Origin of the sequence: Mucilaginibacter gilvus (assembly GCF_004054195.1) — a bacterium.
GTDB classification, from domain to species: Bacteria; Bacteroidota; Bacteroidia; order Sphingobacteriales; family Sphingobacteriaceae; genus Mucilaginibacter; species Mucilaginibacter gilvus.
Genome location: NZ_SBIW01000008.1, coordinates 346029 through 403699, shown reverse-complemented (window position 1 = coordinate 403699; position 57671 = coordinate 346029). Strand labels below are relative to the sequence as shown.

Here is a 57671-nt window from a genome sequence, read left to right as displayed (position 1 = left end):
AAGAGGGGGATTTTTTTCTTTTACCCTGCCCTCGGGCTTTCAAAGTCGTTTTAAAGCCCTCTCCTTTGGAGAGGATTTGGTGAGGCCTCCCACGTCCCGCATTTGTCCCGCCCCACCTGTAACATTAACCGTCGAAAAGCGTCTTAAATCGGATAAAAACTAATAATTTAGCTTTTATTATTATGCACGCATATCAATTAAACTGTTAACTATATATGAAAACAATCTACGCTGCCGTATTAGCCGGCGGCATCAGCGCCTGCGCCCTCAGCACAGCTAAGGCGCAAGCCCCCGCAGCCGAAACCCCGGCCTACAAAATTTACCGGGCAACTACCACAAAAATTAACGACCTGGTACACACCAAACTGGATGTGAGGTTCGATTACAAAAAACGCTATATGTACGGCAAGGAATGGGTTACTTTAAAACCGCACATGTACCCTACCGACAGCCTGCGCCTTGATGCCAAAGGCATGGACCTAAAAACTATCGCTATTGTAAAAAACGGTAAAACTACGCCGCTTACTTTTACATACGATAGCTTAACCGTAGCCATTAAGCTGGATAAAACCTACACCAATGCCGAAAGCTACACCGTTTATATTGATTACACATCCAAACCAAACGAACTAAAGGTTAAAGGCAGCGCGGCCATTAACGATGCCAAAGGCCTTTATTTTATAAACCCGGATGGTACCGAGAAAGATAAGCCAACCCAGATATGGACGCAGGGCGAAACCGAAGCTTCATCCGCCTGGTTCCCTACCATTGATAAACCAAACCAAAAAACTACCGAAGAGATCAGCATGACCGTGCCTAAACAGTACGTAACCTTATCAAACGGCCGTTTGGCTTTGCAAAAAATAAATAAGGATGGCACCCGCACCGATACCTGGAAACAGGAGTTACCGCACTCGCCATACTTGTTTATGATGGCCGTAGGCGATTTCAAAATTTATAAGGATAAATGGCGCAATAAAGAGGTAAGCTATTACCTGGAGCCCAAATACGCCCCTTACGCTAAAGATATCTTCGGCTTTACGCCGGAGGTGATAGAGTTTTACTCTAAAACCCTGGGTGTTGATTACCCCTGGTACAAATACTCGCAAATTGTGGTTCGCGATTACGTGAGCGGCGCTATGGAGAACACCAGCGCTACCCTGCACGGCGTGTATGTACAAGGTACCAAACGCGAACTTGCCGACCGTTACTACGACGCAGGCCGCAGCACCATTGTGCACGAATTGTTTCACCAGTGGTTTGGCGATTACGTAACTGCCGAAAGCTGGAGCAACTTAACGGTTAACGAATCGTTCGCTGATTTTAGTGAGACCATTTGGGCCGAATACAAATACGGTAAAGATGCCGGCGATGCGCACAGCCTGGAAGCGATGCAAAGCTACCTAAACCAGGCATCAGCAAAAACAAAAGACCTGGTACGTTTCCATTACAATGATAAGGAAGACGTATTTGACGTAGTTACCTACCAAAAAGGTGGGCGCATCCTGTTAATGCTGCGCAACTACCTGGGTAACGCGGCATTTTATAAGGGTCTAAATATTTACTTAAAAACCAATGCCTTTAAAAACGGCGAAGCGCAGCAATTGCGTTTGGCAATGGAAGAGGCCAGCGGCCGCGACCTGAACTGGTTTTTTAACCAATGGTACTATGGCGCGGGCCACCCGGTGCTTAACATCAGCTACAAATGGGATGATGCTACCAAAACCCAAACCGTTTATCTGCAGCAAACACAGGATGGCAATGACTTTACCCTGCCAATGGCTATTGACATTTACGCCGGTGGCAAAAAAACACGCCACCAGGTTTGGATGCGCGAAAAAACAGATACGCTTACCTTCCTGGTAGCCTCAAAACCCGACCTGGTGAACGTTGACGGCGATAAGATCCTCTTAACCAAGAAAACCGACAGCAAAACACTGGATGAGTACGCGTTCCAGTATTTTAACGCGCCGCTTTTCTTAGATCGTTACGAGGCTGTTGATTTTGCCAAAACCCGCCAAAACGAAAAGGCCGCGCAGAAGATCATCATCGCTGCCATGCAGGATAAATTCTACCCACTGCGTATCAAAGCTATAGTTGCTGCCAACCTTACCAGCTACGATGATGTGCGTAACGCTGCAGTGCCTGTATTGGTTAAACTGGCGCAAACCGACGATAACAACCTGGTACGTGCCGCGGCTATTACCGCTTTAGGCAGGCTAAAAGCGTCGGGCAATATGAACTTGTTTAAACAAGCTTTAACCAGCCAGAGCTACGCTATACAGGGCGCAGCGATGAATGCTATCGGGATGATCAGCCCAACCGACGCTGTGGCTTTAGCAAAAACCTACCAGAACGATGCTGAAGGCGCGCTTAAACAAGCCGTACTGGGTGTTTACTCTGCTAACGGCACCGATGCCGAATGGCCTTACTATTACGATGCCTTTAAAAATGGTGACCCGAACGCGCAGTTCCAGATGATCAGGAAAACGGCCGAGTACGCCGGTCGTGTAAAAAGCCCGGAATACGCGCAGCAAGCCATAACCACCATTGGCGAGCTTGGCGTTAAGTACAAACAATTTGGCGTTGCACCAACGGTGATACAATTACTAACCAGCATAAAAGATGCCCGCACCAAAATGGGCGATACCGCATCTGCAACAGCTGCCGATAAAGCAATTGAGCCATTGAAATAATATTTTGATTTAATAATGAGAGAGCCGCCCGCGCAAGCAGGGCGGCTTTTTGTTGGGGATGGAATTGTGTTATATTTAATGAAAATTGGATCATTCCCGGAAATAAAATATCAACATGGAAAACAATAAAAGTTTTACTGAAAACGATTCAACGATATTTATGATAAATGTTCGTGGAACCTCTTTTGTAAAGAAATGGGAAAAAGACTCAAAGCAAGGAATGTATTTATACGGACCAGCAGGTACTTTAATATCAGTAACACTATTTGCTATGATTGTTGGATTTTCATTTAAACTTATACTAATTTTAATACTCCCGCTATCAGCCGTGTTTACGGCAAGTTACTATGTCCCCCTTGGACCAAGAAAAAGATTAATAAATAACACTGTAAAAAAGATAGAAATAAATGGCAGTAGAATAAATATAACGACCTGTGATTATTTGTTTTTTAAATCAAAATCAATTCAATCTCCAATTAAAAATATAATTGTTACTGAAACAACAGCTCACGATTTTTTCAAAAATGAAATCGTCTTTCAATTAAAAAAAGACCATTGCGAAGATATTTTTTATATTATAATCGGTTTTTTTGAGGATAGCAATCGCATTGTTGAATACTTAGAACGCAAAAGCGTTTAGTTGTCGTTGTCTGGCGCGAGTATGCAGCGTTGGGATGAAGGGTGCGTACTCGTGCCTAACTATCGCAATGAAGGGCTGCAATGCTCTACCTTACCACCTCACTAACTAAAATTACCGGGGCAACATTTGTGTAATTAGCAAAGCCGGCCTTGCCTGGCGCGAGTATGCAGCGCTGGGAAAAAGCGGGGGCGTACTCGTGCCTAACTATTGCAATGAAGAGCTGCAATGCTCTACCTTACCACCTCACTAACCAAAATTACCGGGGCTACATTCGTGTAATTCGCGAAGTCGGCCCTTATGGCAGCTATGTTCGGGGCAATTGCCGCTTGATATTCAGCAAGGCTCTTTATATAAAATATCCCAATTGCCATGTAAGGTAATGGTTGGTTGGGAACGCCGCTGGCAAGTCCTTTTTCGATGGTGTATTTTACCAAATTTGAGCCGAGAAACCCTGCAACCATTGGCATGTGCTTAGTTTCATAATACTCCATATTGAATGTTTTGCCCTCTGCAAACGGGTATAGGACGGATACTTTAATCAGGCCTTTTTCGGCAACAGCCGAATTGTTGCCTTTTTGCCTTTCCTGGCTAAATGCAGTAAAGCTTGAGGCCAGAAGCAGAAACGATAGGATGAGTCTAAATTTCATTTGTATGTTTTTAAGTTATGGAAGTGGGGTTGACAAGATTTCCTGTTGCCCCCCTGATATTCAAATATCTACAAAAGGCTTACATTTACAAAATGGTAAATTTCGATGAGATTAGTCAAACGTTCCTTCCAGCATTATGTATCGGCACCCACATTTTTTAACACTTTTTAACCTCTTGTAACCTCTTTTAACAATTAAATTAAAAAGCAAAATCGCTAACTTGGTATCATCAAACCAAACGGATATGAAAAAGGCATTGCTATTTATTACGTTACTTACGGGCACGGGCCGGCTTATGGCTCAGAGTGATCTAAAGCTCCCGGAGCAGGTTCCATCTCCGGTGTTCCAGATAAGGGTTGATACCACCATCAATTCGCCATCGCTGAAAGACCTTACCAAACTACCGGATTCAAATATTTTAAAGAAGTTGTCCACGCTCGAAAATTTCAACCAAACCCCGCTAACGCAAACAAAACTGATAGGCCCTATGGAAGGCTACATGATGCCGGTAGCAGTTTTGAGTGGAAAATCGAAAATGCCGGTAAAAAAGATCGACGGATTTTATACCATGCCGGTTGTTGGCCAGGATTTCAACAAGAAAAACAGCGTAACACTCATCCACCCGTAAGGCAACACAGATCTTTTTTAAAAATCCTTATTCAGGAGTTTTTCCAGTTCGGCAAAGCTGATATTCATTTTAATGCGGCCCTGCTTGGCGTAGGAGATCTCGCCGGTTTCTTCTGATACGATGATAGCGGTAGCGTCATTGGCTTCGGTAACACCGATGCCCGCGCGGTGGCGCAGGCCAAACTGGGCCGGCAGGTCGGCCTTCTCGGTAACCGGCAATATACAACTGGCCGATTTGATCTTATTTTCGGCTATTACCACAGCACCATCATGCAGCGGGCTATTCTTTTGGAAGATACTTTCTAACAGGCGCTTGGAGATCTTGGCATCCACCAGTTCGCAACTGTTCTGGTAAAATTGCTCATCATAATACTTCGCAAAAACAATGAGCGCCCCGGTGCGGGTTTGCTTCATGGTTTTGCAGGCATCTATAATAGGTTTTATACGTGCATAATTGTTCTTCTCCGCCTCGGCCTTTCCAAAGAAATACTTCCACCAGGCCTTATTGCGCTGTAGCGATGCATTCTTACCAACCAGCAACAAAAACCGCCTCACCTCCTGCTGAAAAACAATTACGATGGCAATAATGCCCACATTTGCAAACTTACCCAGGATGGCCGAAAGCAACTGCATATGAAGCAGATCTACCACCTTGTATAACAAACAAATAGCTATAAAGCCGATAAAAATATTGGCAGCGATGGTTCCCCTTATTAAATTATACAGCTGGTATAAAATAAATGCCACCAGCAGCACATCCAGTATGTTTGGAATGGTAGGTTTAAGGAAGCGTAGGTCTAAGGAATGCATGATACGAAGTTAATAAGTTTTGGCTAACATCATATCGGGGTGGTAATTATCCGGGGGAAATCCCTTTGAATTTTACAGGCTTATGCAATAGTAATTGTTTAAAATACCCATGTTCGGGCTTGTTCGGGCCGTTCGCACCGCATGTCTAACGCGAACAAGCCTTTGCTACTTATTCCGCTCGGTAGTAAAGCGTACCAATTGCTCCAGCCCGGTACGGGCATCCCCCGCCGGGAAAGTATCCAGTATACCGAAGGCGGCTTCCTGATACTTTTTCATCTGTATCTCGGAGTATTCAAGGCCTCCCTTTTCCTTTACAAAAGCGATGATCTCGGCTATTTTCTTTGGATCGTCGTTATGGTTTTTTACCAACCCTATCATACGCCTTTTGTCGCCGGGCGTGCTGTTATTAAGCGCGTAGATGAGTGGCAGGGTAACCTTTTTTTCTTTAATATCGATACCCAAAGGTTTGCCCACATCGTCGGTACCAAAATCAAACATATCATCTTTTATCTGGAAAGCGATGCCTATGTTCTCGCCGAAGAGGCGCATTTTTTCTACTACCTCGTCGTTTGCACCGGCAGAAGCCGCCCCGCAGGCACAGCAGGACGCAATAAGCGATGCTGTTTTTTGGCGGATAACCTCGTAATAAACAGCTTCGCTGATATCCATGCGGCGTACCTTTTCTATTTGCAGCAATTCACCTTCGCTCATTTGCTTTACCGCTTCGGATACAATTTTAAGCAGGCTAAAATCGCCGTTATCAATAGAAAGCAGTAAACCTTTCGATAGCAGGTAATCGCCCACTAAAACGGCGATCTTATTTTTCCATAAAGCGTTGATAGAGAAAAAGCCGCGGCGCTGGTAGGAGTTATCCACTACATCATCGTGTACCAGGGTAGCGGTGTGCAGCAGTTCTACCAAAGCCGCCCCGCGGTGGGTAGACTCGTTGATACCACCGCAAATACTGGCAGAAAAGAAAACGAACATAGGACGGATCTGCTTCCCCTTACGTTTTACAATATAATGGGTGATACGATCCAGCAAGGGTACCGAGCTTTGCATCGAAGTTTTAAACTTCTCTTCAAAAACATCAATTTCTGCAGCAATGGGTTTTTTGATCTCGTTGATGTTCAGCATCTGCAATAAATGGCTTTTTTTTATGCCTGGTTTGCTAACCGTTTAATTTGAAGCAAACATAGCTAAAAAATGCATGTGCGTAATCGTCTATTTTTATTGCTCCATTAAACCTTTGCTTGCCAAAACACTCTATTAAGTGTATTTATGATACAGTATATAAGTTTTGATTTTGTGAGTTAGAGTTTTCGTTTGAGCAGGCTTCGGTAACACGAGGCCTGCTTTTTTATGCATAAAATCTACGCTAAGCAACCCACCGTAAGGAGCGCTCAAATTTCTTTACCCAATTGTACAGAAGTTTACTACTTTTGCAGTCCTTTAAAAAGATACGGAGAGGTGTCTGAGTGGTCGAAAGAGCACGCCTGGAAAGTGTGTATACGCCAAAAGTGTATCGAGGGTTCGAATCCCTCCCTCTCCGCCAGTTTATATCAAACGATTCAAAAACGCCTTAAATGCATCATTTAAGGCGTTTTTTGTTTCCGGGGCTACCCAATTGTTCAATGAACAGCATTACTCTGATGACCTTTTGGTAACCTATTTTAACACAGGGCCACCAGTTCACCAGAAAGCTTATAAATCGCTGTATAGCAAGATATTCAACACCTAAACATCTTGTTTACAGCTTAGGAAGTAACTAATTTTATCCACTTTAACGCTTTGGAGTGATTGTTTGGATTCCCTTGACTGGGCTGTATTAGCCGCGCGATCTTGCTGAGCATCTCGTTCTTAAATTTTTTTCAGACCTTCTTTGGTGGAATAAAACCGCTTTAATGCTCTGAAAGCAAATGTCAAGTTGAAAGGATAAAAATGAATGACCATTGGAGGCGTTTGGTCACGAATGGGGGGTATAGCTCTACTTCTTTGACTTAGGAACTATCTTGAACAGCATATCTTCGGCAATATTGATATATTTGGGCCGCTTGGTATCAAATCCCCTGGGAAGGGTTGAGGCTACGCCGTCCAATCAACTTCACAATTATCTGATAGAAGTTTAGCCTGATCTAATACAAAAGAATAACTTACATAGTTACCGTGATGCGCTATCGAAACAGGTATGTTAAGCTCGTTGCCATTATTGAAGATAACAGGGTATCCTATCAGGCTTTTTTTGAAATGAAGATCATTAAAATAAGGGCGCAGTTTGTCTATCAAAAAATAACGCGCCTCAGCTGATTGAGATTCTACTGAATTTTCTGTAATCGATTTAACGCCCCAATAAATATTTTTAAAACTTTCGTTTTGATCAACAACGGTAGCTATCCAGCTTGCGGAAGTTTTTGAGCGGAAATAAAGAGTGCTTGACAGATGGACAATTGTCCCGCTATAAAATTCGCCGTCACAGGTGCTTTCCCATAGCGTGACATTTACATCATTTCCACTCCTATTGGGAGCTTTAAGGCTCTGAATAATGATTTGCGTTGGCGAGAACACTAACTCTGGCGTCAATCTTTTGAGATACTTGTAAGCAGACTCCTTAGCCGACCATAGTAACCATACGTATTGGTTAAAAGGCAATTGCGGACAAGAGACCTGCTGGTAAAGTTTTTGCTCGGAATTCGAAAGTATTTGTGTATAAAACCGACCCTGTTCAGTTCGTTTGATATCTGTCAGATCAAGGGCTACAATATCGTTGCCAGTGCTTATCAAGCAGATTGATTTAGTTTATCGGATATTATATCTATGCAATTTCCTATCAGGTACATTTTTTCTGCCGAATCAAAATCAATTTCAATATTGTACTGCGATTCCGCGTCTATAATGATATCAACCAGGTTGGCTGAATTTATTTTTAGATCTTTTATAAGGTCTGTTTCCTCGGTGATCCCGTCAAGCATTGTTTTATTTTCGGTGTAAGGTACAAGCACTTTTTTCAGTTCAGTTAAAATAGTTGTTCTATCCATATTATTTGTCGTATTTCGAGATAATTAAACAGGTGTTAATGTCGCCAAAGCCAAAGTTAGCTTTTGCTACAATGTTAATCTTTCTGTTTACAATTTTTGTGGGTAAATTGTTTGCACCAATCAAATTTATAATTTCAGGGTTAGCATCCTCCAGGTTTATATTTGGATGTACAAAACCATGAACTATTTGTAAAACCGCGGCTACGGTCTCAATTGAGCCGGCCGCGCTAAGGCAATGGCCGATCATTGATTTTAATGAATTCACCATCGGAAAATCCTCGGCCGTAAGGCCCAAAGCCTGCACCCAATTTTTTATCTCTAACTTATCGGCTATTGTGGCTGTTAAATGTCCGCTTATCAGATCCACTTGCTGCCCGGTTATACTTGCATTATTCATAGCCTCCTGTATACACCTGATAACGCCTGTAGCGGCAGGCGCGGTCATTGATCCGCCACCACGCTGCCCGCCCGAATTATTACTTCCACCGAGTATTTCCCCATAAATACGTGCGCCACGGGCAAGCGCGAAATCAAGATCTTCTAATATTAAAGCGCCGGCACCTGAGCCGGGGACAAAACCACCGGCTGTGATGCTCATAGGCCTTGATGCCCGCGTAGGTTCGTCGTTGTATTTTCTGGATAACACCCGCATAGAATCAAATGCGCCAAAAATATAAGCATCCACGTATTCGCTGCTGCCAACCACCATGCGCTTTGCCATGCCATATTTGATATATTCATATCCCATCAATATAGCCTGCGTGCCGGTGGCGCAAGCCGACGAGTTACTTATAACCTTATTACCTAATCCCAGGCGGCCGGATATGTAAGCGGTTACACCGCTATTCATAATCTGCTCTACCACCCTCGACCCCAATTTCTTGGATTCCTTAGCATCTACCCGGGTAATGGCATTTTTTATTACATCAGTATCGGCCACACTGCTGCCAAAAACACACCCGGTCTCCCACAGTGTTCCTTCGCTGGTTATCTCATTGCCGGCATCCATCCAGGCATCAAGTGCCGCTTTTATTCCAAAAGCTATGCCTTTCCCCTTCAAGCCATACAGGCTCGTTTCGGTGAGATAGTTTCTTAAATTATCCCACTCAAATGCCGGCGAGCCGGCTACCTGGCAATTAAATTTTAGCTCTTCGTATTGCGGCATAAATTTTACGCCCGAAACGCCATTCTTAATCGCGTGGAGAAAACCAGGGACATCCATTGCGTTTGGCGATATCACACCTAAACCAGTTATAACTACACGCTTGCTCATTTTTGTTTGTTAATTAGCGCATTTTTTACAATGCCCGCAAATACACCCCTCGCCACCAACTCGGCCTGCTCATTATGCATTTCCACTTTGCATTTTAATTTACCGAAACGGAAGAACTCCTTTTCAGAACTTACGGTTACTTTTTCACCAGGCAATACCATCTTAAAAAAAGACACCTCCGTTGAAGTTAACAGCGGAAACGAATCTTTACTCATTACAACATCCGTACCGATCTTATCATCCGTCATTAAATAGATGGCGAATACAACTAATCCTATTTGCGCCATTATTTCGGTGATGATCACGCCCGGTGTTACAGGGTTACCTATAAAGTGGTCTTCATAAAAAAAAGAATCGGGTTTTAAAGTATACTCTCCCGTTACCCCATTATCACTCAACGCCGTTACGTTATCAACAAAAAGGAACGATGACTTGTAAGGTAAACAAGCTATGATATTGTTATACATCTCAAAAACTTTAACAAGTTACCTACAATGTTCTCCCCCATCCACATGGATCACCGAACCATTTATCCATCCCGCCTCATCCGTACACAACAGGTAAATCACATTGGCAACATCTGTCGTTTGGGTTACACGGCCCAAAGGGTTTCTTTCTTTTGCCACCTGTATCAGTTTTTCGCTTCCGGGTATCTTGTTAAGCGAGGGCGTTTCTGTTATTCCCGCTTGAATCAAATTGGTTTTGATGCCAAACCGCCCCAGTTCTACTGCCATGTAAGTGCTTAAACTTTCCAGTGATGATTTAGCTATTGATACCGCGCCATAACCATCCCAATGTTTATGGGCTCCTTCGCTGGTTAAACCGATAATACGCCCGTCTTTTTGGAAAAGTCCGGCTGCTAAAAGTTCTCTTGCCCAATCGAGCAAACTTGTCGACATAGCGTAAGTAGTGTATCGTATATCTTCAACTGATATCGTTTCAATAGAATCAACGTTCATACCCGTTTGCGGCATTAATGGTTTTAAGTTCCCCCTGGCTATGGAATGAAGTAATAACCTCACCGCCCCTTTCTTGTGCTTATCTTCTGTTAATTTTTCGATAAGCCCATGCCGGGCGGCAGTATCCAACGCGTTGATGTTAAATAATTCAATTGAAACGTTTTGTTTCTCGGCCAGAGCCTCCATTTTCAATCTCAGACTGCGCTCTTGCATGGCGGTTTCGCGGTACACCACGGTACTATTCATACCATATTCTGCCAGTTTTTCAACAGTTGCCAATCCAAAACCGCTTGATCCACCCAGGATTATCGCCCAGGAATCACTAAATTTCCTTTTTTCGTACACGTAATTATTTAATGCGTTTAATCACCAATTGTTTTAGCTACTCAGTTTATCGCTACCATTTGGTGTTAAGTTATTCGGTGTTAAGATAACAAAAGATCCGAAATTCACAGCCAATAAAAATCATCTGACTTTTTTTATTGGCGATCAATACAACAAAAACACGGCATTGCGGTTATTAGCTGGCAACCATTATAATTAATATATTTGCAGTTACGTGCGCATACAACTATGAAAATAGCCACCTTAATATTCTTGTTTTTTAGTTCAGCACTGTATCCAGCAACTGAAAAGAGCCAGGCACAAAGCTTTAGCAAAGCTGCGTTTTACGCTATACTGGCATCCGGTAAGCTTGAAGAAATTAACCGGGAACTAACATTATTGGCTACCGCCGAATTGCCTGAAAAACAAGCTTATGAGGGTACATTACTGATGAGAAAAGCTGGATTAGTAAAAATACCAGGCCAAAAATTAATCTTTTTTAAGAAAGGCCGAATTAAATTAGAATCCGCGTTACTTGATAATAACAGTAATGGCGAATTTTATTTTTTACGCCTTATTATACAGGAGCATGCACCTAAGATTGTAAAATACAGGAAGGAAATTGAAGCAGATAAACTTTTTGTAAAAACAACATACAAAACTCTGCCCCTTAGCGTTCAGCAAGCGATCTCTGATTATAGCAAAAATTCAAAAATACTGCACCCACAAGACCTTTCTTTGTAAGCATGAGTAAAAAAGTGTTGGCTATTTATTACTCACAATCCGGCCAATTGGGCGAGATTATTGATAATTTAACAATGCCCCTTATTGAGGCGGAGGTTACGGTTGAGATAGTAAATATTCAACTTACCAAGCCATTTCCCTTTCCGTGGACCGCCGATACTTTTTTTAGCGTAATGCCCGATTGCGTGTTGGATGTAGCGGCTGACGTGGTGCCATTTGAATTAAAAGAAACAAATTATGATCTGGTGATATTAGGTTACCAAGCTTGGTTTTTATCGCCCAGCATCCCTTTTAACTCCTTAATGCAGCAGGCCAAACTAAAGGCAGCAATAAAAAACACACCCGTTATTACGGTAACGGGCGCGCGAAATATGTGGCTCAACGCTTTTGTAAGGGTAAAAAAGTTGATCAACGCGACGGGAGCTAAACTTGTTGGTAATATTGCTTTAGTTGACACGCATCCAAATCCAATTAGTTTTATCACCATTTTCCATTGGATGCTGCACGGAAAAAAAGACAAATACTTAAACATTTTCCCCCCACCGGGCGTTTCGGATAGGGACATCAAACACTCCAGCGTTTTTGGCAAAAGTGTTCTAACACATTTGAATAATAACAATTGGGATGGATTACAAAATGAGCTTGTTAAAGAAGGTGCTGTTAAATTGAATTACAATTTAATGATCATTGAAACTGTAGCCGGCAAAATATTCGGTGTATGGGCTAATTTTATAGTAAAAAGAAAAAACAGAGCGTTTTGGCTCGCCGCATTCAAGTACTATTTGTTGATAGCTTTTTGGATAGGTGCCCCTATAGTTTTAACCATTGATGCCATTTTTTTTAGATTTTTTAGCCCTAAACGCATAGCAGCAAGAAAACAATATTTTTTAAATTTAAACTGATATATGTCTCATGCCCGAAGTTTTTATTAATAGTACATCGGCCTATTTCCCGAATGACCCCGTCGCCAACGATGCTATGGAAGAATATCTGGGTTTTATTAATGGTAAACCTTCCAAGTCGAAAAATATCGTACTACGGAATAACGGCATAAAAAATCGCTATTACGCCCTAACTAAAGGCGGTAAACCTACTCACACAAATGCCCAGATGACCGCGCTGGCAGTAAAAGAGTTGTTTAAAACCAACCCCAGCAAAATAAAGGACATTGAACTGCTTTCTTGCGGAACATCTTCACCTGACCAGGTAATGCCCAGCCATGGCGTAATGACGCATGGGTGGTTGCCCGAGGCGGAAGCTATAGAAGTTGTATCCCCATCGGGAGTGTGTTGCGCGGGCATGCATGCTATTAAATATGCCTACCTGGCCATTAAAACCGGCGATGTGAAATTAGCTGTGGCAACCGGTTCCGAAAGGTTTTCGGGGCTGCTTGTGGCAGATGTTTTTGAAGAAGAAGCACTGAAGCTAAAAGAATTGAGCGACAACCCTTATATTGCTTTTCAAAAAGATTTTTTACGGTGGATGCTATCCGATGGTGCATCCGCGTTCCTGATGTCTGATAAACAGAACGAAACCGGCCTAAGCCTTCGGTTAGACTGGATCGAGGGTGTATCTTACGCTAACGAAATGCAAACCTGTATGTACATGGGCGCCGATAAACTGCCAGACGGCACGTTAAAAGGTTTTATGGATTATACCCCTGAAGAGATCATGACGCAATCTATATTCAGCGTTAAACAGGATATTAATTTGTTGAGTGATAATATAGTGCCCCTTGGCGGAAAAAAGATCAAGGAAATATTCGATAGGAAAGGCCTCGTCGCTTCTGATATTGATCATTTTTTACCCCACATCTCCAGTGACTTTTTCAGGCCGAAGATCTATGATATGGTAGAGTTGTATGGTGGTGGTATACCTTACGAAAAATGGTTTATTAACTTATACACCGTTGGAAATGTAGGCGCTGCTTCAGTTTTTCTGATGATAAACGAATTATTCAATAACGGCACCTTAAAAAAAGGTGAGAAAATTTTGTTACTTGTTCCCGAAAGTGCCCGTTTCTCTTATATGTATGCCATGCTTACCGTTTGTTAAAACAGCTAAATGAAAAAGGAAGACGTTCCGCAGGACTTGAGCTCGTTGGGTAAGGTCACCAAAGAGGTTTGCTACGCCACTGACGAATTGGGGAAGTACGTGACCGAACTTAGCCGTGGCTGGGATATAAAAATTACCGCGCTCGATACCGCATGGAGCGACGTTGAACTGCGGATTGCTGATGCACACCAAAAAGTATTGAATAAGCAAGCAAGCCCGGTATTGTTTTTTATGGAAAAAGGCTTAATGGATATTGGTATTTTAGCTGGTTATACCGGCTTTTGGAAATGGCAGATAAAAAGACATTTAAAACCCAACGTGTTTGCAAAATTACCTCTTAAAAAATTACAACGCTACGCTGAAGTATTTAATGTAAGTGTTGATGATATTAAAAACATGACTGTACATGGAACTTAGTTTTGAACATTTACAGTCGGCGCATTGCGAAAATGGCGTTACCCGAAGTTTGTTAAACAACATAGGCGTTAGCCAGATAACGGAACCGCTGGCGTTTGGCATTGGGTCGGGATTATTCTTTGTTTACATTCCATTACTCAAAATAAACAATGGTCCGGTGATAGCCTTCAGGGTAATGCCCGGTTTGATATTTAAACGCACCTGCAAAGCGTTGGGGATCGAGATCGTTCGAAAAAAGTTTAGCTCGAAGGAAAAAGCAAAAGTTTTTTTGGATGAATGCCTTGCCGATGGGCATCCCGTGGGTTGCCAGGTTGGCGTTTACTATCTTTCGTATTTTCCTAAAGAATACCGCTTTCACTTTAACGCGCATAACCTGATCGTTTATGGGCACAATGAAGATCAATATCTGATCAGCGACCCCATAATGGAAAATACTACCATTTTAAGCGATTATGAATTAGAGCGTGTTCGATTTGCTAAAGGGACGCTGGCTCCTAACGGGCAAATCTACTATCCAAAAATCGCGGAGGTTGTTACCGATGAGCAAATAAGAAAAGGGATCATAACCGGAATTAAGAAAACCGCAAACGATATGCTATCGCCAATGCCCATCTTAGGCGTAAATGGAATTAGATATACCGGTAATCGTATAAAAAAATGGCGCGACAGCCTGGGCGAAAAAAAATCAGGCTTGTACCTGGCACAACTTGTACGCATGCAGGAAGAAATAGGCACTGGTGGCGGCGGCTTCCGATATATTTATGCTGCGTTTCTGCAAGAGGCCCACGCCTATAACCCGGTTGACGAATTATTGGAGATTTCAAAAGCATTCACCCAATCGGGCGATCTATGGCGCACTGCTGCTGTACAGGCGGCTGGTATTTTTAAGGGCCGCATTGGCACCCAACACGATTTTAATGTAATGGGGGATTATTTGTTAGAGATAGCCGAAATAGAACGGAGGGCCTTTGTAGCTTTATCTAAAATTAATTGGAAGGGATGAAGTTATCTGCAGTAAACATCAGCGATTTAACCTTTAGCTATCCGGCGCAACCTGTTCCAATCCTGTCAAAATTCAATCTTGAAATAGCAAAAGGCGAACGATTTGGCTTGTTTGGCCCAAATGGCGCCGGCAAAACAACCCTAATGAATTTGATGACCGGCTTGTTGATCTTAGAAACAGGGAGCATACAGCTTCTTGATGTAAAAATCAACAACCATCGAAAATTGGCAAACAAGTTATTTGGCTATGTTCCCCAAGATTTTTCGTTTTACCAGGAACTTAGCCCGGCTGAAAACCTGGAGTTTTTTGGCGCCTGGTACGGCTTAAGCAGGCAACAGATAAAACTCCGAACAAATGAGTTATTAACTGTTTTAGGATTGGAGGACGTACGAAACAAGCCCGTAGAGAAATTTTCCGGTGGTATGAAAAGGCGGGTAAATTTAGCTATAGGTGTAATGCACAACCCTGCGTTGCTATTTTTAGACGAGCCGACTGTGGGTGTTGATGTTCAAACCCGTTTTGCCATAATTGATTACCTTAAACAATTGAACGAAAACGGAACCACCCTAATCTACACATCACACCAGTTAAGTGAGGCTGAAGGCTTGTGCGAGCGAATAGCATTAATTGATGACGGAAAAATAATTGTGAACGATAATTTAGACGCTTTATTGGTAAAACACAAACAAATTGGGCTTGAAGGCCTGTTTTTAAATTTAACCGGTAAAAACTACAGGGATGTTTAAACTTTGGGCTACCATTATTAAGGACATTCGTATACTAACCCGAGACAAAGTTGGCATATTGCTCATGTTCGGCATGCCCATACTTTTGGTAATTATTGTTACTAGCATCCAGAACAGCACGTTCCAATTGATCGATAAAAATAAAATATCTTTATTAATAGCCAATAGAGATACAGGCAAGATTAGCAAAGAGTTTATTCAATCTATAGATAAAATAGGGATGTTTAAACTCGTTCCGCTCCCAAAAAACGAGAGTAATGCTACAGTAATGGCACGCGTGAAAGGCAAGGATGCGCTGCTGGCACTCATCATCCCAAACGATTTCTCTGAGAAGATGGACGGAAAGGCGAAAATAATTGCCGGTAAAGCACTAAACACTTTTGGTTTGGAGAGTAACAAGACCGACCCGAAATCTGGCGACGTTGGCCCTATAACTTTATATTACCAACCCATATTACAAGAGTCGTTCCGGCGATCTATTCAGGGTGCCATATATAGCGCGCTACAACTAATTGAAAGTAAACAAATATTAAAAAACCTATATTTTTCCATTAACGAAAAGCCTTTACCGGCCCGGCTGGAGAACGAATTACTTGATAACAAGATAACAATAAACGAAATACCGGTTTCCAAAAACGGGAGTCGCAGCAACCCCAACGCGTCGCAGCATAACGTGCCCGCTTGGACTCTCTTCGCCATGTTTTTCGTCGTAATTTCTTTAGGTGGAAGCATGGTTCGCGAAAAATTGAGTGGAAGCTTTATCAGACTTAAAACGCTTCCTACTAACTACATGGTTGCGTTGATCTCCAAACAAATAACCTACCTCGCCGTTACTATGTTGCAGGCGGCTGTCATATTTGCTATAGGTATTTGGTTATTTCCGTTGATCCATCTACCGGCGCTAAACCTGCCAGTGGATGTTTTTGGATTGATCATTGTATCATTAACATGCGGTTGGTGTGCTGTTAGTTATGCCATTTGTATTGGCGTTTTTGCACATACACCAGAGCAGGCGAACGGATTTGGTGCAGTTTCTATAGTTATACTTGCCGCTATTGGCGGGTTAATGGTGCCCAGTTTTGCAATGCCCCAATCATTTGCCCTGGTGATGAAGCTTTCACCAATGCACTGGTGCCTTGAAGCCTATTACGGTTTATTTTTAGAGGGTGGCACGCTAAACGATGTTTTAATAAATATTATACCTTTATTGCTGATTACAATATGCCTGCAAGCGTTAAGTATAGCTGGTTTGAAAATGAAAAATTTAATTTGAATAAATAAAGCTAATGGAAGTTCAAGAATTAAAACAACAATTAAAATTACAAATTATAGAGTTTCTTAACCTGTCGCCTCTAACTTCCGAAGAAATTAAAGACGATGAACCATTATTTGGCGACGGGCTTGGCCTGGATTCGATAGATTCGCTTGAACTGATCGTTTTACTCAAAAAAGAGTATGGAATAATTATTCAGGACCCTAAAGAAGGCCGCAAAATATTGGTGGATGTAAACACCATTGTTGATTACATTAATAAAAATAGAACTAAGTAAGCTTCACGAAAATCGCTTTTAGTTTTAGGCACGCCGACTCGCCGGCCATTATAGCGGCGATGATTTCGACTGATGCATCTATTTTTTTATAGTTGATATTTATCTTTAAAGAATTAATTATAGTTGGATCTACCTGCATTAAAAATTTAATGCTACTTGCCTTTTTTAGTATTAATTGTTCGCCGAGGGCTTCTTGCAAAACTTCTTTTATTATTTGTAGCATACAGGCACCCGGCAAAACCGGATGACCTGGAAAATGTCCTTCAAATATTTCATCATCTGCATTAATAGTAACCACAGCTTCAATTACCATTTCCTGGCGTGCGATTGTAGTGATGGCAAAAAGGCTATTTTTCAACATGTAGATACCAGCATTAGTGAATGGTATAAGTTGAGGTAGTGATTATAAATAAGTATCGTTTTGGGCCTGATGTTTTCAGCCCCGGCTTCCAATACCGAAGCGGGCACCTTTCCGTTTTTAACAATGTTGGCGGCCATCCAAAAAGCGAAAGCGGACGAGGTTGGATATTCGCCACACAGGTGTTTGTAATTTGCTATAGCGCAATTGTTAAAGATGGTGTTTGCTAATTGATCATAGCCTGCGTCATTTTTAAGATCCCCGTTTTTTCCAGTTATCACCAGGTCAACATTAGCCATGCCTAAATTATGAGTCTTTAAAAAAGCTACAATGCGTGCTTCTATATCGTCTATACCTTTAGGTTTATAAAAATTTTGCATTCCTGTTAACTCCGCCAAGTTAACAGCGGATGCCTTATCGCTCAACAAAACAAAGGCGGCACCTTCGCCACCAATAGTCCCCGTAGAATTGGTTTTAAACAGCGATAAATTTGAACCGGGAAATCTTTTATATAATCCGAGCCTTTTCAAAATAGTATAGCTAGCATCCGTCATTTCGTCGGTACCTCCAACCAGCACGTTATCAGCCTCACCTTCGTTCAATAACATTATACCATCAAGTAACGCGCTTTCAAACGAAATCCCTTTGTGTACGAAGGTGTTATTATAGCTATGGCATTTTAGCATTAAAGCTATTTGCGCTGCAACTGTATTATGAGTTGATTGAATAAATGCCGTTGGGGGAAGCATTTCCTCATTCATGTCAATCATCCTGGTTAAAAATGTCACCGTGTCTTCCAGGCACCCATAAGCGGTACCGGTAATTACGGCACCCGGCATGGTTATTTCGCCGTTTCGCAAACATTCCATAGCTGTACCTACACCCATTTTAATAACGTGGCTCATTCTCCTGGTAAGCTTTGGGTCGAGATAAGCAGAGTAATCCGGCTCAATTGCCTTTAATCGAGTATCGTTATATTCAACCGGGTTGGTAAGCAAATCATCCTGGTGCAATGTTTTTTGCGGTGAAATGCAGGCGGCCGAGCGGATATAAATTTTCATATTAAATTTTAGAAAATATTAATGATGAACAATTACCGCCAAAACCAAACGAATTAGACATAACGTGGCTAATTGCCTGTCCTTTCTTAAATCGTGTTTCGGGTTCGAATGAAAACTCATGCATCCTGGTTTCAAACCGCAGGTTTGGATAAATTAACCCATGTTTTATAGCCAACACAGAAAATACAGCTTCGATACCCCCGCTGGCTCCCAAAGTATGCCCTGTAAATGATTTGGTAGAACTCATAGGTGGGTAATGTGGATCAAACAAACGTTTAACGGCTGTTCCTTCGGCGTTATCGTTATTTGGCGTACCCGTTCCATGAAGATTGATATAATCAATATCAGACGTAGTTAACCCCGCCTTGTTTAAAGCACCCTTCATAGCCAGGTATGAGCCTGTCCCCTCAGGCGACGAAGCCGTTTGATGGTAAGCGTCGTTACTGTTATTATATCCACTCAGTTTGCAGTAAGCAGGCCGATTTAATGTTTTCATTACTTTCTCAGAAACCAATACAACATACCCGGCACCCTCACCTAAATTTAAGCCGCGCCGGTTTTCATCAAAGGGTTTACAAAATTCCTTATCCAATATCATCAGGGTGTTAAAGCCATTGAGTGTGAATTTTGTTAAAGCATCTGCCCCGCCTGCTACCACTATATCTACCACATCATTTCTGATGAGTCTCGCCCCATAAAAGATGGCATTAGCCGATGAAGAACAAGCAGTGCTAATGGTGGTCATATAATCCTTTATCCCCAGTTGATTTGCCACAACTTCTGTCATGCTCCCGCATTCGTGATCAAAAACATTCTTAAGCTTTCCTTTGCTGTTATCGGTAATAAAATCGATAAAGAAATCCTCGCTCTTATCCATTCCTCCCACTGTATTAGCCGAAACAAAGCCAACGCGCAATGTTTCTATGCGAGGTATCGCAGCGTCCTTCAGTGCCTCTTTGGCAGCAGTTAAGCTTAATAAGGTAGTCCGGCTCATTCCCACGTCCATGCCATTCTTATCAGCAAGCTCTACGTTGGTCATTTTCACTTCGGCTACGGGTAACTTACCGGCGTGTACGGTATCCAAATGCGTAATATCAGCCATCCCCGCCTCGCCCCTCTCAAAGGACGACAAGCATTCGGCTACGTTATTGCCCATTGCAGTAATAACTCCCACGCCGGCTATAAACACGTCTTGCAGGGGCTTTTTATTCTCAAATATCTTAGTCACTTTTTCTTTTGTAAACAGCGTCGCATCGCCGGTTTTTACTTTTTCGATCAAAAATAATGCTGCTTTGTATTCCTTACCAAGCAATTCAACCCAGCCGCAAATACAAGCCTGTAAAACGTCATCATCAAGTAGCTTGCCAACATAATTTGTGATAAAATCGGCATCAAAATCTTCCGCTATAAAAAAGGCATCTTCGCCCTTAAAATGATTACGAATACATATTTCGCCGGTTACAATATTGGGAAGTGTATAAACAAATAACGATGGGCTGGCACCGTCAGCTACGCTTTTTAAATATCGCTGGTCGGTATCCAAACTCGAATTTCGATTTGACAAGATAACGCCAATATCTTCGGGCCTATATTTTGTTTTATCAAAACCACCACTTAATAGTATTTCGGATGCGAGCCAACCTAACTTATTCAGGTTATCCATTTTATAATACCTGGCATAATTGATATCCCGCGTTTTATAAACAGCGTTCAAAAATCCCGGAACATCCGTAGCAGCCTGCTCTGAAAATAAAACAGTGCCGTTTTTGTAAACCGTATGGTTACTGATGATACAACTCGACGTAATATAGTTAGTCTGTTTCAAAACCTTTTTATTTTTTACTGAATATTACAGCGGCATTGCATCCGCCAAAACCAGAGGCAGTTTTAAGACAGTTTTGATAATGTCCGCTCAACAATTCGGTACAAATATTTAAGCTATCAGTTGTGCCGGTTTCCTCAAACCCTAACGAAGGGATCATAATATTTTGCTTTAATGATTGTATAGCGATAATGGACTCTATTAAACCCGCGGCTCCCAGTGTGTGCCCATAATAGCCTTTTAAACTATTTAAAGGTATGTGTCGCATATTAGCAAGGGTGATGGCTTTGGCTTCCATTTCATCGTTATATACGGTGGCTGTACCATGCGCCGAAATAAAATCGATATCGGTATTACCCAAGTTTGCCTCGGCAAGCGATTTGGTGATTGCCTGTTTAAGTTCTTCGCCCGTGCGTGATGGGGCCGAAATATGATTAGCATCGTTACTTACAGCGCCACCGGTCACTTTAACGTCATCGCCGCTATTTTGATGTGCCGATAAAATCATGGTAGCGGCACCTTCGCCCAACGTAATGCCATCACGACCGATATCAAAAGGTTTGCAGGGGCCTGAACTAATGGCTTGAAATGACCCAAAGCCCGAAAGAATAAATTTCGAGATCTCATCGGCCCCTGTAATTACTACATTGTCATATTCGCCCGATAATATTAATCGCTTGCCGGTAATAATACCCATTAAACCAGATATACAGGCATTGGAAATAACCAAAGGCTGGCTGGTAAACCCAAAGTGATCTGCTATCAATTTTGCCGAAGCTGATAAGGAAATACGCTGCTTCAACACCGGTGTATTGTCACCAGTCTCCAAGAGGCTAATATTTCCCTTAGTTGAGCAAATGATCAGGGCTGTTCTGTGAGCTAAATTGCAGGGATACTGCTTGAGCGCGTCTGTTATGGATGCAATGATCAGCCGTTCAAATTTAGTGTAATGCGTATTGCCCTTTAGGATAGCTTCATTACCATCAAACAGAGACGCATAAAATGGTTCGTCAGCAAGCAGTTTATTGTAATGTTTCCGGACGCCCGTCTTACCGGCTTTTAGACGCTCAAAATTATCGGCGGTGGTAACACCAATAGGCGATAAAATATTATCGGCAGTAATAAAAACATCTGCCATTATTGATCAATATAAACGTTCATTTCACATTGTGCAACAAGGTTGCCGTTAGATCTTACAACCCCGGAAATGATGGTTGCGTTAAGCACTTTTTCTACTATGCGCACATCGGTTATTAATTTTTCGGCGATACGGGGCAAGTCAAAAACTTCAAAGTTCTTAACGGATCCAATAAATCCTTTACTTATCGCACCATTTTTAATCGAATTGTGATACCCTAAACCCGCAGCGGCCGTCTGTGCCATATTTTCCATAAGACCGCCTTCGGTAAACCTGCCATTAACAATAAACACATTTTCGGCGCTAACTGTAAAGACAGTTTGCGTATCGGGGCCATCCGCATTAAGCAACTCATCAACCATTACAAACGGTTGTTTTTGAGGAATAAATAACAAAATTTCCGGGTATTTCATCTCAAAATATTAAGAATATAACCCTCCGTTTACAGACAGCACCTGGCCGGTAATATAAGATGCATCAGTGGAGGCTAAAAACCCCACTGCGGACGCAACTTCTTCGGCTGTGCCAAACCTGTTTACAGGTATTGACCGTTTAAGTTCTTTTTCATCAAGATCCGCAGTCATATCTGTCTTTATAAAACCGGGCGCAACAGCATTCACCGTGATCCCACTTCGGCCAACTTCTTGTGCCAACGCTTTGGTAGCACCAATAATACCTGCCTTAGATGCTGAATAATTAGTTTGACCGGGCAAACCTTTCAACCCTGATAAGGAGACCACGTTGATAACCCGACCATACCTGTTCATCATCATGCCATCCAATAACATTCGGGTAACAAAAAAGAAAGCGTCAACACCCGTATGTATCACATTATCCCATTGTTCATCGGTCATCCAAGCCATCAGGCTATCATTTCTAACACCGGCGTTGTTTACCAGTACCTCTATAACGTTTTCAGGATTATCTTTTATCCAGCCACTCAAAATGCTCTTTATTTCATCTCTGCTCGCCACATTAAGTTGTAATAAGGCGCCGGTACCGCCACTTTGCTCTATCTTCAAGAGGGTCTGCTGCGCTTCAGGTGCATTATTTTTATAATTTACCAGTACATGGTACCCCATAGAGGCAAGTTTAAGACAAATAGCTCTGCCTATCCCTCTTGATCCCCCGGTAACTAATGCGGTTTTCATATTACCAAATTTAAGCTTTAATTGAAATTGCCGGATGGTTTGTTTCCATGAACAACCTTATCGCTTCCATTTCTTTATATTTTGGCTGGTCTTCAATAAATTTAGGGAACATCTCACGAACCTGCTTATACAACTCCAGTGTATGAGGTGACAGCTTTTGCTGGCAATTTAAATAATCGATGGCTTGTGCTATGGTCATTAATTGTATGCCCAACACCGCAAATGTGTTATCTATAACTTTTTTTGTCATTAACGCGGCGTTGCATCCCATGCTCACTATATCCTGGTTATCATTATTATTAGGGATACTATGAACATACATTGGGAACGACAATGTTTGGTTTTCGGCAACAGTTGATGTTGCTGTAAATTGCATTCCCTGCATACCGAAGTTCAAACCTAAAACGCCGAGATTTATAAACGGTGGAAATTTTTGATTTAGCTTGTCATTCAACAAATAATTTAGCTGGCGCTCTGCCAGCATAGACAATTTGGTAATTGCGATCTTCAGTTTATCCATCTCAAGCGATACATAATCGCCGTGAAAATTGCCTCCGTGAAAAATATTTTGATTAACATGATCCACTACCGGATTATCGTTAACAGAATTCAGCTCATTCACCAATACGTTTTCAGCATTGATTATGGTATCGTATATTGGGCCCAGAACCTGCGTAACGCAGCGGAGCGAGTAATACTCTTGCACCTTATCTTCAAAAACATCGTGTTTTATTCCATCTGCATGGTACAAATGTTTTGAGCGGCTTCGTATCATTTTACTACCCTCTAAAATTTCGCGCAGCATTGCCGCCACTTTGTTTTGGCCTATGTGATGCTTAACGATGTTTAATTGCTGTGAGTAATGATCGTCATATGCCTCAACTACTTCGTTGGTCATTGCCGAAAGCATTGCCGACCAACCCAATAGCTTTTGCGCTTGAATAATGTTCACCAGGCCGATGCCCGTCATAGCCGATGTGCCATTGATAGTAGCCAAACCCTCGCGGATGTGAATAGACAAAGGTTTAATGCCGAGGTTTTTAAATACGTCGGCAGTGGGGCGTAAGCAGTCTTCGTATATTACCTCCCCTTCGCCTATCAGTACCAGGCCTAAATGTGCCAATTGAACCAGGTCGCCACTTGCGCCCACTCCTCCGTGTTCGTAAATACACGGAGTTACATTTTTATTGACCAGATCGCGAAGTAATTCCACGATATCATGATGTATACCCGAAAAGCCCTGCATTAAACTGTTCAACCGCGCTACCATCAACGCTTTAACAAGTAAAGGCGATAAAAGCACCCCACTGCCCGAACTATGGCTGCGAATTAAATTATATTGCAGTTGCAATAAATTCTCTTCGCTTACCTTGTATTGGGCCATTGGCCCAAAACCGGTATTTATACCATAAATAAGTTTGTTTGACGAAAATTGCTGAAGAAACTCAAAGTTGGTATTTATTTTTTCTAAGGCAGCTTCGGGTAGGGTGATCGCTTTGTTCTTGAATAAGACGTCAGAGATGTCATTTAAAGTAAGGACGCTTTGTCCAACTGGTATCATAGGCTAATTATATAAGTTCAAAAGCATCTACCATCAAATATAGGTTTTTGTTTATTCAATCGGCGGTTTATATCCCGTTGACGATCAAAACGCAGGTAGATGTTACTATACGTTCAAATTCTTTTATCAAAAAACTTAGTTATTTTTCGGCCAGTTTCCTGGTCCTGCATTTTTTTCAGTTGTTCATAAGTCATATATTCTACATGGGGGCTAACTCTTAGGCGGGCCTGCAGGTAAGCCTTTATCCCGTTATCGCAGGCTTTGGTTGTATTAAGCGGCACTATATGCAACAATACTTCGTCCATCCCTAGCTCGTTAGAATAAACTTCAACAACAAAATCAAGAACATCTTCAATCTCGGTAAGCAAGTCGAATAGCGCAGGGGGATAAAGAGTGGTGCCCTTAAATTTAATCATCTGCCTTTTTCGGCCGATGACGGACGATAAACGCAAACTGGTGCGGCCGCAGGCGCAGGCATGGTCAAAATACATACAAATATCGCCTGTTTTATACCGCAGTAAGGGCATGCCTTCAACACCTAAAGTTGTGATGGTAACTTCGCCTGGTGTATTGGGAGGCACTTGTTGATCATGATCATCAAGTAATTCAACAATCAGCAATTCAGGCTGCAAATGCCCTCCATTACCGGCGCTACATTCGGTAAAGGCGGTTTGCATTTCTGTTGAAGCGTATGTAGAATATAGTTTGATATCCCAAACTTCAGTTATCTTTTTCCCCAGAATATTATAGCTAAAATCGGCATTACGAATATTTTCGCCTATACAGATCGCTTTCTTTACAGACGACTTATTGATGTCTATATTGTTATCCCGGGCAAATTGAATGAGTTTTAAAATAAATGAGGGAACGGCCACAATACCCGTAGGTTTTAAACGCTCTATAGTTTCCCATTGCAAGGACGGAACGCCCGGACCTAACCGGATAATGCCTGCGCCCAATTTGCGCAAACCCGAGTAGTAAGCTATCCCTGCCATAAACTGCCTATCTAACGTTAGCATTAACTGATAAATATCGCCGGCCGATCCATCGGCGCACACAAACGAATTATATTCATTTAGTGTTAGCCTGCACAAGTCGCTCTCGGTAAGAGCAATTGTAACAGGGCTGCCTAACGTGCCTGATGTGGACGCATACTCAATGATCTTATCGCTATCTACACATAAAAAATCATCATTCCGTCGCTGTAAATCTTCCTTGGTAGTAGTTGGCAGTGCCGAAAGATCTGCAATGGTTTTAATATTGGAAACCTGTATAGCGTTTTTAGCGAACAATTCCTTGTAAAAAGGCGAGTGTTGGTTAACGTACTGTAGCAGTTGCTTCAGTTTTTGCTCTTGTACTATTGCGAAGCTACCTAATGTAGACGAACTCATTCTGCTGTTTCTATTATAACTACTGCCGAAGCCATCGATTTGGTGTGAGACAAAGAAACCAAAATTTTAGCAATCCCTTGTCTGCTCAGCGTTTTTTGTGTTTGGCCTGTTAAAACCAATTCCGGTTTGCCCAAGAGATCATTTATCACTTCAACTTCGTTAAAGCTGGTGTGATCTGCCCAACCGGTTCCCAATGCCTTAAAAAATGCTTCTTTGGCAGCAAAACGAGCAGCGTAATGTTCAAATTTATTCGTTTTTAATTCGCAATAAGTTATTTCGCGTTCGGAGAACACCATTTCTTTAAATCCGTTTGATTTTATCAACTTTTGAGCAATACGTTCCACGTCCACAAGATCTGTCCCTACTCCTTTAAGCATATTTGGATATGATAATATTAAGTTTCTCCGCTTTGGCGAAATTAACCAAACCAGTTTAATTTAGTTTATATTGCTTAAAAAAATCCCAAATTACCTGGCAGGCATCTAAATTTTTTGTGGTTTTTCCTACAATAAATTTGGGGAGGTACTGCCAACCGCCGGGCCAGGTGTGCCCGCCATTGTTAATGGTGTAACCAACAACTTTAACCCCGTTATTTGGATTGCTGTATTCTTCTTTTACAATACTGGTCCCGTCATTTGCATTATCGGGCAAGTTACTAACAACGGGTGTCGATGAACACTTATCAATTTTGGCCCACAACTTAATTGCCTGATCTTGCGAATAGGTTAACCGGCCAAAAAACTTACCCCCTTTATTCGAAAAAACCGGGTCCTTAGTTCCGTGCATATATATTACCGGCATTGGCTTTACCGGCGCATAGCCTTCATTTTCGTTCATACTACCCGCCACAACCGCAATCGCGGCAATCCGGTTACTCAGTTGGCACGCAAGGCGCGAAGTCATAAACCCCCCATTAGATATACCCGTGACATAAACGCGTTCCGGGTCGGCATGATATGTTTTGACCATATAAGTGATCAGTTGATCTATAAATTTAACATCATCGATACCTTTATTGTTGCGCCCATCATGCCAGATGTGTTTTGACGCAGGGCACACAACAATAAATTTATCTCTATCTGCCAATGGCCTGAAATCAGCTAAATGAAACTGGCCTTTGGGTGTTGCAAAGCCCCCATGCAACGAAATAACCATGGGCATTTTTATATCCTTTTTGTCGGTCATTTCCGGAATGTACCTTACGTACGCACGTTCAATGCCGTTAACGTTCATGCTTTCTCGTTTTTGATCTCCACTATACGCATTTGGTTTATTAAAAAACAAACACAGCGATAAAAGAATACAATTCATTTGAATAAGTTTTTCTTATTACATACTGTAAAAAAAGCCATTTAGTTTTAACATAGATTTAATTTAAACAATACCGAACGAACACGGTTATACCTGTACAAATTACAACGTAACAAATGAAAACCTTTAAAGTACTGATTTTGGCCCTTGTGGCTATGTTTGTTTTTACGAAGGCAGATGCACAGGTAAGATTGCCGCCGCCACCGCCCCATCCCCCGTTACCACATATAAGTTTACATTTAAAACGCCCACCTGCTCCACCACGCGGCAGGAGACCCGTAGTTGTGCTGCATAACCGTCCGCGCCGCCATAGGATAAGGGTTTATCATCATAATTAATAATGCAGTAAATCGCGTTACTAAGGTGAATTCGTTGGCGACTGTAACGAATGCAGGCCCACGCTTAATTATAAGCGTGGGCAGTTTTGTATATTGAAGCTTATCGAGACCTCAAATCTAATAACTCAGCAGGGGCAAACAACCTCCGCTGTATGCCTATTCAACTACGGCCTTCACCGTCAACATACCGCTGTAATACTTGCGGTACCCAAATCCCAAAAGAATATTCGGCACAAACAAAAACACGCCCATCAGCCAGCCCGAAGGCACCAGAATAGTGTGGAACAGTAGCACATTTAAACTGATGGGAAAAAGCACCACGGCGGCAAATGGCGCGTAGCGGTTAAACATCAACGATATCCCCGCTACTATCTGTATCACCTTCATCATTGGATAAAAGTACCCGATGCCTTTAAGTCCGGCAATAAAAGCGCCCGTTACACCCGTGTGAATAGGCTGTACCGGTATAAAACGAAAGAAGTAATCGAGCCCGAACACCAGGTACAAAAAGCCAAGCAGAATGCGGGATATTAAAACGGTAATTTTCACAGGGTCGGGGGTTAATTGATTCTATCAAAAATTGGCAATTAGTAGCACATTTTCAAATAGTGCATCAGTTTTAAATATCCGCGGCGCAATAGCGGTTTATGGGTTAACATTATTTGTATAAAATTGATCAAATAGTATTACAGGGCAGTTTAGTCATAGGCTAATTTTACCGTGGCCTAAAGACATTCAAATCCGGCCACTCCTAAATTGCTATGAAAATCAAACTTACCCTATTTGCTGCGGGCTTGCTGTGCCTTACCGGCATCCATCAAACAAAAGCGCAATCCACCGCCAAAAAGCCAGGCATGGTGCTAAACAGCCTGGAATACCTGGAATATGGTGGCGTAAACGTAATGCTGGCACACGATTTTTATCCCGAAGGACATCAGGGCGGTGTAGGCATTATCCAAAACGGCCAGCGCACGGCCACCAATGGCGATCTGCGGCTGGAACCTACGCCGGGGCAATGGTCGCCCATACCTAAGGTGGGCAAGCGCGTGGTGAACAAAGCCACGCACGAGATAAGCGTACGCATGGAATACCCCAACCCCGAGATAAACCGCAAAGGCTTTAACCCTATTATTTATCCCGACCTGAACTTTGCGTACAACATCCGTGTATTGCCGGTTGGTAATGCCTTTAAGATCATTATAGACCTGGATAAACCCCTGCCCGATGCCTGGATAGGTAAAGTTGGCTTTAATATAGAATTGTACCCCGGCATCCTCTTCGGCAAATCATTTTATGCGGATAAGCAGTTCGGCATTTTTCCGCAGCAATCAAACAGCCAGATGCTGAAAGATAAAGAGTGTGTATTTGAGACCGAGGCCATCGCAAGCGGCAAAAAACTCATCATCGCACCCGAATCTGATGCACAACGCATGGTGATAGAAAACCTAAAGAGAGACAAACTGCAACTGCTGGATGGCCGCAGCAAACATAACAACGGCTGGTTTGTAGTTCGCTCGCTCATTGCCAAAGGGGCTACAAAAGGCGCTATTGAGTGGCTGGTTACACCAAATGCTATAAAGGGCTGGCTTTCGCCGCCGGTGGTACAGGTATCGCAGGTGGGTTACCATCCCGATCAGCAAAAAATAGCGGTGATAGAACTGGATAAGAACGACAAGACAAAACAGCAGGTATCTTTACTGCGCGTAAAAGAGGATGGTGGCCTGGAAACTACCATCAAACAACTCCCTGCCGAATGGGGTAACTTTTTGCGTTACCATTACCTCCGTTTCGACTTTTCGTCGGTTAAAAACCCGGGGATGTACGTCGTTAAATACGGCAATTATCAAACCAGGCCTTTCCAAATAAGCAGCAAGGTTTTTACCAATAATGTTTGGCAGCCTACGCTGGAATACTTTTTACCGGCGCAAATGTGCCACATGCGTGTAAACGATAAATACCGGGTATGGCATGGCCTGTGTCACATGGATGATGCCCGCATGGCACCTATCGACTCTAATCATTTCGATGGCTATATCCAGGGACACTCCACCCTTACCAAATTTAAGCCGGGCGATAACGTGCCCTTCCTAAACCGTGGTGCCTGGCACGATGCAGGCGACTTCGATATCCGTGTAGAATCTCAGGCAGAAACCGTTCATGGGCTAACATTGGCTTATGAAGCTTTCCATGTAGATTATGACAACACCACGATCGATCAAAACAACCACACTGTAGAGATACAGCAACCCGATGGCAAGCCCGATATGCTGCAACAGATAGAGCATGGGCTGCTTACCATTACCGGTGGCTACCGGGCCATGGGCAGGTTCTATCGCGGCATTATCGAGCCTACCATCCGCCAGTATGTTTTGCTGGGAGATGCCGCCAACCTTACCGATAACATCCCCTACAAAACCCACGGCACAAACATCGATCCTATCTTAAATAAACCCGCCCCCGCAGATGATCGCTGGGTATTCACCGAAGAAAATACCGGCCGCACCTTGCAAACAGCCGTAGCTTTAGCTGCCGCCAGCAGGGTAATGAAGGGCTATAACGATACCCTGGCGACCCAATGCCTGCAGATTGCTACCGAGGTATGGAATAAAACCGACGACAAAAACATTGGCCGCTTTGTACCGCTTGCCGTGGAACTATTGCTTACCACGGGCGATAGAAAATACGCCGATTTCCTGGTAAAGAACAAGGATATGATAGCCCAGCGCATTGATAATACCGGCTGGATGGTGGGCCGCACGCTAAAAGCGGTAAACGACCCGGCCTACACAGAAGCGATTACCGCAGCCGTTAAAAAAATGTATGCCGGCATACAGCAGCAGGGGCTTAAAACCCCTTATGGCGTACCTTACGAACCTAACATTTGGGGTGCCGGCTGGGGGATCCAAAACTTTGGGTACAAGCAATATTTTTTATACGCCAATTTCCCGCAGATCTTTAGCGACGAGTATATGCTTAACTCCATCAACTTTATTTTGGGTTGCCACCCTGGGTCTAACACGTCTTCCTTCGTATCCGGCGTTGGGTCAAAATCAATGACTACGGCCTATGGCTTCAACCGGGCAGATTGGTCGTACATACCTGGCGGCAGCACATCGGGCACGGCTTTGATCCGTCCCGATTTTCCGGAACTTTTGAACTGGCCTTTTTTATGGCAACAAGGAGAATATGTATTAGGCGGTGGTACGGCTGATTACCTGTTCCTGGTGCTGGCGGCAGACCATGTGCTGAATAAAAAATATTGATATCCATTTGCACGTGAAAAAAACCTTCAATACAACCATACTTTCCTTATTGATCTACGGCGGTACGTTTGCGCAATCCCCGGTGGCCAATACCCGCAAACAGGTTTATGACGAAATGAAACGATCAATGGTAGACGAATTGCTGAAGCCCTGGTATCCGGCAGCTATCGACACTACTTATGGCGGCTTTTTAAGCACGTTCACCTTCGAGTTTAAACCGCAGGGTGCGCAGGACAAAATGATCGTAACACAGGCCCGGCACGTTTGGAGTAATGCCCGGGCGGCAGAGTTATATCCCTCCGTTAGCTACTACAGCAAGGGCGCGGCGCAGGGTTATCAATTCCTAAAAAATGTACTTTGGGATAAGCAATACGGCGGCTTTCATACCTATACAGATAGGCAGGGTAAGCCAAAAAGCGGTGGCTTTGCTCCAAAGGAAGCTTACGGGAACTCGTTTGCGTTGTACGCCATCGCCGCTTATTATCACCAAAGCGGTGACACCGGTGCGCTCAATCTTGCTATAAAACAATTCCACTGGTTAGAGCAGCATAGCCACGACCCTATGTACAAAGGCTACTACCAGCACATGCAATTGGATGGTACGCCCATACAACGCAGCGCATCCACGCCCCCCCATGCGGAAACCGGTTATAAAGATCAGAACACGTCCATCCACCTGCTGGAAGCATTTTCCGAACTATACCGTGTTTGGCCGGATAAACTGCTCAAAGAACGCTTACAGGAAATGCTGTTTTTGATCCGCGATAAAATTGTTACACCAAAAGGCAATCTCGGCCTGTTTTTTCAGCCTGACTGGACCCCGGTGAGCTTCCGCGATTCTTCGCAGGCAGTAACATTAAGCTATCATTCGCTGGACCATGTATCCTTCGGCCATGATGTGGAAACCGCTTACCTGATGCTGGAAGCTTCGCACCTGCTGGGGCTGAAAAATGACATCACAACCCAAACTGTTGCCAAGCGGATGCTTGATCACGCGCTGAAAAACGGCTGGGATAATGCCACCGGCGGTTTTTACGACGAAGGTTATTATTTTAAGGATAAACCCGGCATCACCATTATTGCTGATACCAAAAACTGGTGGGCACAGGCCGAAGGATTAAATACCCTATTGATGTTTGATGATATGTACCCTAACGACACCCTGCAATACGGCCAAAAGTTTTACAAGCTTTGGAATTACGTGCAAACCAACCTGATTGACCACGAGCATGGCGATTGGTACCAGGGCGGGATTGATAAACAACCCAATTACAAGCCGGCACTGAAGGGTCAGATCTGGAAAGGGACCTATCACGTTCTGCGTGCCTTTATCAATTGCACCAACCGCTTGCAGCCAGACCATGCAGCGCCTTCCGTACCCAAAAAACTTACCGTTACCGGCAAAGGCATACACAAACAACTCGGTTGGATGCCTGCCCACGATAACGCAGGACTGGCAGGGTATAACATTTATTGCAATGGCCAACGAATAGCCTTTACACCGTTAACACATTGGCGGCCCATTGCCGGGCAAGCCTGGCCTAAGGGCAAGCTATTTATTAAGGCAGTTGACCTGGAAGAAAATGAATCCAAAACGGCGGTATTAAAAAAATGAACAATTAACCCTAAACATCTTATCACCTAAATTTAAATCACAAAAAAGCCTGCGAATTAAATACTCGCAGGCTTTCATGCTATAAGTAATATTTAGGCCGTTCCCTTTACCAGCGACTGTAGCTTTTTGTTACGGAAGTAGATGCCTGCCCAGGTTAACGCTCCAAATAACAACGGAAAAAGATATGGCTGGCCCGGAGTCCGCATCATAACGGCCATGGCACCGCCCAGATAGCCTGTAATAAGAACCGCCCCCAGTACAGATGTGCGCGGGATGGCATAAAGAATAGTGCAAGCCAATAATATAAAGCCAATCGTTGGTATGTGTTCTATGGGCCAGCCGAGCGCAACGCTACCGTCTACCGAATGCTTTTCTTTAACAATTTTACCAATTGCATCGAACAGGTAAAAAAGAATAATTAATCCGCTGATGATCCAGCCCGCTATGGTGGCGGCTTTTGAGGTTGATTTAGTTTCAATCATGGTTTAAATTTTTTGTTGAGTAAAAATACCACCATAAAACCACACCGCAAAGGTATGAATGCGACATATTAGGGTGTATAAATGCACGTTATTAGCCTAATTAAAAAAAGTTTAAAAACAGGGGGTAACAATTACAGATGCTGTTGATATAGTGGTATAAAAACCAAAACAAATATCAAGCATCATGAAAAAGTATCTAACCTCAGTTGTATTATCATTATTAAGTGTAGCAGCTTTTGCCCAGGCATCTTCAGAAAAAAGCATCAATTCTATCAATAGCGGGATGCCCAACCGGATCTCAATGAATGTTACCGTTGCCAAACAAACCCAAGGCGCAACCTTTGGCGAAAAAGTAAACGCCGGCCTGCACGCTGCCGGCTCGGCATTGGCAAACGGCGCATCTTTAACACCCGGGCCTACCGGTATTACAGGCGGTGCTGTTGCAGGTATCGTTGTCGCATCTGTTAAAGCAGCACCTGTTCAACCGATACCTGAACAAGCCACAGCAGCTGATGAGCACAGGACTTACACCGGCGGCCGTAAAAACGAGGAAATAAACGCAACACCCGCTGCGCCTGAAGCCAAAGGCATCAACCAGGCGGGCATCAAAAAAAATTCAACCGAAGCTGTTAGCCCGGGCCAGCCAATTGGCGGTATTGTGGTAAAAGGGGGCAAATCGCAATAGTAAAACGCTGATTGTGCCCGGGCTAAAAGCGCGCCGCAAGGAAGTCATAAAATGCTCCCATTTATGACTCCTCGCTTTTACATAAATTAAAACCCGCACATAGCCCAATTTTTATGTACCTTGTGTAAATCCGGTCTTTTTAAGTGTAGCAAGCTTAAAATCACTTACCATAATTTGCATCTTTCCGTTCGGACGGGGATTAGCACACCTTAAACGACAACAGTCGGCCCCAATTATGGATAAAAGAGACCTATCGGATGAATTGATCTTCGCTAATCGCGAATTGGTCCTTCAAAACCAGGAAAAAGCAAAACTCGCTGCAGAGTTGATCCTTGCCAACATCGAACTCGACCTTCAAAACGAAGAAAAAGCAAGACGGGCCAATGAATTGGTCATAGCCAATGAAGAGCTTGATTTTCAAAATTCAGAAAAATTAAAGCGTGCAAAAGAACTGATCTCCGCCAATAAAAAACTCGACCTTTTATACGAAGAAAAAGAAAAGCGGGCAGCAGAGCTCATTATAGCCAATATAGAATTGCTTTTTCAAAACGAAGAGAAGGAGAAACGCGCTGCCGAACTGGCCGTTGCTTATGCGCAGCTGAATTTTCAAAATCTCGAAAAGGAAAAACGGGCCGCTGAGTTGCTGTTAGCAAATACCGAATTGATATTCCAAAACCAGGAGAAAGAGAAACGGGCCGCTGAATTGATAGTTGCCAATACTGAGCTGCTTTTTCAAAACCAGGAAAAAGAAAAGCGGGCAGCCGAACTCATCATTGCCAACCATGAGCTGGCCTTTCAGAATGATGAAAAGGAAAAACGGGCAGCGGAGTTAATTATAGCCAACCACGAACTTGTTTTTCAGAACCAAGAGAAGGAAAGCAGGGCCGCCGAACTCATCGTAGCCAACCATGAGTTGGCCTTTCAGAATGAAGAAAAGGAGAAGCGTGCGGCCGAATTAATTATAGCCAACCACGAACTTGTTTTTCAGAACAAGGAGAAGGAAAGCAGAGCAGCCGAACTGATCATAGCTAACGCCGAGCTGATCTTTCAAAACCAGGAAAAAGAAAAAAGGGCCGCTGAGTTAGTTATTGCCAATACCGAATTGATTTTTCAGAATGAAGAAAAAGAAAAACGGGCGCAGGAACTTATCATTGCCGATACCGAACTATTGATACAGGCAAGGGAAAAAGAAAGACGAGCAGAAGCGGAAGCAAAAAAGGACGAGTTTTTTAATATTGTAAGCCACGAATTTAAAACACCCCTAACAAGTATAAAAGCCATAAACCAGTTGCTGGAAAAGACGGCAAACAAAACCGATAAAAGTTACGCCTTTATATTAAACGCAAACCACAGCATAAAACGGCTGGAAAGACTGATAGAAGACCTGCTGGATGTTACCAAGATCAACTCCGGACAAATAGACCTGAACATCACTGAGTTCAATTTTTCGGACGCGCTGGTTAACAGTATATTTAATGTACAGCAGACCTCACTTCAACACCAGATATTACTGGAAAACGATATTGATATTCGCTACATGGGCGACCAGTTCCGGATAGAACAGGTTATGGTTAACCTCCTAAATAATGCCATTAAATATTCTCCAAATTCATCATTAATAATAGTAAAAGCTGAGGTAGAAGCCGGCCAAATAATAGTAATAGTGCAGGATTTTGGAATAGGTATAGCAAAAGAGGATATCGATCAGTTATTTAAACGCTTTTACCGGGTCAGTAAAACAGCCATGCATTACCAGGGCGTAGGCCTTGGGCTTTACATCGCATCAGAAATTATAAAAAAGCATAATGGCAGTTTTTCTATAGAAAGCATACCCGGTACAGGCAGCAGCTTTTATTTTTACCTGCCTTTAGAACACGATACAGCTATCCAATAAACCATTAACTCAGGCAGCGAGCCTCATTAAAATGGGTTACCACAACAATGTATAGGGCACCTAATTATTCAAAAAGGGGTTCCCCCATTTTTTATTGGTATAAACATCCTTGCCGCTCAGCGTCCCCAAAAAAGCAATTATAGCACCGTGTTGCACCGCGCTTAATCGCAGGTTTTGCCCGCGACCGCCACCGTTGAGCTTAGCATCCAAATTTGTATTTGCAGGGCTTACCACAATTTGGTTATAATGATTAACCACCGCGACTAAATTAGCCAGGCTGCCACTTATCCCAAAAGAAACGCACTTCCTGGGTAAAACTGCTGTTCACCAGCCGCATAGAGTGCCGGGTAGTAACACTGTTCACTCCCAAGCTTTGGATAGCATCAACGTTGAAGGCTAAACCTTGCTTATCGCAGCTGCTGCATGATATACTGTGTTTACCGGCAATGCTTTATCATAAAACAGCACCCTGCCAAGGGTAGCGCCCGCGTGAGTTACCGGGCCTTTTATTTCCAAGTAAGTTATTTCGATGTGCTATTTTTTAAATAACACTTGCGCAATCACTTGATTGCATTTATATTTGCAACCATATACTTGCATAATGATTATTAGAAGAGATGTTTTCCAGGCCATTGCCGACCCAACCCGCAGGCAGATCATCAGCCGCATAGCAGCGGAGGCCATGAATTTGAATGCCGTGGCCGAAGCCTTTGATATCAGCCGGCAGGCGGTATCCAACCACATTAAAATTTTAACGGAGTGCGGGTTGGTCACCATTCGCAGGCAGGGCCGCGAACGCTTTTGCGAGGCCAAACTGGATCAACTGACCGAAGTGACTGATTGGGTAGCAGAATCGAAAAAACTATGGACCGGCCGCTTTACCGCGCTGGATAATTTTTTAACCGAAATACAAGCAAAACCTACAACTGATGGAACAAAGTAACAACACCAAACCAAAAGAAGTTTGGATAAGCCACCTATGCGATGCCCCGCGCGAACTGGTTTTTAAAGCATGGACCGACCCTGAACAATTGAAACACTGGTACGCGCCCGATGACTGCACCATTGATATTTTTTCGATGGAGGTAACACCCGGCGGCACCTTCCAAACCTGCATCCATAACCCCACTTATGGCGATTGCTGGTGCAAAGGCGAATACCTGGAGGTTGTTTTCCCCGAGAAGTTGGTGTTTTCGATATACATCACAGATTCGGAGGGGAACCGCCTGGCAGACTCGGGCAAGGACGAGAAATGGCCCGGTACCATCATCACTACGGTAACTTTTAAAGCCATTGGCGATAAATGCAGTTTCACGCTGCACCAAACCGTATCAGAAGAACTGGCGAAACAAACGGGTGCTTACCAAAGTTGGCTACAGATGTTTAGCAATTTAGATGATTTAACAGCCAAAACCTGATCGCCCATGAAAACAGCAAACAAAATACAGCAGGCAATTTACCTTTTCATCATAGCCGCTTTTATGTGTGCCTGCGAAGATACTGCTAGCAACAAAACTTCAACACCAAACATTACCAACATGAAAACTGACAGCATTACCGGATACAAAAATGTGAACGGTATTAAAATGTATTACGAGATCCATGGCAAAGGAATGCCCTTGGTATTGATCCATGGCGGTGGCTCAACCATCCGCACTACATTTGGGCGCTCGCTGCCGCTTTTTGCGCTACACAGACAGGTAATTGCTGTAGAACTGCAGGGCAACGGCCACACCAGCGACCGCAACGCCCCCTATTCTTTTGAACAGGACGCCGCCGATGTTGCCGAATTGCTGAAACAACTGGGCATCAAACAGGTCGATTTTATGGGTTTTAGCAATGGCGGGCATACCACCCTGCAAATAGCTATGAGTTATCCGCAGCTTACGCGCAAAATTGTAGTGGCCTCGGCATTTACAAAACGCGAAGGTGCCCAACCCTGGTTTTGGGATTTTATGAGCAAGGCAAGCTTTAAGGATATGCCGCAACATTATAAAGATGAGTTCCGTTCCATTAACCCCGACCCACAGGCGTTGCAAAACATGCACGATAAATCGCTCCGCCGGATGCAGCAATTTAAAGGCTGGCCCGATGATGCTATCCGTAGTATAAAAGTGCCCACGCTTATTATCACCGGAGATGCCGATGTTGCCCCTCCCGAACACGCCATAGAAATAACCCACCTGATACATGGCGCTAAACTGGCTGTATTCCCAGGCGGGCACGGCGCCTACCTGGGCGAATTGGTAAATGGAAAAAAAGGCAGCAAAGTACCCGAGCTAACAGTAGCCGTGGTAGAAGAATTTTTGGATACGAAGGAATAGTTATTTCACCTGCGGCACGTACTGATAAACTACCTCGTAAGGTATATTTTTTAGCTTGGCAGATAGCTGTCCAATGTGCAGGTCTTCGCGTTGCGGGGTAGGCTCGCAAACCGAGTAGGTATTGCCTCTATAAACAATCGGGCTGCCTACCGGCTTGCTAAACTGCACCGCCATAGTAATATGGGTTGGGTACAACAGGGCTATCATGGGTAGGTTGTAAATTTCCTTTACGAGGTAAAAAAACAAAGCGGCGCGGTCGTCGCAATCGCTGTACTTGGCAAAAAGGGTTTCCTCTGGCGAGAGGCGTTTCTCCTTGCCATAGTTCTCTGCATCATCCTCGTATAAAAAAGCATAACGGGTAAAGTGCATCAGATAATCTACCCCTTTCTTTTGGTTCATGCCCTTTAAATTTTGTTTCAGCAGCGGAATGAGCGAACTATACGTTTCCTTGCTAAGCGGGATATTAAAGTAGCTTTCAAAACCAACACCCGGGTAATTCATAAAAATGGTTTCTACATCGGGGTTTAGTTTAATGTTAAAGTAGTACACTTTGTGGTGATAAGTAAACTGCAATTCCTTTTCCTGATAGTCGCCGGCCTTAAAATTTGGCATCCGGGTAACCTTATAGGAGAACGCTTTTTTTGCTTCGGGGATGTTTACGGCTACGGGCACCGGTGGGTCCTGCTTGATATCGGCCTTAGCATAATCGTGGTAGTTGAGGCACATGTATTTTTCACCGTCCACCTTAAATGAGGGGATATCAGATATATCCTCATCATTCAGCACATAAAATATGATCTTTTTATCACCGGTAAGCGCCAGCCGGGCATCATAGCCACTTTTTGCCAGCAGGAACCATTTGTATAGCGTATACCGACCGTAATTATCGGCTTTGGGGCTTATTTGCTGGGCAGTTTTGCGGATGAGCTGGTAATACAGCCAATCGTTTAATTCGTAGCGGTTTTTGTAGGCGGTTAACGAATCTATAACCGGCTGGTAATTGCCCGCGTTGAGTTGTTTATAGAAATCTTTTACTGATGCCGGGGATAACTGTGCAGGCATATCTAATACCAGCGCCTTGTCTATCTGGCTGTTAAACGTACCGTTATAAAATTCAAAACATATCCGCTGTTCATCTGCCCGTGCATTTAAACAGCACAGGGTAAAAACCACCAGGCAGGTGAAATATGTTTTAGCAAGACGGTACAATTTAGATTTATAATTGGTAGTTTAAATTTACACAAAAAAAACTTAATAATAACAAACAATTAACACTTAAATTATTCTGTCGCAATTAAAACACCAAATCCGTGCCGTAATCCAACTTAATAGTATTGATACTTTCAGTTAACATCTGTTAAATATTTTTGTAAGATAACTTAGGTAACGATGACGGCCATTTCCAAAGCAGATTTTTCTAAGGCAACCGGTATCAATGGCCTCCCCCTGCTCTCTTCATTTTTAATGAACGCCCTAAAAATTGACGCCTTTAACAGTATGATGGAGAATGCCAGGGCCTTAAAAGGCGTGGCGTTCGCCGATCACCTGCTTAAAATATTAGGGGTCACTATCATCATTGATGATGCGGCGCTCGCCCATATCCCTGCAAATGGCGCTTTTATTACGGTGGCCAATCATCCGTATGGGGCTATCGAGTCGCTGGCCCTGCTGAGCATACTGGTTAAAAAACGCCCCGAAGCCCTGTTCATGGGTAATTTTTTGCTAAAGAAGGTCCCCAACCTGGCCGATCATATTATCGCAGTAAATCCTTTTGACAACATAAAGGATGCATCCAGTATCAGCGGTTTAAAAACCACGCTTAAAGTATTAAAGGAAGGCGTGCCGGTGGCCATTTTCCCGGCAGGGGAGGTTTCATCGTACTGCTTCAAGAAAAAGCAAATAACTGATAAGGAGTGGCACCCGGTAGTGGGCAAGATCATCGCGAAAGCAAACCAACCCATACTCCCGGTATATTTCCATGGCAACAACGGCCTGTTGTTTAGCCTGGTGAGGTTTATACACCCTTCATTACAAACCATTATGCTTTTTTCGCAGTTGTTTAACAAACGGGGGCATAAATTATACGTTAAAATAGGTAGCCCCATATTGCCGACCGAAGTAGCTGGGCACCATAGCAGCGGCACTACGCTGAGCTACTTGCGCGAAAAAACGTATGCAATGGGTAGCGGGTTAAAGTAAATGGCAAAAATTGCCGCTCCTGTCATCAACAATGCGCTAAATATTTTACTTGCTGAAGGTTGTAGTTAGTGTGGCTGTAATACCTGTTGCCGCAGGTACATAGCGGCAAATACCACCCACGCAGAACAACCCCGCGCGCTGTCGGCCATAACTTAACGAAAAGCGACTGCCGCCATTGGTATAGCTACCGCCTAAATTTGGATAATGTATTTTGGTTACCCCGTAGTTGTACAGATCGCTCAAGTAAACCGAGTATTTGGGGGCAAAGCCCAGTTCCAATACCGATGCAAACCAATTACCATCATCCTGTTTGGTAAACAGGTTTTGGATCTCGTACCGGATAGATTTTCTTTTAGCGTACTTATACAGCGCGCTCAATACTACAATATTTGCTTTCACATTATCGTGCAGGCCACCCTCCACCACGCTTTTATTATAGAATATATTATAATAAGACAGGTTGGTGCTGAAGGTTTTGCTCCAGGTTTTGCGCCAATCTATATTGGCATCGTTGTAATAGGTTTGCTTGCCGGGGCTAAAAAGATCATCATTATCGTTAAGTCCCCGGTAATGCGCCACATTAATAGCAATACGCGATGGCTTGCCCTCATCGCCTTTTATGGTAAAAAAAAAATCGAGCTGACCGCCGGTTTCGGCAAAGGCCTGTGCCGCGTAAACGTATATGTTAGTGGTCAGGTAATCGTGCTGCCTGGTTAGTGCCGGTATAAAATTCACCGGCACCGATGTGCCCGTTTCGCCACGCTCGCCCCTAAAGTCGAGATTCTCTATACTGCGGAGGGTAAGGTTAGCGCCAAAATTGCTTTTGGCATAAGTGCCGTTTATTAATAGGGCCTTGCCTGTTGTTTTATCGTTATTGTTGCTCACGCTTGGGTCGCTGCCTTTTTGCACGTATTCTACGTCGAGCGAGGCGGTTGAGCCGCTGATACCCAGCCGGCCCGAGATGGCATTCACTGTAGCGTTTATTTCAGGATCGGGGCCGGTGTATTCCTGGTTACGGCTCACAAAGCTAAAACCTCCCGATAAGCGGGTACTACCGTTAAGAAACGAGCCGATCTTAGAGAAATCAATTTCGCCATCTATTCCCCTTACTATCGAGTTGGCGCGCTCAAAAACCTTGCGTTGGTTACCATAAAGGGCTTTCAGATTAAGAAAAGGAAAGGGTTTAACGGCGATGTGTACTCCTTCTACTGCGTTATTGATCCCTATTTGCCGGTTTTCATAGGCACGGAATATGAGCCCGCTACCAAACTGATCGTAAAAATCGCCCACCTGTATGGAGAAATTTTTTGGCGCATATTTAAAATACCGGTTGATGAGCTTGCTCTTTTTAATATCGTAAGGATACCCGGCTATAGAAGGCAAGTACGCCTCATATTGCAACCCGGCCGAGAACGCGCCAATATTATAATCCAGCTTGAGGTAGTTATTGGAGCCAACCCTATCCTGCGGTAAAACAGCGTTGATCTTTTTATCGGGCTGGTAAAATTGCGTGTACGATTCAAAGCTTCCGCTTAAATGGCCGCCAACATCCGGCAGCTGTGCATAGGCTAAGCGGCAAAAACAAGTAAGCAGCAGTACGCCATAAATTTTTTTCATGAATGCAGATTTGGTTAGGTGGATTGGCTACAGATCAAAGGCTCTTTAATTTATCATAAAGTTCCTCTTCGTTACCGGGTACGTAGCCGGTATGCTGGTAAACTATTATGCCCTTTTTGATGATCATCACATAAGGGATATCGTTGATATTGAGCGCTCTTTTTAAATCACCGTTAGCATCTGTATAAAAATCAAAATCCCAGCCTTTACCCGCAGCGAACGACCGTACCTTGGGTGTTGTGCGTGCATCATCAACAGATATGGCCAGGATTTTAAAAGGGGTAGCTTTTTTCAGCCCAGGCAGGTCATCGTTTATAGTCTCCAGTTCGGTAATGCAGGGCAGGCACCAGGTTGCCCAAAAACTAATTACCGTAGCGGTATCCCCATTGGCAAGCAAGGTATTAAAAGCTACCTCTTTACCGGAGAGTTCCTTTATTTTTACAGCGGGTAATTCGCTTTGCGCCATGCAGGGCAGGTTAAAGCATAGCGTAAGAAATGTCAATATTTTATACATGATGTTGTAGGTTTAATAGTTTTCGCTTTGGCCGGCGTTAACCACCTGAGCGTTTAAAACACCCCTGCTGCTGCTTGCGGCACTATCATAAAGCACAAATGCAACTATGCGGGTCCGTGCTATCTGGTAGCCTGCTGCATCTATTACAAAATCTTTTTGCCAAACGTTATCCTTTGTTTGCTGCGCTACGGGCATGCTATCGCCAAAAATATCGGTAGCGGTGCTTCTTAAAATATTATGGTGAATAAAGCCTTTAATAGGATTAGGCAGGTTAAAATGCCCGTAGTTGGCTTGATTGTAGGGCACGTTATCTTCAACAAGCATTACTACCAGCTTTAAAGGCGCGGTGATAGTTGCGCCAAACCGAATGCTGGTTTTCACGGATATTTTGCCGCCATTGATCGTTGTAGCTATACCAATCCCCAGGGGAGCGTTGTTCCTGGCCAATTCATCCAATTTGGAAGTATTTCCGTCCCAAAATCCATTCCGGTTCAATAAAACAGTAGGCACGCCATTTATATTAAACTTGCTGCGCAACTGGGGGTCGTATTCATATTGAAAGGGATCGTCGCTGCCTTTTGGGCCGTGTATGCCTATCATAATAGTTGATGGGTTATTGGCTGTATAACTATCCAGCGGTATCAGTGTACCCGGGCAGATCCCGCACCATGTACCGGTAAAAAATTCGGCTATTGTTTTTTGGGTAAATACAGATGTAGCGCCACTTTCTGCAATGATGTTGATCACCGGCGAAGACAGGGCTCCGTTCCGGGCCTTTACCTGGTAGCTGCCCGGTAAGCTGGTAGCAAAGCTATTCATCTGAATTTCCTGTCCGTTTATTAAGAACAACGTAGATGAGGTAACATCTAAATTGTTTGCATCTTTTACCGTAAATGTGGCATGCTCTATCCCATCGGCAGCGATGCGCGTTTTATCAGCGGTGATGGTAAGGCTTTGAGGAGTGGCAGGCACAATGCCTACCGCATCGTTTGAACTGTTGTCTTTTCCGCAGGATGCAAAAATTACTATGGAAAGCACAATCAACAGATGGGGTGACAGCTTCTTCATGATGCAAGTGTTTGGTTTACCCGTTTGTAGGTAATCGGGGAGAAACCTTACAGCTTTTTGCGGTTTTTATTGCCGGTGCACAAAAGAGGTAATGTAGATGCTTCTTAAATGAAGAATTTATTGGGAATTGTTCAGAGAAGGGATAGCGGGTATTGTTCTTTACAAAAGCCCTTAATCCCTAAAAGAAATATTGAACCGGGCGCCTTTATTCACTTCGCTATCAACGGTGATGTGGCCGCCGAGGCTGGTAATGTGGTTGTAAACTAAATATAGCCCAACACCCTTACTGTCGGCATTTTTATCGTTATGAAATGTTTGGTTAAAACCGAATAACCTGTCCTGTACTTTTTCCATATCAAAACCCCGCCCCTGGTCGGTATAAACTAATTCGCTGATGCCATTACGGCGATGCGAGCGGATAATGATCACCGGGACACTATCGGGCTGGGCATATTTTACCGAATTGGTGATCAGGTTCAGGAAAACGCTTTCCAGGTAAACCCTGTTAAACTTCACGGTGGGTAATTCAGAAAAATCAACGTCTATCACCGCCCTCGAGTCTTTTAAAAACGACCGCAACGACAGCAGCACCACACCAAGGCATTCGTTAAGATCCAACAGTTCTAGCGAAACATTTAAAACGTTATTCTGACTCAGCGCATCCATGTAGCCGTTGAGGGTGTTCTTCAGGCTATCTGTCGCTGTTTTAAGCATCCCAATAAATTCTAGGGTTTCGGGGTCCGTAATTTGATTAGTATTCAGCAGGCTAAAAACCGATAGCAAATTGCTTACCGGCGAGCGCAGATCATGCGAGGTAGCATATGTTAGCTGCTTCAGATCGTTATTAGTGCGGGTAAGGTTGGCTATTTCGGTATTACGTGCTTCTTCCTGTTTCTTTTTATGAGTGATGTTTTTGGCGATGGCAAAAACCAACCGTTCGTTCTCTATCGGCATCGATGTCCACGAGAGCCAAACCACCTCCCCGGTTTTGGTTAGGTACCGGTTCTCGAAGTTGAGCAGCGGCACGTTTTTAGTGAGATTTTGCCTGCTGCTGGCGGTTAGCTGCTGATCGTCGGGATGTACAAATGAGTTGATTGGGCTGGCAAACAATTCTTCATTACTATACCCTAACGTGTTAGCTACCGTTGGATTGATGCGCTTAAAAAAACCATCATAGCCGGCTATGCATAAAAGATCGGGCGAAAGCTCAAAAAAAAGCTCGAGGTTGTAATTGTTGGGTGCATTACCGGCAGAATTAAAAACAGGAGCTAACATGAGTGCAAGTTTAAGTATTAACGAGGGTGAAGCACCGGATAAAAAACAAATATTAAAACTAATAGTTATAATATCCGCTCACTGATACGGTAATTTATCCCAATAGTTATAAAATATTCATTATAATATTTTTCGCGGAGCAGGAATTAGGTGGCGAGTGTTATTCATAATTTCTATATTTACCTACCTGTTAGAAAGAGGTATTTTTTAACTTACGTTTTAGCAAAAGATTGCCTTTATTCTTCCACAATATAGATTGTTTTTTTGTGCCCATGGCACATTAACCTACGCCGATACAAAATGGATAAAACGAATACATCCACCGAACTTATAATTGCCAATAAAGAACTGGCCCTTCAAAATGAAGAAAAAGAAACGCGTGCCGCTGAACTGATCATTGCAAACAAAGAGCTTGCGTTTCAAAATAGCGAAAGAGAAAAACGTGCCGCCGAGCTGATCATCGCCAACCAAGAGCTTGCTTACCAGAACGAAGAAAAAGAGGCGCGGGCGGCAGAGCTGGTCATAGCCAACAAAGAACTCGCCTACCAGCACGATGAAAAAAGCAAGCGGGCCGAAGAACTCATCATTGCCAACCATGAGCTTATTTTTCAAAATAAGGAGAAAGAAAAACGGGCTGCGGAACTCATCATTGCCAATAAAGAACTCGCTTATCAAAATGAGGAAAAGGAAGCGCGGGCTGCGGAACTCATCATTGCCAATCACGAACTTACTTATCAAAATGAAGAAAAAGAAAAACGTGCCGACGAACTGATCATCGCAAACAAAGAACTTGCCTACCAAAACAAAGAAAAAGAAAAACGTGCCAACGAACTGGCATCTGCCTACCAGGAATTAAAAAAGGCCGAAGAATATTTAAAGGACTATGTAAAGAGCATGGAAGAGATGATGTTCATTACTTCGCACAAGGTGCGCCAGCCGGTGGCCAATATATTAGGCATCACCAGTATTATTGGGGGCTTTATAAATTCGCCGTTCCAGTTAAAAAAGATGGTTGTTTTTTTAAAACGATCTGCACAATCCCTGGATAGCTATATCAAGGAGCTCACCGTATTTATCGGTGAGACCGAGCAAAAAAGGAAGAGCGATTAATAACCGCTTAAACTAATGGCAGGCCAGTTCTTTCTTTAGCCCTGTATTCCTCGTAAGCCATCGTTAATAGCTTAACTGCATACACGGCATCCGCTTCGGTTTTGATGTAAAAGCTTATCCAGCCGGTGCTTTTAAAAACATGATGATGTTCAACTCGGCTGTCGACGGCCATTATCTGCTGTTTTATTTCCCGGCTGAACCTCATATCAAGCAGGCCATTGCTGTGGATATGCCCAAGCTCGTGCTTTGCGTAACTAAACTGCAGGCCGCCGTATTTGTGGATACCCGTACAGGTATTATCCCAGCCGGAGATCTCGCGTTCTATGCTATCGATATAGCCGGATACCTCCGGGTGGGTAAAAATAGTCGCTATACGCAGCCAGGCATCAAACACCAGCGCGGTGCCGGGTACTGCTTTTAAAAAGCCTAAATATCGGGTTACAAACCTGAACATCTATTGCGCCTCACTTATTTGTTTAATGTGCTCCATCACCCTTAAATGCACGTTACGGGTAACGTTTTTCGCCCAGATATCGTAATACCAAACCGGGAAAACGTATAGCCGGTACCAGCTGTTGCCAATAACAGTTGTGGTATTATCGCCGTTATCCTGCAGTAAAAACTGCCCGCGCAGGATATCGATATGCCCCATTATCTCCGGGTCGCGGGGCTGATCGGTGATATCGAAGGTGAGGTTTTTGTTCTCCTCGTACACCACTATCTTTTCATCAAACACATACCCGTTGCTGAAAACACATTTACGTTTGGCACCAACGTAATAGCCTTCGGTGGTAGACTCTACCGGGCTTGGCATACCAACCCTAAACAGCCAGTATTTGTCGGGCGAGGTATTGCGTTTGTAGGCCACCACATTTTTCCAGACTTTGCTTACCGGGGCATTGATTACAATGCGATCGGCAACCATGTTTTCGTAATGGTGTACCGATGTTGAATCAACAACAAATAAAACGAGTAGCATTGCCAAAACACTTGCATTAAGGGTATTGTTATTTCGCCGGAACATGGCGCGGCCCGTGAAGCACCCAGCCACGATAAACGTCCATAACAGCGGGGATACAATGATGAGGCAAATGATCCCTTCGCTTAAAAACACCATACTTAATACGATTGCCACGAAGCAGTTCGCCACACATCGCGACACCAAAGTCATGCTGCTTATCTCGTCGTCGCGCCAAAACCAGGCGCTAATAATACCGATCAGAAAAGGGACAATTATAAATTCCGAGTAAATTAGCACACCGTTGCTGCCGGGCCCGGATAAGTATTTAGAGATCCCTATAATAGCGAAGCCAACAGCGTTTGCAACCAGGTATCCGTTATACTGCGGCGTAAATATTTTACTCATGTGCGATAATATTTATAATTTAATTTTCAGTAACATTTGAAATTTATTCTCAAAAAAAATTATTTGAACATCTTAAAGATAGATTTCCAGAACCAGTTTTCTTCCGCTTTCAGCATGGTTTCCAACGTTTTGTCTACGTTTTTGGCCAGCTTATTAATATCCGTAACCGATTTATTGAAAGTGATAAAAGCTTCATCTTTACTTTCGCCCTCTACCTTGCTTAGCTCATCCAGGATTTTAATGATGGGGTCCAATTCGCGCTTGCGGCGTTCTTTGGCTACCTGGCGGGCAATGTTCCAGGTATCTTTATCAGCATAAAAATACTCTTTGCGCTCGCCTGCCTTATGCTGCTTCTCTACAAGGCCCCAACTGATGAGGTCACGCAGGGTCATATTGGCGTTGCCACGAGAGATCTTCAGCTCCTCCATAATCTCCTCGGTAGTCAGCTCATTCGGGCTCACCAACAACAGTGCATGTACCTGCGCCATGGTACGGTTTATCCCCCACTCCGATCCTAATTTACCCCACGCCTCTATAAACTTGCCTTTTGCCTCTGGTAATTGCATATACAAATATAAATATGTTTTATAACTTTCAAAATATTTTGAAAGTTAATTTGGTCTTTATTCCTCCGTAGTCAGCCACACCACCTTTTGCTCGCTTTGGTGTGGCTGGCCAATTATCCCGGCATACAGTTGCGGCCTACGGGCTTTGCGGTAACGGTGCCCGCCTGCCTTTGTTAAAGCGTCGGCGCTTATTTCGGCAATAGCTATCTCATTATCAAGACTTACACACTCGGCAATAATATCCCCATAAGGGTCCAGTATCATCGAACAGCCGTTCTTCAGCTGATCGTCGTCCATTCCTATCGGGTTTGAGAATATGGCGTACAAGGCGTTATCATAAGCGCGGGCCGGCAGCCATTTCATTAACCATGCGCGCCCTTTAAGGCCAGTAAACTTTTGGCGTAAAATTTCTTTGTTCGCTTCCTTGTCCTTCCACAATCCGGCATCCACAAACCCGGCACCCGGGCGAGTAGATGGCGTACACATGGTTACATGTGGCATAAAAAGGATATCGGCACCTAATAATGCGGTTGCCCGTACGTTTTCTATAATGTTGTTATCGTAGCAGATAAGGATACCACACGCCCACCCCAGCAGGTTAAACACCGTATAACTATCGCCCGGTTTTATATGCGGATTGATAAAGGGGTGCAACTTGCGGTGTTTGGCAACCAGGCCGCTTTTATCCACACATATATAGGCCTTATAAATATCGCCCGCAGCATCGCGCTCAAACAGGCCTGCTAATATGGCCATGTTATATTCAGCAGCGTAGGCCGTTAATTCCTTTACGCTCGGGCCATCGGGTATAACTTCACACACGTCAAAAAGCTGGTCGCGGGTGAGGTGCCTTGCAAAGCTATAACCCGTAACACTGCATTCGTGAAAAGCAATTACATTGGCCCCCTCTGCCGCGGCCTTGGCCGTTAACTGTTTTATTACCGATAGGTTATAGGCTTTATCGCCGCTTTTATTTTCGAACTGGACTGTCGCAATTTTTATTGGCTGCATGGCTTATTATTATATCACAAATGTAATAACATGTGGATAGTTTACTCCTTTCGATAGAAACAAAAAAGCCGCTTCATATTGTTATGGAGCGGCTTTGTAATAATACTTTTTGCGTTGTTAATTTGAAGCCAAGTGCCAGCAATTACTTCACCCGGTGCTTATCTTGTCTTTACCACTTGCTATTTTTTCGTATTGGGTAACCTGGCAGTAGTTAAAATGGCTTTAGTCCATTAACCGCGGTTAAATATTGATGAGTTTCTCAATGATATCGGCAGGGCCGCCGGCATTACCCTTAAGATTCAACTGGTCGAAATAGTTGTACCAACCCGCACCGGTTACCAATGCTTCAAATGATTTGGCCAGCTCATCGGTAGGAAATTTCCATACGGCGAAAAAATCGTATCCAAGGCGTTCAACGGTATCAATATCGTTATCGCTCCAGGTAACTATTTCTACGCCCTGTTCCATCAGTTGCTGAATAGCGGGGCCAACCTGGGCCATGTAAGCGCCTCTTTCTTCGGTACTCAGATCGCGCCAGGCCTGTTTGGCCGACCATACTTCTACGTAAAATTTCATTTGCTGAGGTTTTTATTTGATAAAACAATAATACTGATTTACTGCGCTTTATCATCAACACTCACATTAATTTACTACTTATTGCAGGTTATCCAATTGGGCTAAAAAGACTTGGGCGTTTTTTAGGTGCATTTCTCTTTTTTCCACCGGCATTTTATCCAGTGTTTTTACCAACATGCCCAGCCGCGGGTTTTGACTGAAGAAATTACGGTGCACATGCATAAAGCGCCAAAACAAGCCGTCCCAAATTTCTTGCCATGGCCCTTTTGGCCAATCGCCCATTTTTAAAAGATAATTACTGCCGCTGATGTAAGGCTTGGTCATCATTAGCCCGCCATCGGCAAATTGCGTCATCCCATAGGTGTTAGGCACCATTACCCAATCGTAAGCATCAATATACATCTCCATAAACCAGCGGTAAACGTGGTGGGGGTCAAATTCGCAGAGCAGCATAAAGTTGCCCATCACCATCAACCGTTCGATGTGATGAGAATAGCCCGTATGCAGCACCCGCTTAATAACGGCATCCACAGGTGCAATACCCGTTTCACCTTTCCAAAAGGAATATGGGATCTTCCGCGTAAAACCCCAGTAGTTTTTTGTGCGCTGCTTCACGTGTTCGCGTTCATAAACAATATGGATAAATTCGCGCCAGCCCATTACCTGCCTGATGAAACCTTCCAGCGAGTTCAACGGCACATGGTTTTCGCTTGCAAATTCCAGCGCCCTACTGATGATCTGCTGCGGGTTCAGCAGCCCGATGTTGAGCATAGGTGTGAGCACCGAATGGTACAGAAAACTTTCGCCGGCCACCATCGCATCTTCATAAATACCAAACTTGCCGAAGCGTTGCTGCAAGAAATCGTCCAGCCATTTTTCGGCATCATCAAAACTGACAGGATAAAAACCGCCCAGGTTACCAAATGGCGATGCCGTATTGCCATAGTTATCCGGATAGTTTTCATTTACCCAGGCACTGGCTTCGGCGACATACTTGTTATCTGTGGGTACGTTTAACAGGGGCACCTGTTCTGTTGCCGGGAATTTCAGGCGGTTTTCGCTGTCGTAGGTCCATTTGCCGCCAAGGGGACCACCGTCTGCCTCCAGTAAAATTTTCCGCTGCTTCCGCTGTTCTACGTAGAAAGCGGTTTGGAAATAGGTTTTACGCCCGTCGAAATAATCAGCCACATCACCCGCGCTATTGAGCCAATTAGGGCTTCGGTATTCAGCAAGGCCGATGCCGCTTTTGGAGCACTGCTTATCAAGTCGCTTTTCCAGCCAATCGTCTGCCAAGTGTGCAAAGTGGATAGTCTTCACCCCCTGTGCTGCCAAATGGACAACGAGTTTATGCACATCGCAAAGCTGATCGGTCGCGTCTATATAATTTACGTGGATACCCTGGCTAATCAGGTGATCTGCATAACATCTCATCGATGCCCTGTGCAGCATCAGCTTCTTTTTATGAAAGGTATACTGGTTAAAGAACAGCCACTCCTCTACCAAATAAACCGGGCGGAATTGATGCACCGCGGGGTGATTTTTAAATAACTGGTGCGGAAAGATGAGCGTAACGGCGTCCATTTTAAAGCAACAAGTAAAGTGCGGGTAATGTTCAGGGAAAGCGTGCCTGAGAAAACAAAAAAATCCTGTCTAATTTATCAATTTACTGAAAGAAACATGCGGTGTTTTTATTATGCAAGCATAGCTTTTGCATGTGTAAAAATTGGTTAATTTTACCACCGAACCAATTACGCCGGCATGGAAAGCATAGTTCCGTATAAATATCAGTATAAAATTCGTTTTGTTACAGCCGCCTCGCTTTTTGACGGGCACGACGCTACCATTAACATTATACGCCGCATATTGCAAAGCACAGGTGCAGAGGTAATTCACCTCGGCCATAATCGCAGCGTGGATGAGGTAGTGAACTGTGCTATACAGGAAGATGTGCAGGGTATTGCCCTCACCAGCTACCAGGGCGGCCACGTGGAATACTTTAAATACATGCGCGACCTCCTGAACGAGCGTGGCGCACAGCATATCAAAATATTTGGTGGTGGCGGCGGGGTGTTCCTGCCGAATGAAATAGCCCAACTGCACGCCTACGGCATTACCCGCATTTACTCGCCCGATGATGGCCGCACCATGGGCCTGCAGGGGATGATAAACGATATGATGCAGGCTTGCGATTTTTTGACTCCAGGACTGTTAGACGAAGGACAAAAGACGAAAGAGCTAAATGCAGTCACAATAGCCCGGCTGATAACTGCCGCCGAATTGGGCAATCCGCAACCACTCCCTACTCACCATTCACCATTTACTACCCCCGTCCTCGGTATCACCGGCACGGGCGGCTCGGGGAAATCATCATTGGTAGATGAGTTTGTGCGGAGGTTTTTAATAGAGACGGATAAAACCCTGGCCATTATTTCGGTAGATCCATCTAAGCGCAAAACGGGTGGTGCCCTGCTTGGCGATAGGATAAGGATGAATGCTATCAACAGTCCGCGTATTTATATGCGGTCGCTGGCTACGCGGCAGGCCAACCTGGCATTAAGCAAACACGTGCAGGAAGCGATTGACATTTGCAAAGCGGCTGGCTATGATATGGTGATCGTAGAAACATCGGGCATAGGCCAATCAGACACCATGATAACCGATTACTGCGACCTTTCGCTCTATGTAATGACCCCGGAATTTGGCGCAGCCACTCAACTGGAGAAAATAGACATGCTGGATTTTGCCGACCTGGTAGCGCTTAACAAGTTCGACAAACGCGGCGCACTGGATGCCATCCGCGATGTGCGCAAACAATACAAGCGCAATCATAAGCTTTTTACCGCAGCCGATAACGACCTGCCCGTTTACGGCACCATGGCCTCCCAGTTTAACGACCCCGGAATGAATACCCTCTTTGCTGCCATCATGAAAACGGTGAAGGCGAAAACAGGAGTGGATCTTTTCGACGGAAAGACGAAAGGAACAAAGACAAAAGAAGACGAATCGGAGAAGATCTATATTATTCCGCCGGACAGGATCCGTTACCTGGCAGAAATCGCCGAAAGCATCGCCTCTTATACCGATTGGGTGAATGAGCAATGTAAGATAGCGCAGCAGATGTTTCAAATTAGCGGAACGATGGATGTACTAACCGTAGAGACGCAATACTTTGCGTCTCCCACCATGCAGGGCGGACCAGAGTTAAAGACGCGAAGTATCGCGTCTCTACAAGAGATTTACAATCACCTCGAAAGCCACCTGCACGCCGATTGTAAACGACTGTTAAAAGAATGGCCTGAAACCGTTGCCAAATACAAAGCCGAGAATTTTATCTATAAAGTACGCGATAAGGAAATTAAACAGCCTTTATATTATACTTCGCTTTCGCAGCTCAGCATCCCTAAGATCTCCCTGCCCAAATATGAAGCATGGGGGGATATATTACGCTGGCTGCTTACCGAGAATTTACCCGGCGAATTCCCTTATACGGCGGGTGTTTTCCCGCTAAAGCGCGAAGGAGAGGACCCCACCCGTATGTTCGCAGGCGAAGGCGGCCCCGAAAGGACCAACAAACGTTTCCATTATGTATCGCTCGGCCAGCCGGCACACAGGCTTTCAACCGCATTTGATTCGGTTACGCTATACGGTGAAGACCCGCACACCCGTCCCGACATCTACGGCAAAATAGGCAACTCCGGCGTAAGCATCGCCACGCTGGATGATGCCAAGAAACTTTATTCGGGTTTCGACCTCTGCCACGCCAGCACCTCCGTAAGCATGACCATTAACGGCCCTGCGCCCATGCTCTTAGGCTTCTTCATGAACACCGCCATAGACCAGCAATGCGAAAAATACATCACCGAAAACAAGCTGGAGCATTTGGTGGAAGCGAAGTATAGGGAATTGTATGATGATAAGGGGCTGGTGAGGCCGATTTATCAAAGTGCAGAGAAGCCTCACCCTGCCCTCTCCAAAGGAGAGGGTTCAAAAAAGGAGGATGCTGAAAAAGTTCTCTCCTTTGGAGAGGATTTAGGTGAAGCTCCGAAAGCAGCTCACATTCCCGGGTTTTACACCGCAGATACCAAAATATGGAAAGCCTTAAAGGACAATTCGATAGCCAACAGACAAAACCCTACCGAAGCCGAAGACAAGCTGTGGCAACTTTTAAGAAATAATCAAATAGGTTATAAAATTAGAAGACAGCATGCCATAGATGGTTATATAGCGGCCTTCGTTTGCCTACCAAAAGGTTTGGTTATAGAAATTGATGGCGGCTACCATGAAGTTACTAAAGAACAGGACGAAATTAGAACGCGAGTTTTAAATCAGGAAGGCTTTGATGTTATACGGTTTACCAATGACGATGTACTCAAGGATTCGCAAAGAGTAATAAGTGAAATACGGAATGCACTAAATAAACAGTCAGATCGTAGCCTCACCCCAGCCCTCTCCAAAGGAGAGGGAGCTATTGACGAGGACAAGAAAGTCCTCTCCTTTGGAGAGGATTTAGGTGAGGCTTCGGATGCGCCGATACTGCCAACCGGCAACAACGGCCTTGGCCTTATGCTCCTCGGCCTTACCGGCGACCTCATCCTCCCCGATGATATTTATGAAAAGATCCGCGCATACGCCATAGCCACTGTGCGTGGCACTGTCCAAGCAGATATTTTAAAAGAAGACCAGGCGCAGAACACCTGTATCTTTAGCACCGAATTTGCCCTACGGATGATGGGCGACATCCAGCAATATTTTATCCAGGAGAAGGTTCGGAATTTTTATTCGGTATCTATCTCCGGCTACCACATTGCCGAGGCGGGTGCCAACCCGATAACACAGTTGGCCTTTACGCTGAGCAATGGTTTTACTTATGTGGAGTACTACCTCAGCAGGGGAATGCATATAGACGACTTTGCTCCTAACCTTTCCTTCTTCTTTAGTAATGGTATCGACCCGGAATATTCCGTTATCGGCCGCGTAGCAAGGCGCATCTGGGCCAAGGCTATCAAAAATAAGTATAAGGGTAACGACCGGTCGCAAAAACTGAAATACCATATCCAAACCAGCGGTCGCTCACTGCATGCGCAGGAGATCGACTTTAACGACATCCGTACCACGCTGCAGGCTTTATACGCTATTTATGATAACTGCAATTCGCTGCATACCAACGCTTACGATGAAGCCATAACCACACCTACGGAAGAGTCCGTACGTCGTGCAATGGCTATCCAACTTATCATCAACCGCGAACTCGGCCTCGCCAAAAACGAGAACCCGATACAGGGTGCTTTTATCATAGAAGAACTAACCGACCTGGTGGAGCAAGCCGTCCTCACCGAATTTAAAGCCATTAACGATCGCGGTGGAGTCCTCGGCGCCATGGAAACCATGTACCAGCGCAGTAAGATCCAGGAAGAATCCCTTTACTACGAAACCCTTAAACATACCGGCGAATACCCCATCATCGGGGTAAATACCTTCCTTAACAAAAAAGGCTCGCCTACGCTCATCCCATCAGAAGTTATTCGCGCTACCGAAGAAGAGAAACAGTACCAGATAGAGGCCCTGCACCTGTTTCAGCAACGCAACGAGGATAAAGCGCCTGCGCTGTTAAAAGAGTTACAGCAACGCGCTATAGCCGGTGACAACATCTTCGAAAGCCTGATGCAAGCTTGCAAATATTGCAGTCTGGCGCAAATAAGCCATGCGCTTTACGAGGTTGGTGGGCAGTACAGGCGGAATATGTAGTTAAGCCGTTATACTGACGTCTTGAACCACAAAAAAACAACCAGGTCTATAAAAGTGTGGGCCAGTATAAGTGCGCCCATACTTCGGTAGCGTTGGTAGTGCAACCCAAATATGCAGCCGAATACAAATGTGGAAATCAGTTGCTGAAAACTGTGGTAAGTAAAATGCAGCGTGCAAAAAAACGCTGCAGAAATACCGATAGCCAGGTTCTCGTTTTTTAAGAGTAATTGCAATCTGTTTAGGATGTAGCCCCTGCAAATGAGTTCTTCGGTTACTCCGGCTGTGAACGCCGAAAACAAAAGCAAGGGCAGATTTTTATTTAGTGCCTCAATAAGTGGTTTTGAATTATCGCCATAATACGGCATGCGCAACACCGCACAGATGATGCTTACTACAATTGATACACCAAAAGATATCACAAAAAACTTCGCTATCCACGACAGATAAAATTCTGCGCTGTACCGTTCTTCGGGTAGCAATACACGTTCCCGTTCTATAAAAAACGCAAATGCAAATATGAACACTACCGTGCCCCATAATATCGCCTGGAATAACAACATCCGTTTAGGATAAGAGTAGGTTTCCGGTATAATCAACCGCAGGAAAAAAAGCACTAAAACCACTATGGTAATACCGGTTATAACCGCAGCTTTTTTCTTTGTACTAACAGGTGTAAGGTTCATCAATTACTGAACTTCTATTGCCGTTGTTCTTCGGCTGTGCCCTCGTTTATCATTAGCTTAAACCTTTTAAACATATCACCTTCTACTTTGATGGTTTTAAGGATGCCGCCAAGCCGCCATATTTTACCGGCGTTTGCATTGAGATCGGCTTCCGTCCATTTGGTTTTTAACACGATATATTCAAAAGCAAATATCGATGTACCCTTTCTGTTGGTTGCGGTAACAAATAAGGTATCGCAACCATTAGATGCGCTGGTAATACTGTTAAATTTTTGTTTTACAGATACCGGGTGCCCTGGTAAAAGAATAGGCTTGCCCACAAAGCCGATCACCTTTTTCAGTGCTTCCTTCTTAGTAACCTTTTCCAGGTCCATTAAACCCGACTCGGAAAGAATATACATATACCGCAGCACTGCCGCCTGGTTACCATTTTGTTCGGCGGCCGGGATACTGTTGAGCAAAGCAAGTGATAATTCATTTGCGGGTACCCAGTCTTCCGCTTCCAGGCTGCTAATGAGTGTGTTCCATTTTTGATCGTCTGTAGTGGGTTGCGCACGGGCACCAAAAGATATCAGAAGAAACAATGCGGCAAAAAGAAGTTTTTTCATCGTTAAAATATTACTTCGTTTTCACAAAATCCAGATCCTGAAAATCGTAGCTAAAATCTGTTGCCGGGCTTATAGCTTTCATTTTTAGCCCAAGCGGTTTGCCGTTCTCGTCGGTAGTGAACATGGCGAAAGCGTCTGCATCCATGCTGCGCTTATTCCATTTTACTACAAAAGTATTGCCTTTGTAAAAGAACATTTTTCCCGTTAAATGCGGCGACCGTTTGGATGCGAACCAAAGCTGCCCGTCTTTCTGGCTGATGGTGGCATCGCCCAACCAGTTATCGTGGTAAGTGCCGGCGTACACGCTACCATCTACGGTAGTTTTCTTTTGCTCATCTACCTGTTTCCAAACACCTGTTACCACGCTGGCGGCACCGCCAGCACCTGCTTTTTCGGCATCGCTGTACAGTTTCACCCAGTCTTTACCGGTATCGCCAATATAGCTGTCGATGATCTCGTTGGTAACCGAACTAAACGCCCCGCCCGATTGCTGGTTGGTGAGCACAATAATACCCAGCTTTAACTCGGGGAAAAGGGTTACCTGCGTTACCATGCCATCCAGTCCGCCGGTGTGGCTGGCTTTTAAATAACCTTTGGCATCGTTCAAAAACCAACCCAGCCCGTAACCCCCAAAGTGGGTATTGTATGTACCCGGGCCGCCAACCGGCAACACGGTTTGTACACTCCACATTTGGCGGTGTACTGCGCTGCTGAACAGGCGTTTGCTCAAATCGTCGCCATATTTGCCATCGTTCATTTGCATAATGGCCCATTTTGCCAGGTCGTTTACGCTACTATAGATCCCGCCTGCAGCATTGGTAGGCTCGCTGGTATTGCGGGGGATCACGATCACTTTACCATCAACAGGTGCGTGGGCATCTATATAGTTTTTTGTGTTTTTTATGCGGCTGTACGATGCAAAGCTGCCCGTCATTTGCAGGGGCTTCATAACGCGGGTTTCTATAAAATCTTCCCAGCTCATGCCACTTACGCGGGCAATCACTTCGCCGGCCACAATATATAATTGGTTATCGTAATCAAACTTGCTGCGGAAACTGCTCACCGGTTTCAGGTAGCGCAGGTTATGGATAATATCCTTTACGGTAAAATCCGTAGAATCCGGGAAGATCATCAGGTCGCCTGCTCCCAAACCCAAGCCGCTGCGGTGGGTGAGTAAATCACGGATGGTGAACTCCGCCGTAACATACGGATCGAACATTTTAAATTCGGGTATATAGTCGGTTACTTTGTCGTCCAGTTTCAGTTTACCATCATCAATCAGCATCCCAATGGCAGCAGTAGTAAAAGCCTTACTGTTAGATGCAATACCGAAAAGCGTATTGGCATCCACCTTTTTTTGTGTGCGCAACGATGCCACCCCGTAACCGTTAGCGTAAACCAGCTTACCATCTT

The 57671-nt window shown here is 44.1% G+C and carries 57 protein-coding genes and 1 tRNA gene (1 of these 58 only partly in view); 22 read left to right on the top strand and 36 right to left on the bottom strand.

What is annotated here, in order from left to right:
• The first annotated feature begins 215 nt into the window (after nucleotides 1–215).
• Both EPL05_RS18660 and EPL05_RS18655 read left to right on the top strand, forming a co-directional pair.
• On the top strand, nucleotides 216–2696 hold the full coding sequence (locus tag EPL05_RS18660) for a M1 family metallopeptidase (protein WP_128535498.1): 2481 nt from the start codon (nucleotides 216–218) through the stop codon (nucleotides 2694–2696).
• 115 nt (nucleotides 2697–2811) lie between these two features.
• On the top strand, nucleotides 2812–3336 hold the full coding sequence (locus tag EPL05_RS18655; protein ID WP_128535497.1) for a hypothetical protein: 525 nt from the start codon (nucleotides 2812–2814) through the stop codon (nucleotides 3334–3336).
• A 230-nt stretch (nucleotides 3337–3566) separates the two neighbouring features.
• Here the strand turns inward: EPL05_RS18655 and EPL05_RS18650 are convergent, their stop codons facing one another.
• On the bottom strand, nucleotides 3567–3983 hold the full coding sequence (locus EPL05_RS18650) for an EthD family reductase (RefSeq protein WP_128535496.1): 417 nt from the start codon (nucleotides 3981–3983) through the stop codon (nucleotides 3567–3569).
• Between the two features lie 244 nt (nucleotides 3984–4227).
• On the opposite strand from EPL05_RS18650, the gene EPL05_RS18645 reads away from it, so the two are divergent.
• Nucleotides 4228–4611 (top strand): hypothetical protein, encoded by a 384-nt coding sequence (locus EPL05_RS18645; protein WP_128535495.1) that lies wholly within the window; start codon nucleotides 4228–4230, stop codon nucleotides 4609–4611.
• 17 nt (nucleotides 4612–4628) lie between these two features.
• Here EPL05_RS18645 and cdaA read toward each other — a convergent pair whose 3' ends face one another.
• Nucleotides 4629–5420, bottom strand: a complete 792-nt coding sequence (cdaA, locus tag EPL05_RS18640) for a diadenylate cyclase CdaA (RefSeq protein WP_128535494.1) — start codon at nucleotides 5418–5420, stop codon at nucleotides 4629–4631.
• Nucleotides 5421–5585: 165 nt separating this feature from the next.
• Nucleotides 5586–6557: a polyprenyl synthetase family protein gene (locus EPL05_RS18635; RefSeq protein ID WP_128535493.1), complete on the bottom strand. Its 972-nt coding sequence runs from the start codon at nucleotides 6555–6557 to the stop codon at nucleotides 5586–5588.
• A 327-nt stretch (nucleotides 6558–6884) separates the two neighbouring features.
• Here EPL05_RS18635 and EPL05_RS18630 point away from each other — a divergent pair.
• Nucleotides 6885–6975 (top strand) — tRNA-Ser (locus tag EPL05_RS18630).
• A gap of 530 nt (nucleotides 6976–7505) precedes the next feature.
• Here the strand turns inward: EPL05_RS18630 and EPL05_RS18625 are convergent.
• The 5 genes from EPL05_RS18625 to EPL05_RS18605 are packed head-to-tail and all read right to left on the bottom strand — an operon-like array spanning nucleotide 7506 to nucleotide 11032.
• The gene (locus EPL05_RS18625; protein ID WP_166727748.1) at nucleotides 7506–8201 is read right to left on the bottom strand and encodes a 4'-phosphopantetheinyl transferase family protein; all 696 of its coding nucleotides are present in this window, start codon (nucleotides 8199–8201) and stop codon (nucleotides 7506–7508) included.
• A complete protein-coding gene (locus EPL05_RS18620; RefSeq protein ID WP_128535491.1) occupies nucleotides 8198–8455 on the bottom strand; it encodes an acyl carrier protein in 258 nt (85 codons plus the stop codon). Before EPL05_RS18620 ends, EPL05_RS18625 begins: the two co-directional genes overlap by 4 nt.
• A 1-nt stretch (nucleotide 8456) precedes the next feature.
• Nucleotides 8457–9728, bottom strand: a complete 1272-nt coding sequence (locus tag EPL05_RS18615) for a beta-ketoacyl-[acyl-carrier-protein] synthase family protein (protein ID WP_128535490.1) — start codon at nucleotides 9726–9728, stop codon at nucleotides 8457–8459.
• On the bottom strand, nucleotides 9725–10195 hold the full coding sequence (locus EPL05_RS18610) for a 3-hydroxyacyl-ACP dehydratase FabZ family protein (RefSeq protein WP_128535489.1): 471 nt from the start codon (nucleotides 10193–10195) through the stop codon (nucleotides 9725–9727). Before EPL05_RS18610 ends, EPL05_RS18615 begins: the two co-directional genes overlap by 4 nt.
• A gap of 18 nt (nucleotides 10196–10213) precedes the next feature.
• Nucleotides 10214–11032, bottom strand: a complete 819-nt coding sequence (locus tag EPL05_RS18605) for an SDR family oxidoreductase (protein ID WP_128535488.1) — start codon at nucleotides 11030–11032, stop codon at nucleotides 10214–10216.
• 228 nt (nucleotides 11033–11260) lie between these two features.
• Here EPL05_RS18605 and EPL05_RS18600 point away from each other — a divergent pair, with 228 nt between their 5' ends.
• Genes EPL05_RS18600 through EPL05_RS18565 form a run of 8 tightly spaced genes read left to right on the top strand, consistent with a single transcriptional unit; the run spans nucleotide 11261 to nucleotide 17526 of the window.
• The gene (locus tag EPL05_RS18600) at nucleotides 11261–11755 is read left to right on the top strand and encodes a hypothetical protein (protein ID WP_128535487.1); all 495 of its coding nucleotides are present in this window, start codon (nucleotides 11261–11263) and stop codon (nucleotides 11753–11755) included.
• Nucleotides 11756–11757: 2 nt separating this feature from the next.
• Complete coding sequence (locus EPL05_RS18595; protein WP_128535486.1) at nucleotides 11758–12657, top strand: hypothetical protein; 900 nt, start codon at nucleotides 11758–11760, stop codon at nucleotides 12655–12657.
• A gap of 10 nt (nucleotides 12658–12667) precedes the next feature.
• Complete coding sequence (locus EPL05_RS18590) at nucleotides 12668–13810, top strand: beta-ketoacyl-ACP synthase III (protein WP_128535485.1); 1143 nt, start codon at nucleotides 12668–12670, stop codon at nucleotides 13808–13810.
• A gap of 9 nt (nucleotides 13811–13819) precedes the next feature.
• Nucleotides 13820–14227 (top strand): hypothetical protein, encoded by a 408-nt coding sequence (locus EPL05_RS18585; RefSeq protein ID WP_128535484.1) that lies wholly within the window; start codon nucleotides 13820–13822, stop codon nucleotides 14225–14227.
• The gene (locus EPL05_RS18580) at nucleotides 14217–15230 is read left to right on the top strand and encodes a BtrH N-terminal domain-containing protein (RefSeq protein WP_128535483.1); all 1014 of its coding nucleotides are present in this window, start codon (nucleotides 14217–14219) and stop codon (nucleotides 15228–15230) included. The genes EPL05_RS18585 and EPL05_RS18580 overlap by 11 nt, the downstream gene beginning before the upstream one ends.
• Entirely contained in the window at nucleotides 15227–15976 is a 750-nt protein-coding gene (locus EPL05_RS18575; protein WP_128535482.1) for an ABC transporter ATP-binding protein, read from the top strand. Before EPL05_RS18580 ends, EPL05_RS18575 begins: the two co-directional genes overlap by 4 nt.
• Nucleotides 15969–17249, top strand: a complete 1281-nt coding sequence (locus tag EPL05_RS18570; RefSeq protein ID WP_128535481.1) for an ABC transporter permease — start codon at nucleotides 15969–15971, stop codon at nucleotides 17247–17249. The genes EPL05_RS18575 and EPL05_RS18570 overlap by 8 nt, the downstream gene beginning before the upstream one ends.
• Before the next feature lie 13 nt (nucleotides 17250–17262).
• Nucleotides 17263–17526, top strand: a complete 264-nt coding sequence (locus EPL05_RS18565; RefSeq protein ID WP_128535480.1) for a phosphopantetheine-binding protein — start codon at nucleotides 17263–17265, stop codon at nucleotides 17524–17526.
• Here EPL05_RS18565 and EPL05_RS18560 read toward each other — a convergent pair.
• From EPL05_RS18560 to EPL05_RS18510, 11 genes are all read right to left on the bottom strand, one after another.
• On the bottom strand, nucleotides 17519–17887 hold the full coding sequence (locus EPL05_RS18560) for a hotdog family protein (RefSeq protein WP_128535479.1): 369 nt from the start codon (nucleotides 17885–17887) through the stop codon (nucleotides 17519–17521). The two genes, EPL05_RS18565 and EPL05_RS18560, sit on opposite strands and share 8 nt — an antisense overlap.
• Entirely contained in the window at nucleotides 17881–18945 is a 1065-nt protein-coding gene (locus EPL05_RS18555; protein WP_208394784.1) for a beta-ketoacyl synthase chain length factor, read from the bottom strand. Before EPL05_RS18555 ends, EPL05_RS18560 begins: the two co-directional genes overlap by 7 nt.
• Before the next feature lies 1 nt (nucleotide 18946).
• A complete protein-coding gene (locus tag EPL05_RS18550) occupies nucleotides 18947–20770 on the bottom strand; it encodes a beta-ketoacyl-[acyl-carrier-protein] synthase family protein (protein ID WP_243837325.1) in 1824 nt (607 codons plus the stop codon).
• Nucleotides 20771–20777: 7 nt separating this feature from the next.
• The gene (locus EPL05_RS18545; protein WP_128535478.1) at nucleotides 20778–21905 is read right to left on the bottom strand and encodes a beta-ketoacyl synthase N-terminal-like domain-containing protein; all 1128 of its coding nucleotides are present in this window, start codon (nucleotides 21903–21905) and stop codon (nucleotides 20778–20780) included.
• On the bottom strand, nucleotides 21905–22318 hold the full coding sequence (locus tag EPL05_RS18540; protein ID WP_128535477.1) for a 3-hydroxyacyl-ACP dehydratase: 414 nt from the start codon (nucleotides 22316–22318) through the stop codon (nucleotides 21905–21907). The genes EPL05_RS18545 and EPL05_RS18540 overlap by 1 nt, the downstream gene beginning before the upstream one ends.
• Before the next feature lie 9 nt (nucleotides 22319–22327).
• Nucleotides 22328–23056, bottom strand: coding sequence for a 3-oxoacyl-ACP reductase FabG (gene fabG / locus EPL05_RS18535; RefSeq protein ID WP_128535476.1), 729 nt, complete (start codon nucleotides 23054–23056; stop codon nucleotides 22328–22330).
• Between the two features lie 10 nt (nucleotides 23057–23066).
• Complete coding sequence (locus EPL05_RS18530; protein ID WP_128535475.1) at nucleotides 23067–24617, bottom strand: HAL/PAL/TAL family ammonia-lyase; 1551 nt, start codon at nucleotides 24615–24617, stop codon at nucleotides 23067–23069.
• A gap of 113 nt (nucleotides 24618–24730) precedes the next feature.
• Nucleotides 24731–26008: a phenylacetate--CoA ligase family protein gene (locus EPL05_RS18525; protein WP_128535474.1), complete on the bottom strand. Its 1278-nt coding sequence runs from the start codon at nucleotides 26006–26008 to the stop codon at nucleotides 24731–24733.
• Nucleotides 26005–26385 carry a holo-ACP synthase gene (gene acpS / locus EPL05_RS18520; protein ID WP_128535473.1) on the bottom strand — a complete coding sequence of 127 codons (381 nt, stop codon included), beginning with the start codon at nucleotides 26383–26385 and terminating at the stop codon, nucleotides 26005–26007. The genes EPL05_RS18525 and acpS overlap by 4 nt, the downstream gene beginning before the upstream one ends.
• A gap of 55 nt (nucleotides 26386–26440) precedes the next feature.
• The gene (locus EPL05_RS18515; RefSeq protein ID WP_166727747.1) at nucleotides 26441–27241 is read right to left on the bottom strand and encodes an extracellular catalytic domain type 1 short-chain-length polyhydroxyalkanoate depolymerase; all 801 of its coding nucleotides are present in this window, start codon (nucleotides 27239–27241) and stop codon (nucleotides 26441–26443) included.
• Between the two features lie 572 nt (nucleotides 27242–27813).
• On the bottom strand, nucleotides 27814–28206 hold the full coding sequence (locus EPL05_RS18510; protein WP_128535471.1) for a hypothetical protein: 393 nt from the start codon (nucleotides 28204–28206) through the stop codon (nucleotides 27814–27816).
• Nucleotides 28207–28418: 212 nt separating this feature from the next.
• On the opposite strand from EPL05_RS18510, the gene EPL05_RS18505 reads away from it, so the two are divergent.
• Nucleotides 28419–30920 (top strand): glycoside hydrolase family 9 protein, encoded by a 2502-nt coding sequence (locus EPL05_RS18505; RefSeq protein ID WP_128535470.1) that lies wholly within the window; start codon nucleotides 28419–28421, stop codon nucleotides 30918–30920.
• A gap of 13 nt (nucleotides 30921–30933) precedes the next feature.
• On the top strand, nucleotides 30934–32535 hold the full coding sequence (locus EPL05_RS18500; RefSeq protein ID WP_208394783.1) for an AGE family epimerase/isomerase: 1602 nt from the start codon (nucleotides 30934–30936) through the stop codon (nucleotides 32533–32535).
• Nucleotides 32536–32627: 92 nt separating this feature from the next.
• Here the strand turns inward: EPL05_RS18500 and EPL05_RS18495 are convergent, their stop codons facing one another.
• The gene (locus EPL05_RS18495; protein WP_128535469.1) at nucleotides 32628–33017 is read right to left on the bottom strand and encodes a DoxX family protein; all 390 of its coding nucleotides are present in this window, start codon (nucleotides 33015–33017) and stop codon (nucleotides 32628–32630) included.
• A gap of 184 nt (nucleotides 33018–33201) precedes the next feature.
• Between EPL05_RS18495 and EPL05_RS18490 the strand changes: the two genes are divergently transcribed.
• On the top strand, nucleotides 33202–33702 hold the full coding sequence (locus EPL05_RS18490) for a hypothetical protein (protein WP_128535468.1): 501 nt from the start codon (nucleotides 33202–33204) through the stop codon (nucleotides 33700–33702).
• A gap of 235 nt (nucleotides 33703–33937) precedes the next feature.
• Entirely contained in the window at nucleotides 33938–35596 is a 1659-nt protein-coding gene (locus EPL05_RS18485; protein ID WP_128535467.1) for a sensor histidine kinase, read from the top strand.
• A gap of 60 nt (nucleotides 35597–35656) precedes the next feature.
• On the opposite strand, the gene EPL05_RS24080 is transcribed toward EPL05_RS18485, so the two are convergent.
• Nucleotides 35657–35830 carry a hypothetical protein gene (locus EPL05_RS24080; RefSeq protein ID WP_166727746.1) on the bottom strand — a complete coding sequence of 58 codons (174 nt, stop codon included), beginning with the start codon at nucleotides 35828–35830 and terminating at the stop codon, nucleotides 35657–35659.
• 34 nt (nucleotides 35831–35864) lie between these two features.
• The gene (locus EPL05_RS24685; protein WP_394342741.1) at nucleotides 35865–36026 is read right to left on the bottom strand and encodes a hypothetical protein; all 162 of its coding nucleotides are present in this window, start codon (nucleotides 36024–36026) and stop codon (nucleotides 35865–35867) included.
• Nucleotides 36027–36197: 171 nt separating this feature from the next.
• Between EPL05_RS24685 and EPL05_RS18475 the strand changes: the two genes are divergently transcribed.
• The 3 genes from EPL05_RS18475 to EPL05_RS18465 are packed head-to-tail and all read left to right on the top strand — an operon-like array spanning nucleotide 36198 to nucleotide 37920.
• Nucleotides 36198–36539 (top strand): ArsR/SmtB family transcription factor, encoded by a 342-nt coding sequence (locus tag EPL05_RS18475; RefSeq protein WP_128535466.1) that lies wholly within the window; start codon nucleotides 36198–36200, stop codon nucleotides 36537–36539.
• Nucleotides 36526–37014, top strand: coding sequence for an SRPBCC family protein (locus EPL05_RS18470; RefSeq protein WP_128535465.1), 489 nt, complete (start codon nucleotides 36526–36528; stop codon nucleotides 37012–37014). The genes EPL05_RS18475 and EPL05_RS18470 overlap by 14 nt, the downstream gene beginning before the upstream one ends.
• A 6-nt stretch (nucleotides 37015–37020) precedes the next feature.
• Nucleotides 37021–37920 (top strand): alpha/beta fold hydrolase, encoded by a 900-nt coding sequence (locus EPL05_RS18465; protein ID WP_128535464.1) that lies wholly within the window; start codon nucleotides 37021–37023, stop codon nucleotides 37918–37920.
• On the opposite strand, the gene EPL05_RS18460 is transcribed toward EPL05_RS18465, so the two are convergent.
• A complete protein-coding gene (locus EPL05_RS18460) occupies nucleotides 37921–39129 on the bottom strand; it encodes a hypothetical protein (RefSeq protein ID WP_317127895.1) in 1209 nt (402 codons plus the stop codon).
• A gap of 180 nt (nucleotides 39130–39309) precedes the next feature.
• Between EPL05_RS18460 and EPL05_RS18455 the strand changes: the two genes are divergently transcribed.
• Nucleotides 39310–40119: a 1-acyl-sn-glycerol-3-phosphate acyltransferase gene (locus EPL05_RS18455; RefSeq protein ID WP_128535463.1), complete on the top strand. Its 810-nt coding sequence runs from the start codon at nucleotides 39310–39312 to the stop codon at nucleotides 40117–40119.
• A 45-nt stretch (nucleotides 40120–40164) separates the two neighbouring features.
• Here the strand turns inward: EPL05_RS18455 and EPL05_RS18450 are convergent, their stop codons facing one another.
• From EPL05_RS18450 to EPL05_RS18435, 4 genes are all read right to left on the bottom strand, one after another.
• Nucleotides 40165–41736 carry a DUF6029 family protein gene (locus tag EPL05_RS18450; RefSeq protein ID WP_128535462.1) on the bottom strand — a complete coding sequence of 524 codons (1572 nt, stop codon included), beginning with the start codon at nucleotides 41734–41736 and terminating at the stop codon, nucleotides 40165–40167.
• Between the two features lie 34 nt (nucleotides 41737–41770).
• Nucleotides 41771–42250, bottom strand: a complete 480-nt coding sequence (locus EPL05_RS18445; protein WP_128535461.1) for a TlpA family protein disulfide reductase — start codon at nucleotides 42248–42250, stop codon at nucleotides 41771–41773.
• Nucleotides 42251–42262: 12 nt separating this feature from the next.
• A complete protein-coding gene (locus tag EPL05_RS18440) occupies nucleotides 42263–43318 on the bottom strand; it encodes an Omp28-related outer membrane protein (RefSeq protein ID WP_128535460.1) in 1056 nt (351 codons plus the stop codon).
• A 171-nt stretch (nucleotides 43319–43489) separates the two neighbouring features.
• Nucleotides 43490–44593, bottom strand: a complete 1104-nt coding sequence (locus tag EPL05_RS18435) for a PAS domain-containing sensor histidine kinase (RefSeq protein ID WP_128535459.1) — start codon at nucleotides 44591–44593, stop codon at nucleotides 43490–43492.
• A 300-nt stretch (nucleotides 44594–44893) separates the two neighbouring features.
• On the opposite strand from EPL05_RS18435, the gene EPL05_RS18430 reads away from it, so the two are divergent.
• Nucleotides 44894–45703, top strand: coding sequence for a diguanylate cyclase (locus EPL05_RS18430; RefSeq protein ID WP_128535458.1), 810 nt, complete (start codon nucleotides 44894–44896; stop codon nucleotides 45701–45703).
• A 7-nt stretch (nucleotides 45704–45710) separates the two neighbouring features.
• Here EPL05_RS18430 and EPL05_RS18425 read toward each other — a convergent pair whose 3' ends face one another.
• The 6 genes from EPL05_RS18425 to EPL05_RS18400 all read right to left on the bottom strand — a co-directional run bounded on the left by EPL05_RS18425 (nucleotide 45711) and on the right by EPL05_RS18400 (nucleotide 50803).
• Nucleotides 45711–46157, bottom strand: a complete 447-nt coding sequence (locus tag EPL05_RS18425; protein WP_128535457.1) for a luciferase domain-containing protein — start codon at nucleotides 46155–46157, stop codon at nucleotides 45711–45713.
• Nucleotides 46158–47069 (bottom strand): SRPBCC family protein, encoded by a 912-nt coding sequence (locus EPL05_RS18420; protein ID WP_128535456.1) that lies wholly within the window; start codon nucleotides 47067–47069, stop codon nucleotides 46158–46160.
• A 59-nt stretch (nucleotides 47070–47128) separates the two neighbouring features.
• Complete coding sequence (locus EPL05_RS18415; RefSeq protein ID WP_128535455.1) at nucleotides 47129–47635, bottom strand: GbsR/MarR family transcriptional regulator; 507 nt, start codon at nucleotides 47633–47635, stop codon at nucleotides 47129–47131.
• A gap of 57 nt (nucleotides 47636–47692) precedes the next feature.
• Nucleotides 47693–48646, bottom strand: coding sequence for a nitrilase family protein (locus tag EPL05_RS18410; RefSeq protein ID WP_128535454.1), 954 nt, complete (start codon nucleotides 48644–48646; stop codon nucleotides 47693–47695).
• 240 nt (nucleotides 48647–48886) lie between these two features.
• Entirely contained in the window at nucleotides 48887–49222 is a 336-nt protein-coding gene (locus EPL05_RS18405) for a DUF6616 family protein (RefSeq protein WP_128535453.1), read from the bottom strand.
• Between the two features lie 78 nt (nucleotides 49223–49300).
• On the bottom strand, nucleotides 49301–50803 hold the full coding sequence (locus tag EPL05_RS18400) for a cryptochrome/photolyase family protein (protein ID WP_128535452.1): 1503 nt from the start codon (nucleotides 50801–50803) through the stop codon (nucleotides 49301–49303).
• A gap of 177 nt (nucleotides 50804–50980) precedes the next feature.
• Here EPL05_RS18400 and EPL05_RS24235 point away from each other — a divergent pair, with 177 nt between their 5' ends.
• Complete coding sequence (locus EPL05_RS24235) at nucleotides 50981–54967, top strand: methylmalonyl-CoA mutase family protein (RefSeq protein ID WP_128535451.1); 3987 nt, start codon at nucleotides 50981–50983, stop codon at nucleotides 54965–54967.
• Between the two features lie 8 nt (nucleotides 54968–54975).
• On the opposite strand, the gene EPL05_RS18390 is transcribed toward EPL05_RS24235, so the two are convergent.
• The 3 genes in view from EPL05_RS18390 to EPL05_RS18380 are tightly spaced (at most 14 nt apart) and all read right to left on the bottom strand, a layout consistent with a single transcriptional unit that may run on beyond the window.
• Nucleotides 54976–55650 (bottom strand): CPBP family intramembrane glutamic endopeptidase, encoded by a 675-nt coding sequence (locus EPL05_RS18390; RefSeq protein WP_128535450.1) that lies wholly within the window; start codon nucleotides 55648–55650, stop codon nucleotides 54976–54978.
• A 14-nt stretch (nucleotides 55651–55664) separates the two neighbouring features.
• Nucleotides 55665–56258, bottom strand: coding sequence for a hypothetical protein (locus tag EPL05_RS18385; RefSeq protein ID WP_128535449.1), 594 nt, complete (start codon nucleotides 56256–56258; stop codon nucleotides 55665–55667).
• Nucleotides 56259–56268: 10 nt separating this feature from the next.
• A protein-coding gene (locus EPL05_RS18380; protein ID WP_128535448.1) for a serine hydrolase crosses the window boundary here: on the bottom strand, nucleotides 56269–57671 show its 3' portion. Its footprint extends 145 nt past the window's final position; the window shows 1403 of its 1548 coding nt (coding positions 146–1548); the start codon falls outside the window, past its right edge; the stop codon is at nucleotides 56269–56271.

Excerpts from the sequence above, each read along its gene's own strand:
- EPL05_RS18660 (WP_128535498.1), top strand. The coding sequence starts at position 216 with ATGAAAACAATCTACGCTGCCGTATTAGCCGGCGGCATCAGCGCCTGC.
- EPL05_RS18655 (WP_128535497.1), top strand. The coding sequence starts at position 2,812 with ATGGAAAACAATAAAAGTTTTACTGAAAACGATTCAACGATATTTATG.
- EPL05_RS18650 (WP_128535496.1), bottom strand. The coding sequence starts at position 3,983 with ATGAAATTTAGACTCATCCTATCGTTTCTGCTTCTGGCCTCAAGCTTT.
- EPL05_RS18645 (WP_128535495.1), top strand. The coding sequence starts at position 4,228 with ATGAAAAAGGCATTGCTATTTATTACGTTACTTACGGGCACGGGCCGG.
- cdaA (WP_128535494.1), bottom strand. The coding sequence starts at position 5,420 with ATGCATTCCTTAGACCTACGCTTCCTTAAACCTACCATTCCAAACATA.
- EPL05_RS18635 (WP_128535493.1), bottom strand. The coding sequence starts at position 6,557 with ATGCTGAACATCAACGAGATCAAAAAACCCATTGCTGCAGAAATTGAT.
- EPL05_RS18620 (WP_128535491.1), bottom strand. The coding sequence starts at position 8,455 with ATGGATAGAACAACTATTTTAACTGAACTGAAAAAAGTGCTTGTACCT.
- EPL05_RS18615 (WP_128535490.1), bottom strand. The coding sequence starts at position 9,728 with ATGAGCAAGCGTGTAGTTATAACTGGTTTAGGTGTGATATCGCCAAAC.
- EPL05_RS18610 (WP_128535489.1), bottom strand. The coding sequence starts at position 10,195 with ATGTATAACAATATCATAGCTTGTTTACCTTACAAGTCATCGTTCCTT.
- EPL05_RS18600 (WP_128535487.1), top strand. The coding sequence starts at position 11,261 with ATGAAAATAGCCACCTTAATATTCTTGTTTTTTAGTTCAGCACTGTAT.
- EPL05_RS18595 (WP_128535486.1), top strand. The coding sequence starts at position 11,758 with ATGAGTAAAAAAGTGTTGGCTATTTATTACTCACAATCCGGCCAATTG.
- EPL05_RS18590 (WP_128535485.1), top strand. The coding sequence starts at position 12,668 with ATGCCCGAAGTTTTTATTAATAGTACATCGGCCTATTTCCCGAATGAC.
- EPL05_RS18585 (WP_128535484.1), top strand. The coding sequence starts at position 13,820 with ATGAAAAAGGAAGACGTTCCGCAGGACTTGAGCTCGTTGGGTAAGGTC.
- EPL05_RS18580 (WP_128535483.1), top strand. The coding sequence starts at position 14,217 with ATGGAACTTAGTTTTGAACATTTACAGTCGGCGCATTGCGAAAATGGC.
- EPL05_RS18575 (WP_128535482.1), top strand. The coding sequence starts at position 15,227 with ATGAAGTTATCTGCAGTAAACATCAGCGATTTAACCTTTAGCTATCCG.
- EPL05_RS18570 (WP_128535481.1), top strand. The coding sequence starts at position 15,969 with ATGTTTAAACTTTGGGCTACCATTATTAAGGACATTCGTATACTAACC.
- EPL05_RS18565 (WP_128535480.1), top strand. The coding sequence starts at position 17,263 with ATGGAAGTTCAAGAATTAAAACAACAATTAAAATTACAAATTATAGAG.
- EPL05_RS18560 (WP_128535479.1), bottom strand. The coding sequence starts at position 17,887 with ATGTTGAAAAATAGCCTTTTTGCCATCACTACAATCGCACGCCAGGAA.
- EPL05_RS18555 (WP_208394784.1), bottom strand. The coding sequence starts at position 18,945 with ATGAAAATTTATATCCGCTCGGCCGCCTGCATTTCACCGCAAAAAACA.
- EPL05_RS18545 (WP_128535478.1), bottom strand. The coding sequence starts at position 21,905 with ATGGCAGATGTTTTTATTACTGCCGATAATATTTTATCGCCTATTGGT.
- EPL05_RS18540 (WP_128535477.1), bottom strand. The coding sequence starts at position 22,318 with ATGAAATACCCGGAAATTTTGTTATTTATTCCTCAAAAACAACCGTTT.
- fabG (WP_128535476.1), bottom strand. The coding sequence starts at position 23,056 with ATGAAAACCGCATTAGTTACCGGGGGATCAAGAGGGATAGGCAGAGCT.
- EPL05_RS18530 (WP_128535475.1), bottom strand. The coding sequence starts at position 24,617 with ATGATACCAGTTGGACAAAGCGTCCTTACTTTAAATGACATCTCTGAC.
- EPL05_RS18525 (WP_128535474.1), bottom strand. The coding sequence starts at position 26,008 with ATGAGTTCGTCTACATTAGGTAGCTTCGCAATAGTACAAGAGCAAAAA.
- acpS (WP_128535473.1), bottom strand. The coding sequence starts at position 26,385 with ATGCTTAAAGGAGTAGGGACAGATCTTGTGGACGTGGAACGTATTGCT.
- EPL05_RS18515 (WP_166727747.1), bottom strand. The coding sequence starts at position 27,241 with ATGAACGTTAACGGCATTGAACGTGCGTACGTAAGGTACATTCCGGAA.
- EPL05_RS18505 (WP_128535470.1), top strand. The coding sequence starts at position 28,419 with ATGAAAATCAAACTTACCCTATTTGCTGCGGGCTTGCTGTGCCTTACC.
- EPL05_RS18495 (WP_128535469.1), bottom strand. The coding sequence starts at position 33,017 with ATGATTGAAACTAAATCAACCTCAAAAGCCGCCACCATAGCGGGCTGG.
- EPL05_RS18490 (WP_128535468.1), top strand. The coding sequence starts at position 33,202 with ATGAAAAAGTATCTAACCTCAGTTGTATTATCATTATTAAGTGTAGCA.
- EPL05_RS18485 (WP_128535467.1), top strand. The coding sequence starts at position 33,938 with ATGGATAAAAGAGACCTATCGGATGAATTGATCTTCGCTAATCGCGAA.
- EPL05_RS18475 (WP_128535466.1), top strand. The coding sequence starts at position 36,198 with ATGATTATTAGAAGAGATGTTTTCCAGGCCATTGCCGACCCAACCCGC.
- EPL05_RS18470 (WP_128535465.1), top strand. The coding sequence starts at position 36,526 with ATGGAACAAAGTAACAACACCAAACCAAAAGAAGTTTGGATAAGCCAC.
- EPL05_RS18465 (WP_128535464.1), top strand. The coding sequence starts at position 37,021 with ATGAAAACAGCAAACAAAATACAGCAGGCAATTTACCTTTTCATCATA.
- EPL05_RS18455 (WP_128535463.1), top strand. The coding sequence starts at position 39,310 with ATGACGGCCATTTCCAAAGCAGATTTTTCTAAGGCAACCGGTATCAAT.
- EPL05_RS18450 (WP_128535462.1), bottom strand. The coding sequence starts at position 41,736 with ATGAAAAAAATTTATGGCGTACTGCTGCTTACTTGTTTTTGCCGCTTA.
- EPL05_RS18445 (WP_128535461.1), bottom strand. The coding sequence starts at position 42,250 with ATGTATAAAATATTGACATTTCTTACGCTATGCTTTAACCTGCCCTGC.
- EPL05_RS18440 (WP_128535460.1), bottom strand. The coding sequence starts at position 43,318 with ATGAAGAAGCTGTCACCCCATCTGTTGATTGTGCTTTCCATAGTAATT.
- EPL05_RS18435 (WP_128535459.1), bottom strand. The coding sequence starts at position 44,593 with ATGTTAGCTCCTGTTTTTAATTCTGCCGGTAATGCACCCAACAATTAC.
- EPL05_RS18430 (WP_128535458.1), top strand. The coding sequence starts at position 44,894 with ATGGATAAAACGAATACATCCACCGAACTTATAATTGCCAATAAAGAA.
- EPL05_RS18425 (WP_128535457.1), bottom strand. The coding sequence starts at position 46,157 with ATGTTCAGGTTTGTAACCCGATATTTAGGCTTTTTAAAAGCAGTACCC.
- EPL05_RS18420 (WP_128535456.1), bottom strand. The coding sequence starts at position 47,069 with ATGAGTAAAATATTTACGCCGCAGTATAACGGATACCTGGTTGCAAAC.
- EPL05_RS18415 (WP_128535455.1), bottom strand. The coding sequence starts at position 47,635 with ATGCAATTACCAGAGGCAAAAGGCAAGTTTATAGAGGCGTGGGGTAAA.
- EPL05_RS18410 (WP_128535454.1), bottom strand. The coding sequence starts at position 48,646 with ATGCAGCCAATAAAAATTGCGACAGTCCAGTTCGAAAATAAAAGCGGC.
- EPL05_RS18405 (WP_128535453.1), bottom strand. The coding sequence starts at position 49,222 with ATGAAATTTTACGTAGAAGTATGGTCGGCCAAACAGGCCTGGCGCGAT.
- EPL05_RS18400 (WP_128535452.1), bottom strand. The coding sequence starts at position 50,803 with ATGGACGCCGTTACGCTCATCTTTCCGCACCAGTTATTTAAAAATCAC.
- EPL05_RS24235 (WP_128535451.1), top strand. The coding sequence starts at position 50,981 with ATGGAAAGCATAGTTCCGTATAAATATCAGTATAAAATTCGTTTTGTT.
- EPL05_RS18390 (WP_128535450.1), bottom strand. The coding sequence starts at position 55,650 with ATGAACCTTACACCTGTTAGTACAAAGAAAAAAGCTGCGGTTATAACC.
- EPL05_RS18385 (WP_128535449.1), bottom strand. The coding sequence starts at position 56,258 with ATGAAAAAACTTCTTTTTGCCGCATTGTTTCTTCTGATATCTTTTGGT.